Consider the following 57,671-nt stretch of genomic DNA (forward strand, 5'->3'; position numbering starts at 1 on the left):
TAATTATGGAGGATTAGCTCAGTTGGGAGAGCATCTGCCTTACAAGCAGGAGGTCACAGGTTCGAGCCCTGTATCCTCCATTATCTTGAGCCGTTAGCTCAGTTGGTAGAGCATCTGACTTTTAATCAGAGGGTCGACAGTTCGAGCCTGTCACGGCTCATAGCACTAAAAGTGCTGTGACATATAATTGAATATATGGCATTATATAAAGGTAATGCCGACTTAGCTCAGTTGGCAGAGCATCTGTCTTGTAAACAGAGGGTCGGAGGTTCGAATCCTCTAGTCGGCATATCGATCATGCGGAAGTAGTTCAGTGGTAGAACATCACCTTGCCATGGTGGGGGTCGCGGGTTCGAATCCCGTCTTCCGCTTCGTAGTAAGTATTTACTACTTTTATAAAATGCCGGGGTGGCGGAATTGGCAGACGCACAGGACTTAAAATCCTGCGGTCAGTGATGACCGTACCGGTTCGATCCCGGTCCTCGGCATTTGTATTGCACCCATAGCGCAACTGGATAGAGTGTCTGACTACGAATCAGAAGGTTGTAGGTTCGACTCCTACTGGGTGCATTGTTTTAAACGGGAAGTAGCTCAGCTTGGTAGAGCACCTGGTTTGGGACCAGGGGGTCGCAGGTTCGAATCCTGTCTTCCCGATTAAATGTTGATAAACATTTATTAATTAAATAGATCGCGGTGTAGCTCAGCTGGCTAGAGCGTCCGGTTCATACCCGGGAGGTCGGGGGTTCGATCCCCTCCGCCGCGATAGGGTTAATATACGAACTTGGACCTTTAGCTCAGTTGGTTAGAGCAAACGGCTCATAACCGTTCGGTCGTAGGTTCGAGTCCTACAAGGTCCATCTAGCATTTTTGTTAGTAAGGGCAGTGAAACGTATATTTGTATTATGGAGGATTACCCAAGTCTGGCTGAAGGGAACGGTCTTGAAAACCGTCAGGTGGGTCAAACCACGCGAGAGTTCGAATCTCTCATCCTCCTTTTTAATTATCGCGGGATGGAGCAGTCTGGTAGCTCGTCGGGCTCATAACCCGAAGGTCGTAGGTTCAAATCCTGCTCCCGCAATTATGGTCCTATGGTCTAGTTGGTTAGGACGCCTGCCTGTCACGCAGGAGATCACGAGTTCGAGTCTCGTTAGGACCGTAATGGCTCGGTAGCTCAGTCGGTAGAGCAATGGATTGAAGCTCCATGTGTCGGCAGTTCGATTCTGTCCCGCGCCATTGAAAATTTAATAATTATTTTGCGGGTGTAGTTTAGTGGTAAAACCACAGCCTTCCAAGCTGTTGTCGCGAGTTCGATTCTCGTCACCCGCTTTAAGTATGGGCCTATAGCTCAGCTGGTTAGAGCGCACGCCTGATAAGCGTGAGGTCGATGGTTCGAGTCCATTTAGGCCCATTTGGAGAAGTACTCAAGTGGCTGAAGAGGCGCCCCTGCTAAGGGTGTAGGTCGCGCAAGCGGCGCGAGGGTTCGAATCCCTCCTTCTCCGTTAGTTCTTATTATAAGTATGACCCGTTGGTCAAGTGGTTAAGACACTGCCCTTTCACGGCAGTAACATGGGTTCGAATCCCGTACGGGTCATTTTTTGTCATATTTATATTAATATTATCGCGGGATGGAGCAGTCTGGTAGCTCGTCGGGCTCATAACCCGAAGGTCGTAGGTTCAAATCCTGCTCCCGCAATTAATTGGTCCTATGGTCTAGTTGGTTAGGACGCCTGCCTGTCACGCAGGAGATCACGAGTTCGAGTCTCGTTAGGACCGTCTTTGAAAGAGACTTAAGAAAATGCCATTCGTTTATTAAACGGATGGTTTTTTTGTATTGTAGAAAAGTTCCAAGTGAGATATGGAAGAACCAGGTAAGCTGTCTAAATTGGCAAAACTAGGATTAATAATCGAAAACACGGCGATTAATCCTAGTTGCTTTACTATATCTATCGATTGCACGTTGCAATACTTTATATAGGAAGGTGAGCCTTTCACATAAGCAAGATATTTTAAACAATAAAAAACCATTAGCAACCAGAATACTGATTACTAATGGCTAATTAATTAATGACCGGCTGTAAATAAAAAGGTGACACAGATTAAAATGATTAAAACTAGCAAAATAAAATTGCGGGGAAGCTTAACCCGGGGAAGATACCAACCCAATATGCCAATCATTGGGTAAAGTACTGCGCTCCATTGTTTAAATAGTACAAAGCTGAAAATGGTGATGACCACCAATAGCCCAATTTCTAGATAGATAAACTGTTCGGGATGCGCCACGAAAACGGAGAATAGAATCATCAAAAAAACTAAGCACAATAATAAGCAAGTCTTCAAAAACATGCTGCTAACAAATGCGTTACGAATATAGAAAAAGGCAATCGGACTTAAAACGCTAATGCTAAACGCAAAACTAATTAGTCCTACGCCGTTTTTGCCTTGAAAAGGTAAAAAAACGGAGATAAACGGTACCAAAGTTAGCAACCCTAGAAGAGAAACGTAACGCTCCTTACTGACTAATAAAATGATAAAGAACGCAACTGGAATTACGGCCAGTGGAGCAATTAGTCGCAAATTGGTTTTATTCGTTAATTGGTCAAAAGTAATGAAATTAGCCATAAAGCTTGCTAAGAAAAAGATGATTTGGACCGTTAAATTATGTTTGAAAGGCTCCGAACTAAAGTGACTGCTAAAATACCAAACGGTGCTAGTTAGGATAACCGCCAAAATCGCTGGTAAATAGCTTTTCCGGTCAACGTGATAATTAATTTTAGGTATTTTTATCTTATCCATGAAAAACTCCTTATCTTCTCTGTGTTCAATCGTATCCAAAACTAGATGAAGCGTCAACCTAACTTTAAAAGAAAGAACGATTATGCTAAACTTAATAAGTTACTAGTGTTCCCGATAGGATTCGATATCCAAAAGATCCTTGTAACCGAAATTAATTTAGGGGGAATTAACATGTCAGAAAGACATTTATTTACTTCAGAATCCGTTTCTGAAGGACATCCAGATAAAATTGCGGATCAAATTAGTGATGCAATTTTAGACGAACTATTGAAAAATGATCCAGATGCTCGGGTTGCTTGTGAAACGACCGTAACCACGGGTTTGGTAGTGGTGGTTGGTGAAATCTCCACGACTGCTTACATTGATATCCAAAAGGTCGTTCGGAAAACGATTAAGGACATTGGCTACGTTGGTGGCGAATATGGCTTTGACGGCGAAAACTGTGCGGTAATCGTTGCCATTGATGAACAATCGCCAGATATTGCCCAAGGGGTGGACGATTCGCTTGAAACACGCGAAGGACACGAAGACCGGCTTAACCGGATTGGTGCCGGTGACCAAGGACTCATGTTTGGTTACGCTACTGACGAAACTAAGGAATTAATGCCGTTGCCAATCATGCTTAGCCATCATTTGATGCAACGGATTGCTAAGTTACGTAAAGAACAGGTCATTAGTTATCTTCGTCCCGATGCCAAGGCCGAAGTTACCGTTGAATACGACGACAATGATCAACCAGTGCGGGTTGACACGGTCGTGTTAAGTACCCAACACGATCCTGACGTAACTTTAGAGCAAATTCGCAAAGACGTTATCGAAAAAGTTATTAAGGAAGTTATTCCAGCTGAACTGCTCGATGAAAAGACTAACTTCTACATTAACCCTACCGGTCGCTTCGTAATTGGTGGTCCCCAAGGAGACGCAGGATTAACCGGTCGTAAAATCATCGTTGATACCTATGGTGGGGCAGCTCACCATGGCGGGGGCGCTTTCTCTGGAAAGGACGCAACCAAGGTAGACCGTTCTGCAAGTTACGCTGCTCGTTACATTGCTAAAAATATTGTGGCAGCTGGCTTAGCTAAGAAGGCGGAAGTTCAAATTGCTTACGCCATCGGGGTTGCTGAACCTGTTTCAGTAATGGTGGACACGTTTGGAACTGGTAAAGTTTCTGAAGAAGCCCTTACTAAGGCAGTACGGCAAATCTTCGACCTTCGTCCAGCCGGCATTATTGAAATGCTTGACTTAAAACGGCCAATTTACAAACAAACGGCTGCTTACGGTCATTTTGGGCGGACCGACGTGGATCTTCCATGGGAAAAGACTGATAAGGTTGCTGAGTTAAAAGCATTTTTCCAAAAATAAATCAATAATTTAAACGGGAAAAAACCCGGTGCATCACGGACTTTAAAATGGCGTTTCTTTAAAGTAATCGTTTAAAAGGGTGCACAAAAATTTGTGGAGAGGCTGGGAATTTTTCCCAGCCTTGTTTTATATTATTACTGTAAATAAAAATGAACATTTTAAACGTGAGGTTATGATGAAGAAAAAGCAAACAAATGTTGCGTTGGTCACGGTTGCGATTTTTGTTGCCACCTTTATGTCGGCAATTGAAGGAACGATCGTTTCAACCGCGATGCCAACCATTGTGGGGGACTTGCACGGAGTTAATTTGATGAATTGGGTAATTTCAATCTTCTTATTGACGAACGCAATTTTTACCCCCATCTACGGGAAATTATCTGATATTTTTGGACGCAAACGCGTTTTTATAATTGGGATTATCATTTTTTTGATCGGTTCAATGTTAAGTGGGTTAGCTCACTCGATGACTACGTTAATTATTTGGCGTGCTTTACAGGGAATTGGGGCTGGTTCAATCATGCCAGTTTCCAACACGATTATCGCGGATATTTATTCTTTGGAAAAGCGCGCGAAGGTAATGGGACTTAACGGTTCTGCTTGGGGAATTGCCTCAATCATTGCTCCGCTATTAGGGGGCTTTATCGTTGATAACCTTAGTTGGCACTGGATTTTCTTTATTAACGTGCCAATTGGGATTATTACAATTATCCTAATCCAGCTTTACCTGAAAGAAGAAGTTAGCGTTCACCGCAAAAAGATCGACTATTGGGGCAGCGTATGGCTAATGTTGTCACTATTGGGCTTAATGTACGGCTTCCAGTTGTTAGGAGAAAGCACCGCTTCTAAATTAATTTTGGGATTGTCATTTATCATCTTCGTGGTGGCCGGCGCGCTCTTTATTCGGCAGGAACGACGTGCGGAAGATCCGATTATTTTCCTCGACTTGTTCAACGACCGGACGTTTGTTATTCAAAACGTTGCGACCATGCTAGTATCGGGATTGTTGATCGGATTTGAAGTCTATTTACCAACTTGGACGCAGGGAATTTTGGGATTACCCGCTTCGTTAGCTGGATTTGCGGTAACGCCTAGCTCCGTGTTATGGATCTTTGGTTCCTTTTTAGCTGGCAAGATGCTAGTTAAACTAAAGGCCAACCAAATTTTGCGAATCAGCTTAACTATCTTAGCAATCGGAAGCTTCTTATTAGCAGTAATTCCTGCTTCAACACCGTTCGTCGCCTTCTTCTTTATCGCAGCCATTTTAGGAGTAGGGTTTGGGATTACGATTACATCGACTTTGGTAATCTCCCAGCAACTAGTTTCGAAGGATCGAATCGGGGTGGCGACCTCGTTTAATACCTTGGCAAAAACGTTGGGTCAGACCATCATGATGTCCGTATTTGGCATCATTATGAACGGCACGATCAACATGGGCATTGCCCACCATCCTCGGATTAACATGACGATGATGAATCAGGTAATTAATCCACAAACTGCTAAACAGCTACCGGCTAATTTATTACCGACGTTGCGCGACATTTTATACAGCGCGTTACACAACATTTACATTTGCGGTTTCATTTTGATTATTGTTGCAATCGTAATTAATGCGTTTAGTCGGCCGCGTACGCAAAAAAATAAATAACAAAAATGGGAAAGTACTCCACTTCTAGCAACGATATTAAAGTTGCAGAAGGGATGCTTTCCCATTTTTATATAAAGAATTATTTTCGTCGTTCAATTGCCAATAGGATTGGCGGTTGATGGACTTGGTTAATGAATTCGTAGCGTAAACAGGTAAATTGGTGTTGATCTAAATTTGCAGTAAACTCAAGCAATTTAGCTAATTCAGCGGCACCTCCGGGATGGCCGTAATAACAAACTAGAACGACCCGACCGCCAACCTTTAATAGTTGCAGGCATTGTTGTACTGCCGCAATGGTAGAAGCCGAATGGGTGATGATTTGCTTGTCACCACCAGGCAGGTAGCCGAGGTTAAAAACGGCACCGGAAATCGGGGTATCCACGTATTGTGTCAATTGGTCGTGACTGTCTTGGATTAGTTGCACGTGTTGGTGATCAGGCAACTGCTTTTCTAACCGTGCTTCCGTCGCGGATAGGGCCGCTGCTTGGATGTCAAAACTGAACACTTGTCCTTGTGATTGTACTAAATTGGCCAAGAAAAGGGTGTCGTGACCGTTGCCCATGGTTGCGTCAACAACGTGGTCACCAGGTTGTACGACCTCTGCCAACAACCGGTGGCTGTACTGCATTGCGTTATCAAGCATGTTGGGATTCCTTCTTTCGATAAAATATCCAGTGGGTGGTTTGCAAGATTACCAAACCCAGTAGTAGTCCAGCCGTAACGTCGCTGGGATAATGGACGTTTAGGTAGACGCGTGATAATCCCAGAAGGAGCATCAGGATTATGCAAGTTAAGATCCAGCTAATCCGCCATTTAGGGGAGCAGACCGTTTGGGTAGTGATGAAAATTAAACTGCCAAATAGCAGCATTGCCGCCACTGAATGCCCGCTGGGAAAACTGTACCCCCCAATCGTGATTAAACGAAAATGTGGGCGGGGACGCTGAATCCAAAGTTTAATCAGGTGGTTGATCGCGTTGCCGAGCACCACGTTTGCAAGGAAGAAGGCGGCTAAGCGGTCGAATCCTCGCCATAGCAGCATTCCTAAGATCACGATGCTGATAAAAATGAAGGGTTTTGCGTTCCCCAATTGGGTATAAATTTTGACCAGCGGGGTTAGCCCCGGACTTTGCCAGCCGTGAATGATTTTTTGTAGATAACGGTCGTATGTATGTACCCAATTCCAACGGTTGCTGACCGAGATAACTAAGGTCAGCAGACCTAGCAGGGGTAACCAGTTTAAAATTAACCAACCAAACTTTTTAAATCGCATTTCATTCTCCTTTAGCAATTAAGATTAATTTTACCATATCTAGTTGTAATCGTTGGTAGTTACTGTTATGATAATGCTATCTAAATATTACTGGTTAAAGAAGTAGTAACTAAAAGATTACTGTCAGAGAACGGATGGTTGGTGTGAATCCGGAGTAACTTTTAGTGAACTCGTCTTTGTAAATCTGTCCTTGAACTTTAAGTAGGGGATGGCGTGTTCCGCGTTATGGATTTGAGTGTGCGTTAGCAAAACTAGGTGGTACCGCGGAAATTTTCGTCCTAAAGATTCTTTTTGAGAGTCTTTAGGCTTTTTTATTTTAAAAAATTCGCCAATTCATCTAGCAATGGCTACCAAGCACGGTTAAATTAATCCGGAAGCAACCAGTAAATAATTAATGGAGGAAAATATGGCTTACAATCATAAAGAAATTGAACCTAAGTGGCAACGCTATTGGCAAAAACACGAGACTTTTAAAACGGTTGAAAGTGAACAAAAGCCGAAGTACTATGCTTTAGATATGTTCCCATACCCATCTGGGCAAGGACTGCACGTGGGCCATCCTGAAGGCTATACTGCTACAGATATTATGTCCCGGATGAAGCGGATGCAAGGATACAAGGTATTACATCCAATGGGGTGGGATGCCTTTGGATTACCTGCCGAACAATACGCAATGAAGACGGGGAACAACCCGAAGGACTTTACTGCGCACAATATTAAGAACTTTAAACGGCAAATCCAGTCCCTAGGTTTTTCATACGATTGGTCACGGGAAGTTAACACGACCGATCCCGAATATTACAAGTGGACCCAATGGATTTTTGAACAACTCTACAAAAAAGGGTTGGCTTACGAAAAAGAAACGTTGGTTAACTGGGCGCCCGACTTAATGGGTGGTACGGTTGTGGCTAACGAAGAAGTGGTGAACGGAAAGACTGAACGCGGTGGGTTCCCAGTTTACCGGAAGCCAATGAAACAATGGATCTTAAAAATCACTGCTTACGCAGACCGGTTGATCGATGACTTAGATTTAGTAGATTGGCCTGACAGCATTAAGGAAATGCAAAAGAATTGGATTGGTCGTTCGATTGGGGCCAGCGTCTTCTTTGATGTGGAAGACAGTGACCAAAAGATCGAAATCTTTACCACCCGTGCTGACACTTTGTATGGGGCAACGTACTTAGTTATTTCGCCAGAACACCCGCTAGTTGACCAATTGACCACCCTTGAAAGCAAGGCAGCGGTTGAAGAATACAAGCAAGCGGTCGCGACTAAGTCAGACTTGGAACGGACCGATTTGAATAAGGACAAGACCGGAGTCTTCACTGGTAGTTACGCAGTTAACCCCGTTAACGGCAAGAAAATTCCAATTTGGATTGCGGATTACGTATTGGCTTCGTACGGTACCGGAGCGGTGATGGCGGTTCCAGCTCATGATCCTCGTGATTACGAATTCGCTAGAAAGTTCAAGATTGACATTGTGCCAGTTATCGGCGGCGGTAACCTTGATGAAGAAGCTTATACCGGCGATGGCCCACACATTAATTCTGGTTTCTTAGATGGTTTAAACAAGCAAGAAGCTATTGATAAAATGCTGGATTGGTTAGAAGAACACGGAGCTGGTCATAAAAAGGTTAACTACCGGTTGCGCGACTGGGTCTTCTCTCGCCAACGCTACTGGGGCGAACCAATTCCGGTAATTCATTGGGAAGACGGCGAAACTACGCTGGTTCCTGAAGATGAACTTCCGTTACGGTTACCTGCTACGGACAATATCAAACCTTCTGGTACGGGTGAAAGTCCACTCGCTAACTTAGAGGATTGGTTGAACGTGGTTGACGAAAATGGACGGAAAGGCCGGCGGGAAACCAACACCATGCCACAATGGGCAGGCAGTTCCTGGTACTTCTTACGCTACGTGGATCCTAAGAACCAAAACAAGATTGCCGACGAAGATCTGCTCAAGGAATGGTTACCGGTAGACTTGTACGTTGGTGGTGCAGAACACGCGGTGCTTCACTTGCTATACGCTCGGTTCTGGCACAAGGTTCTTTATGATCTTGGAGTAGTGCCAACTAAGGAACCGTTCCAAAAACTAGTCAACCAAGGGATGATCTTGGGAAGCAACCATGAAAAAATGTCTAAGTCCAAAGGTAACGTGGTTAACCCGGACGACATCGTAGAACGGTTTGGCGCAGATACTCTCCGGCTCTACGAAATGTTCATGGGTCCGTTGACCGAATCCGTGGCTTGGAGTGAAGAAGGCTTGAATGGTAGTCGGAAGTGGATCGAGCGGGTTTGGCGGCTAATGATTGACGACAATAATCATTTGCGAGACCGGATCACGATGATTAACGACCACAAGTTAGACTTGATTTACAACCAAACGGTTAAGAAGGTTACGGAAGACTACGAAAACATGCGCTTTAACACTGCCATTTCGCAAATGATGGTCTTTGTTAACGAAGCGTACAAGGCGGACGCATTACCAATGGTATACATGGAAGGCCTTGTGAAGTTACTCTCGCCAATCGTTCCACACGTTGCCGAAGAAATTTGGCAAATCATGGGTCATGAAGAAACCATCACTTACGAAGCATGGCCAACTTATGATGAAAGTAAGTTAGTGCAGGACACCGTGCAAGTGATTCTACAAGTTAACGGAAAAGTACGGAGTAAGGTAGAGGTTGAAAAGGACCTTGACCAAGCTGAATTAGAAAAAATTGCTTTAGCGGATGAACGCATCCAACAATGGACTGCGGAAAAAGACATCAAAAAGGTGATCGTCATCCCGAATAAGATCGTTAACATCGTTGCAAAATAAAGTTTAGTGTGAAACGAAGCTATATTCGCGACGTAGTTAAAAACTAAATTAGGGGTTAGAATTCAGGGTGGATTCTAACCCCTTTTTAGTTGAAAAGTCTTTTTAAAAAGTCTGGCGATTAAAGAAAAACTAGTTTTCAAATCTATGATCGATTTGGATTCCTATTCAAAAGGTAATTGTCTTTGAAATTTAATTGTCGGGGGTCGCTAAGTGTATTAAAATAATGTAGATTGACTAGTGAAAGTAGGTTTTAAAATGGATAAACCATCTGAATTTGATACCGCGGAATCACAATACTTAGGCTCGCAACCGTTAAGGGAGAATAGTGGTAATTCTTCTTCCAAAGCTAAGATGCTGGAAGGGTCGGCTTGGATGACAGCGGGCAGTATTTTTTCGCGAATTTTAGGTGCGATTTATATTATCCCGTGGGTAATTTGGTTTGGAGTTTATAGTGATCAAGCAAACGCCCTGTATACCAAGGGCTATAATATCTATAGCTTCTTTTTGATCGCGGCAATTGCCGGAATCCCATCCGCAATTTCCAAACAGGTCGCCCACTATAACGCCATTAACGAGTTTGCGTTAGGTCAGCGTTTGTATAAGCGGGGGTTACTACTATCGGTAGGAACGGGGGTTGTTTGTGCGGCAATTTTGTTCTTTGGAGCACCCTTTTTAAACGACGGGGATCCAAACGTAACTACCGTGCTCCACGCCTTAGCTTGGGCCGTTTTGGTAATTCCCACGATGAGTTTGACCCGGGGATTTTTCCAAGGATATCAAGAAATGGGGCCGTCGGCGGTTTCTCAATTTATTGAGCAACTAGCGCGGGTGGCCTATATGTTGGTAACTGCGTACTTAATTATGTACAAAAACCATGGTGACTGGGTTTACGGAGTGGCCCAATCCACGTTTGCCGCCTTTATTGGTGCCTTAGGCGGTTTGCTGGTGTTGATTGGGTACTTTGTTAAGTATCGCAGGCGGCTAAGGTATTTATCCCAACATAGTGTGAACGGCCTGGCGATATCGACAACTAGTTTATACAAAGAAATTATCGCGCAAGCAGTTCCGTTTATTATTATTGGTTCAGCAATCACAATTTTTCAGTTGATTGACCAATACACTTTCTTTCGGATTATGCGGTCGGTCAGTGATTATTCGGCCACCGTTTTAAATAACATGTTTGCGATTTTCGCCTTTAACGCTAACAAATTAGTAATGATTGTAATTTCGTTGGCATCTGCACTAGCGGTTACGTCAGTGCCGATTTTATCGGAAGCCAAGACCCGGGGGGACCGGGCGGAAATTAGCCGACAAGTAGCGGACTCAATTTTACTATTTGCCTTTTTGATGATTCCGTCCGCCTTAGGGATGGCAGCAGTTGCCCAACCGGCCTACACTTTGTTTTACCATCTCAGCGACGTGGGTACCGCAATTTTGCAGTTCAACTCCTACGTGGCAATCGTCTTGGGATTGTTTACGGTAATTTCTGCCGTGATGCAAGGGATTGGCGAAAACGTCCTAGCTGTGAAGTATTTTGTGGTGGGGATGATCGTTAAATTTATTTTCCAATTTCCGATGGTAGCCATTTTCTCGGCAGTGGGTTCGCTAATTTCGACCGCAATTGGATTTGCCGTAGTTAACTGGTTAATCTTACGCCATATTAACCGTGAATACGGGTTAGATTATGATAAGATCAATGGCTTTATCGGGAAAATTATTACTTATTCTTTTGGGACCTTTTTCATTGCGTTTGTAGTGACCAACGGGTTGTATCTAGTGATGAATCCGGCTAATAAGGTTCAAGCACTGATCGTGATTTTAGTGGCGGCTACGTTAGGCGGGCTCTTTTACGTAGTCTGTGTCCTTAAAAGTCGCTTAGCTGATGAAATTATCGGCGGACGTGCTACGGGCTTACGAAGAATGCTTAAAATTAAGTAGGGGGGATCCTGTGCGAGTTGATAAGTTTTTGCACGATATGAATGTAGGTACTCGAAGTCAGATTCGGAAATTAATTAAGGAAAAGGCCGTTTTTGTTAATGACGTGGTGGCTAAATCTGGACGGGTGAAGGTTGACCCCGTGGTTGACCAAGTTCGTTTGGGAGAACAGGTGATTACTTATCAGCAGTACTTCTACTTTATGATGAATAAACCCCTTGGCGTGGTAACCGCTACGGAAGACCGCAAGCAAAAGACGGTGATGGATTTATTTAATAAAGTTGATTTTCGGAAGGATCTCTTCCCAGTAGGCCGCCTTGATAAGGATACCGAAGGGTTATTATTGATTACCAACAACGGCCCCTTAGCCCACCAACTGTTAGCGCCCGAACGGCACGTTCAAAAGACGTACGAAGCCGTGGTGACCGGCCAAATTACCGATCCGGCAGTTAAGCAGTTTGCCGACGGAATTGTTTTGAAAGACGGTACCCAATTAAAGCCGGCCGACTTGACCATCCTGAATTATTCCGCGCTGGATGAACAAACCCTCGTTCACGTGACCTTGAAGGAAGGTAAGTATCATCAGGTGCGGCGGATGTTTGGCAGTCTTGGCGAACGGGTTGTCAGCCTAAAACGAATTAGTTTTGGACCGCTACAGTTAGAAGAAGGCTTGCTACCGGGAACCTATCGGGAACTAAGCGATGAAGAAATTGAAAAATTAAAAACAGAATAATAAAATACCAGTGGTTAGGTACGAAACGCAAAACCAACTAATTGAGAAAATTGTTGGAAAGGGCGCTTAGAGATTCCTGATCACTGGTATTTTTATTTAGCAAAACTTATGGTTGGCTTAGCTGTTTTAAAACGGCAGGTAGCCGGCAAATTAACCGATGGGGTAGCACGACTGCTTCATGTTCGTAAATGAGGTCCGCCGTATAACTATGCAAGAAAGTTCCCAAGCGAACCCCTTCATTTACCGAGTTAGCTTGAGCAATTAAGGCAAGTAAAATACCGGTTAAGGAATCGCCCGAGCCCCCAGTTGCCATCCCGGGGTTACCAGCCATTATTTGGGCAACCGGCGCGGCGGGTGCGTAAATTTCGGTATGGTAATGCTTTAAAACGACGGTGGCGTTTAATTGATCTACTACGGCTTGATTTCGCTCCACCGACTGGTCCGCGATTTTAATTCCCGATAGGCGTTGCCATTCCATTTGGTGAGGCGTGTAAATTGTCGGGTGGTGGGAAACTCGCAAATCGTGTTGGGCTACTAAATCGATTGCTGATCCGTCAATTATTAACGGTACTCCTTCGGCAATATGGGCCATGGTAAAATTAAGGACGGCCAGACTAGTAGAATCAGTGCCCAAACCAGGACCAATCACGACACCAGTTGCGTTTGCTAAGGATTGGCTAAGTTGATCAAAGTCGGTAAAATCGATCAACATGATTTCTGCTAAAGTTGCGCGGACCGCGGTAAAATTATTTTTAGCGGTTGCTAAGGTTACTAAACCGCCCCCAGCGTAAATGGCAGCGGAGGCGGCTAAAATTCCCGCCCCGCCGTATTGTGCGTTTCCAGCAATTAATAATAAATGACCATAAGTGCCCTTATGGCTCTGTTTTTGGCGCACAGGCCAGTGGCTTTTTAAAGTTTGTCGATTGATTTTAAGCATTTTGATCACCTCGTGGTTTTAGTATAACGCAAAGTCTTTAATAAATAATTCGGGAAAACTCAAATAAAAAACTATGCTGAAAGCGCTAAATTGGTATAATAGACTTTGAAAGGTTGGTGTGTATTATGGATTATAAGAAAATTTTATTCGGCTACGATGGCTCTCCAGAATCAATGGCTGCATTTAATCGAGCGGTGGAGATTGCTAAGTCAAACCATGCAAAACTGATTATTGCAAGTGTGATGAAAAAGCAACCTGCTAACACCGCAAGTGTTTCATTAGGCTTTGGCGTTATTGAAACAGGAATTGATTTACAAGATACGTTAGATCAATGGAAAACCACCCTCGAAAAATTAAAGCAAGATGCCCAACAACAGGGGTTGCCTGCAGAAGACATTGAAGTGGTCTTTAAACAGGGGAGTCCTAAATCAATGTTAAGTTACACGCTACCTAAAGAATATGACGTTGATTTGATCGTGTTAGGTGCTACGGGGATGGGCACGGTTGCTCAAGTAATCTTGGGTTCTACTGCTAGCTACGTAGTGGAAAATGCTGCACCAGACGTGGTCATTGTAAAAAATAATTAAGTAAATTATTAAAGCAGGGGATGGAAAAGCGATTTTCCGCCGCTGCTTTTTAGTATGTCAAAAATAAGAACCTTTTCGGTAAAATGCTAGCCTGTAGCATCTTATTAGTTAGGAAGTAGCTTTTTTACCCTGCTTGAAGTGGTTTTTTTGGTAAGAAATTAAATCTTGATTAATTGCTAAGTAGACTAAAGCAGCCAGGGAAAGTGCAATTAATTAACCCAAATCAATATGATGTTTAACTTTATTTATTTAAAACTAAATTTTATTAAACTAAATTTGAACTTTTTTTAAAATAGAGATTAAAATGGTCGTGAAAGGGGGCGTGCTTTATGGAAAAATGGATTAGCAATTTAAGTGACGAAGAATTGGCTTTTATCAAAGTTTTTATTTTAAGTTCCGGTTCATTAAAGAAAATGGCGCGTTATTACGACGTTTCGTATCCAACGATTCGAACCAAAACGGATCAGTTAATAAAAAAGATAAAAAGACTTGATGATAATGAGAATAAAAAAGGCTTCAAAGAACAAATAATGAATTTAGTTATTGAAGATGAAATATCATTACAGGCTGCAGAAAAAATATTAGCGTTAAGAGAAGAGGAATTAAAAAAATGAATTCAGATTCATTAGATGTTATTATCCCGTTGCTTATAGTAGCTGCACAGTATATTTTAAGCAGAAATATTAAAAGAAAGTATTTAGGGGCTATCTTACCAATAGCTTTTGCATTATTTATGTTTTATCAATATCTAACTTCAGCTGGTACCAAAGATATTTGGGGATTTCTAATCATAATAATTGTTGGCGAAAGTCTACTGCTGGAAATATGGGACGAACAATTCAAAGAAACAAGGGCTAAGACAAAACAAGAGCTAGACAAAATCAAAGCTAAAAATAGCAAATAAAAAATCAAGCGCTATGGACGATAGCACTTGATTCATAAGCATTAGTTTGAACATTGATTCTGCATTTAATTTTAAAAATCAACTTAACGACGGGGGCGATAAATCCGGTAGCCAACCATAATTCCACTCCCTAATAGAATCAGCCCCACGTAGATTGGCCAACCTACTGAGGTCTCATCGGTTTGAGGTAGCTGCTTCAGTGAGTTAGCATTGGAAGATTTAGTAGTGGTGGTTTGCTGTGATGACGCATCACTAGTTGGGTAGTTAGCGTTTAAGAATTTAAATTGATGTTCCTTTTCAAAAATCTTCCCAATTGCAAGCAACGTGGCATCACTGCCTTGGCTGCCTTGTAACTGCACACCTAATGGTAAACCGGACGGGCTCACGTAGGTTGGCAAACTGAGTGCGGGTTCCCCAGCAAGGTTAGCTAATTGAGTAAACGGCGTCTTAGTTAAGCCATGGAGCCAGGAATCGTAAATCAATTGCATTTGTTGCTGGAAAGGCAGATCCTTAATATTCATCATTTGATCAACGTACTTAGGAAGGTAAGCTGGATCGCTATTCAGTGGCGCAGTGGTGGCCGTTGTCGGAGTTAAGTAAATTGGATACTGTTTGTGGAACGCGGTCATTTGGCGATGAACGAGAGCTAATTCTTTCATGAAAGTATTGGTGGTGGACTTAGGAGCTTTCTGGCTTGCTTCGTAAAGGGCGTAAGTCATGGGACTGACGAGCTTATCCTTAACGTCTTGGCTAGTCAGTGGTCGGCCTAATTTTTCACTGGCGTTGGCTCCGTCTTCAAGTGCGCCTAAATAGTAGGTCTGCATCATTTTTATTCCGTCAACCGGACTATCTTTTTGGACGACTTTAAATCCTTGTTGCCGTAAAAAGTTGACCGACTGTTGTACCGCATTGATAGCGTATTGACTAACCGGAGTTCCTACCGGAGATTTTAGTGAGTAGGCAATTGTTAAATCTTTCAAATTCTTAGGAACTTTTTGTAACATTTGGGCTTGTTTGGGGTTCGTGAGTCCCTTTAAAAGGGTTTGGGTATCAGTGATATCCCGAGTGTCCGCGAAGTTAACGACTGAAGGAGTGGTTGAGTCACCAACGATCAATCCTTGAGTGGGTTTCAAACCAATTACACCCGACCAGGAAGCTGGAATTCGTAGAGAGCCACCGGCATCGTTTCCAGTCGCAATCGGAACTTCGTTAGCGGCTACGCTTGCCGTTGCACCACCGGAAGAACCACCGGTATTAAATAGTAAATTCCACGGGTTGTGGGCGACCCCGTTTAAATTAGAATTGGTGATGTTAATTAAGCCCATTTCTGGATAGTTGGTTTCTCCAAGGATTACGAAACCCATTTTTTGTAATTTTTTGACGAATACTTTGGTAGTGGGATAAGTTTCCTTTTTTAAGAAAGGCAGTCCATCGGTGTTGGGGTAGCCTTGATATGCTTGTCCCAGCCCCTTGATTAAAAGCGGGACGCCGTAAAAAGGCTGTTGCCGATCAGTTTTTTGTAGGGACTGCAGTTGTTTTAGTGCGTCGGAAGGATTTTGGTAAATGACGTTATTGAGACTGGGATTTTGCTGGTTAATTTTTTGATATGTATACTGCATTAACGTTTGCTCATCGTATTGGTGATTTTTGAGTTGTTTGGTAATGGTGGTGGCAGATTGACCGTCTAGATCGGCGGGGTTGGATTGGGCCTTGGCCGAAGTGGCGGTGAGGGAAAACAGAAACATAACGACTATGCTAACGGTAGTGTACCAGCGGGTGCGTGGTTTGGACATGGTGACTCCTCCTTTGATTTTAGTACAACTAAATTATAATCATATTTGGTAGCGTTTACAATTGAGTGAGGACAAAGATTTAAGGTATTAATTTAAAAATTAAGGCGATGTATAAAAAACTTATATTACCTAAATATTAGTAACAAATTTACTGGAGTTGGTTATCTACAAAAATCAAATAGGGCAACGCTTAATTAGGGATTAGTATTTGTTAAAGACTGCTTTGAATACAAAAAAGACTTCATGTGCAAAATTGTGTTTACACACGAAGTTTTTTTATCTTTAAACGAGAATGGCCAATGATTGATATGGCTCTAGTCGTAGACTGTTAGAAACTCTTTCGGGAGTGGAATAGTTATTTATTAAGATGTTTGCGTCTGGCGACGTAAACTTTTCAGGTATGGAAATTGTGGCCACTTTTCCGTAAAAATTATTTAATACTAACAATCTTTGGGATTGGTAAGTTCGAAGGTAAGCGAATACAGTCGGATGTGCAAGTTCAAAAGGTTGGTAATCACCTTCAGAAATTATTTTGAATTGCTTACGCAAGTTAATTAATTTTTGATAGTAGTTAAAAATTTCACCGTGTCGTAGTTCGTCATCAACGTTGATATTTTGTTGATTTGTGGGTTTTAACCATGGTTTCACTTTAGAAAACCCTGCGTATTTAGTATTATCCCAATGCATTGGAACCCGACTATTATCGCGAGCTTTAGATTTAACAATTGCAAGAGCATCCTGAGGGGAATGGCCACTTTTTAGTAATGTATGGTAGGCATTTAGTGCTTCAACATCAACATAGTCATCAATCGATTGGTAATTAGGATCGCTCATGCCAATTTCTTCACCTTGGTAGATGTAAGGGGTCCCTCGTAATAAATGGATGGTAGTTGCGAGCATTTCAGCCGACTTTTCGCGATAGTGGACGGGGTCGCCAAAACGATTGAGAGCCCAAGGTTGGTCGTGATTATTCCAGAAGAGAGCGTTCCAACCGTTGCCCTTGTTCATGCCCACTTGCCACTCGTTCAAAGTTTGCTTTAGTGCAGCAAAGTCAAAGGGAATTTTAGTCCATTTTTGTCCGTGATCATAATCTACTTTTAAATGGTGAAAAGTAAAGGCCATGGTAAGTTCGTGTTCATCTGGCCGAGTATATTTGACTCCGTTTGTAACTGAAGCAGAAGAAAACTCACCGACAGTAATTATCTCTGGATCTTGAAGGGCTGCTTGGTTCATTTCTTTAAGATAATCTTGAACAATGGGAGTGTCGGTATACATAAATTTGGATTCTACGCCGGCAGGAGCGTCCCTTAAAACGGTATCTTTACCGGTAACGTTAATTACATCAAAGCGGAATCCCTTAACGCCCTTGTCATGCCAAAAATTAATGACCTTAAAAAGCTCTTTTCGAACTTCAGGATTATGCCAATTTAAATCAGCCTGATGTTTATCATATAAATGTAGGTAATAATTGTCAGTATTACCAAATTTGGCCCAAGCCGTCCCACCAAATTTAGAAGTCCAATTGTTCGGAACGCTGCCATCAGCCTTGGCTTTACGAATGTAAAAATAATTTTGGTAACGTTGATTGCCAGCTAATGCTTTTTGAAACCATTCGTGGTCGGTCGAAACGTGATTTAAAACCATGTCGAGCATAACTTCAATGTGTTGAGCTTTTAGTTTTTGGACAAGTTCTTCAAAATCATCCATGGTTCCAAATACGGGATCAATTTGGTAGTAATTGGCGATATCGTATCCATTATCGTATTGCGGCGAAACGAAAAATGGGTTGAACCAAATCATGTCAACGTGCAGTTTGGTAAGGTAGGGGATTTTCTTGATAATTCCCCGTAAATCACCAATTCCGTCATTATTAGAATCATAAAAAGATTTAGGGTAAATCTGATAAATCACTTTATCTTTAAAGTTCATGGGTTAATGTCCTTTCATTTTTTGTCTTCTAGCAAAGTCGACAAAACTAAATTTGTCAGCTCGATGAATTGATTCAGTAAATTGAAAAAGGGTAGTATCGCTTAAATAAGTCATACTACGGATAACGACCACGTCTTTATTAGCCGGAAGTTTTAATAACTGACGCTGATGTTCGGTTGGTTTTTCAACCGTGATAGTTTTAGTTGCGTAACTGATATCAAGTCCAAGTTCATCTTCAAAATATTCATACAAAGAATTTTTTGCGACTCTTTCAGGGATGTTTGCAACTACTGCAGATAAAATATAATCAATATCGATAATAATTGGTTCATCATTGACCGTTCGCAGTCTTTCAATGTAAGTTGCGTTTAATTGGTCATCGTTGTCTAAATTAAAAGTTTTGTTAGGAACTAACCGAGGCTCCAATGTAATTAACTTAGTTCTCGAATGCATATCTTGAGATTGATTAAGCTCTTTAAAAGATTTGATGCCTGATACTGGAAAAACAAATCTAGAAACATCTAAAACGATTGAACCTTTGCCCTTGATTTTTTGAATGTAACCTAATTCAAGTAACATAGCTAGGGCTTTGCGGACAGTTTCCCGTGAAGTGCCATATAGCTCACAAAGTTCATTTTCACTAGGTAAGTAGGTGTTTACGGGATAGATTCCGTGAATAATTTTATTAGCAAGATCTTGTTCAATTAAGTCGTACTTACTTTCCATACAAGTATGCCCTCCTCCTTAGAAACGCTTACATCTTATCACAACTATTCTAGTATATACAAGTGTTTATTTTAATTAAGTGCGTATTGCTCTTTAATGTTAGGATTTATAATTTTATATTGACAACATGTATATACAAGATTATGATAAAAACACGCTTAAAAGCAGTAAACGGTTACATTGGAATTTATTTAAAGAGGTTATGGGAGAAAAAATATGAAAAAAACAGAAAATAAACTTAAAATTGTCGCCCCGGTAAAGGGAAAAATAATTCCACTTAATCAAGTCCCAGATTCTGTGTTTGCACAGAAAATGATGGGTGAAGGTTTTGGAATGGATCCCGTAGATAAGCAAATTGTCGCTCCAGTAAAAGGAACGATTACTATGGTAGCGGAAACAAAACATGCTATTGGAATAAAAACAAAAAACGGCGTCGAGGTTTTAGTTCATTTAGGAATTGACACTGTGGAACTAAAAGGAACCCCTTATCACCTTAATGTTAGAGTCGGCGATGAAGTCGAAGCTGGCAGTGAAATGGGGACTTGGGAACTAAATGACGTTCGTAATGAAGGTAAACAAACGACCGTGATTGTGGTGATTACGAATAGTAATGAAGTGTTAGAAAAAATTGAAATCGTTAACAAGACGATTGACGCGGGGGCGGTAGTGGCAACCGCTTTGTTGAAAGCAACTGGAGGCGAGCAAAGGGACTCTAAAACTAAGAACGATCGTTTTGCTAAAACTGCTGAAACGGTGATTGCGGCAGTGGGGGGACCTGATAACATAAAAAGCGTAATTCATTGTATCTCCCGGGTTCGTTTTTATTTAAAAGATATCAATCAACCAGATGATGACCAAATTCGCAGAGACGAAAACGTAATTGATATCATGCGTGCTCAAGGACAGTATCAAGTAGTGATTGGACCTGACGTCGTGGAAGTTTATGACGCGGTAATTGATCAATTAGGTGAGGAATATGGCGGGGAAGATAGACCCGATACTACTGCCAATAAACCGGTTGGCCCGGATAACCGCAATTTATTAGAAAAATTAAAAGATGGATTTGACGAGCTTATTGGAGTCATTACCGGTTCAATGAGTCCCATTATTTGGTCGTTGGCGGCAGCAGGGATTCTCAAGGGGTTGTTATCAGTTTTAACGATGCCTCAATTAGGTGAAATTTTAGCTCCCAAGAGCACTGCTTACATTATTCTAAATGCAATTGGAGATTCGGTATTTTTCTTCCTACCAATTATGGTCGGTTTTGCGGCGGCTAAACGAATTGGGGGAGATCCAATTATTGCTGCTGTGATTGGCGGAGTTTTGGTTCATCCTACTTTGACGCCCCTAGCAGGCAAGTCGTTAGGTATGCTGGGTAGTTTCAATTTTCAAATGGTGCAGTATTCGTACTCAATTTTTCCAATGATTTTAGCAACGTGGTTAGCTTTTAAGATAGAAAATTGGCTAAAAAAACATCTGCCAAATTACCTTACCATGATTTTTGTGCCCTTTATTACTATTCTGGCAGTAAGTGCAATTACCATTTACATTACGGGACCAGTAATTATTGGAATGTCGGATGGACTTGCGAAGTTAGTTTCTTGGGCGCTCGTACGTAGTGGATGGGTATCTGGAATTTTAATTGGATCATTCCACCAAGTATTAGTAATCTTCGGTTTACATTGGGGAATTCAGCCATTAGTAATTAATGACATTGCAACGGCTGGTCATAGTTATCTTAATGCTATTATTTGCCAGACAATGATTTCACAAGGGGCGGCTACCCTTGCAGTTGCCATTAAAAGTAAAAAGGCTAATTTAAAAAGTTTATCATTTGCAGCGGCAATTTCAGCCTTCTGTGGAGTTACCGAACCTGCAATTTACGGAGTTAACTTGCGCTACCGTCGGGTCTTTATCTCCGGTTTAATTGGTTCAGCTTTTGGAGGATTTATAACCGGGTTGTTACATGGAAACATGTTTGGCTTTGCGGGTTCTTGGATAGGATTTGCTTCTTTCTTCAATCCAACTAACCCTGGAGACTTAAGTAGTTTTTACATCTTCCTAATCTCTTCGGTAGTATCAACCATCGTTGGTTTTGTACTTACTTATGTTTGGGGATACAGCGATAAGATGGAAATTGGTCAGAAAGTGGATAAGCCAGTTAACCCAGGCAAAAACTAAAGCATGATGGTTTTGTGTAAAAAGGTTTGGCAGCTATCAAAAATTTTAGTGATTAATACAAAAAAAGAGTTCTCATTTCTGAGAACTCTTTTTGATTTTCATAACCGAATCCAAAACTAAAGGTTAAATTGCCCTATGAACAGGTTCCTCAACCCGGATTTCTTTTAGCTTACGGTCGATTTGACTGAGAATAATTTTGGTGTTGTCTTCGTTTGATAAATCATATTTTTGTAAATCAATCTTCATCTTAGGACTTACATCGTATTCTTCATACCATTCTTTATAAGCTGACCACATTTTGTAGTAGTAAGACTCTAATTCCGGATTATTGTCGAATTGTTCGTAGTCACGACCACGCTTACGAATCCGGTAGAGGATGGTGTCAAAGTCGGTTTCTGCGTAGACCATTAAATCGGGTGCCTTTTTAGGGAGCTCTTGCAACTCGTTCATCATGTTATCAAGAAGGTTCATGTAGACTTCGAATTCAGTGTCGGTAATGTTACCTTCCTTGTTATTTTCGCGAGTAAACAAGGCGTCTTCGTAAATTGAGCGATCCAAGACGTTATTGTCATCAGCCAACGCCTTCTTAATCATTTGAAAACGTTTGTTCAAAAAGTAAATTTGGAGTAGAAATCCGTAACTTTTTGGGTCTGAATAATAGAGCGGTAAAACTGGATTATCGCCAACCGGTTCATAAAAAGCCTGTGTCCCGTAATATTCAGCAATTTTTCCCGTCAAAGTAGTCTTACCAACGCCGATCATTCCTGCTGTAATTATCACCATAAAATGCCCCTCTTTTTGTTTTTTGCCGCCGAAATCTAGTACTAAATATTCCTAAATTTCCAAATAGCCACAACATATTGTATAAAGAATTTCGGGGCAAAACAACCTTGAATTTTGATAAAAAAACTGCTTGCTGGTTTTGATCCGGGTAAAAAATAAACCCCGTCGACCATTAAAGAAAGGTTTGAAAAGCGCTACCAAGGTGGGATATGATGGAGAGGGCGAATGAACCCGGGTAATCTTTGAGGACTAACAGAATTGCGTGATTAATCGCGCTCTTGGCGATTGATCACGCAATTAGGTTAGCCGGAAGAGATTGGGTTCAGGAGCCCATTTAGGCTAAGCATTCAAGAGCCAAACTCAAACAACTCAGCTAACTTAGAACTGCCGACTAAAATAGGCGGCACTACAAAACCAAAAATAATATTATTTAGATGCCTATGCGTCTAAAGTAAACGAATGGATTGAAGGATAAACTATGATAAAATTAGTCGTTAGTGATTTAGACGAAACGTTAGTGGGCCCCACTGGCGTTTCAGAGGTTAATATTCAAGCAATCAAAAAAGCTACTGCATTAGGAGTAAAATTTGTGCCTAACACGGGACGTGGATTTCAATCAGTTCAGCCATTACTAGAGCAATTGGGATTGCGCAATCAACCGGACGAATACGTAATTTCTTATAATGGCGGAGCGATTGTGGAAAATAAAGATTGCCGAGTACTCCAAGTTAACGCATTGTCGGCAACTCAGGCGACCCAAATTTTTGACGTGGTCAAACAACAGTTAGACTACGCTACCCACATTTACACTTTGAACCACGTTTACGTATACAATCCCGATCCTGAAGATACTGCGTACATGACCGGACGAGGCGTTAAGGTTGAGGATTACCCATACAAAACGTTAGAACCGTTGGCGGGCCAACCCATCGTTAAAATTATTACGATGAACCACGATCCAAAAAAGCGGGAAGCAATCCGTAAGGAAGTGTTAGGCCAGGTAGACTTTGATTTGAACGCCACCTTTTCTTCAAATCGATATACAGAATTTAACCTTGGGGGCGTAGACAAGGGAAAGGCTACCTTAGCATTAGCCAAACGGTTAGGAATTCAAAAAGATGAAATCATGGCTTTAGGGGATAATAACAACGACATCGCCATGCTAAGTCAGGTAGGGTTGCCGGTTGTGGTGGCGAATGCTACTGCGGATGCTCGCCGGGTGGCTAAGCACGTTACCCAAGGTGATTTCACTAGCGGAGTTGCGGAAGCCATTCATCAATTTATTTTGGGGGATTAAAATGCCGAAAAAAACGTATTATCGAACTTCTTTGATTTTGTTGATTCTGTCAACGATAATCATGGTCTTAACTTGGTTATCTGATTTGAGCCAAACGAACAAATTAATTATCATTGTGATTGTCGGGATAATTTTATCCTGGTATGTACAATACTTTTCCAAACATCTAACCGATGGTAAACAACGCAAGGAGAGAAAAAAATGAAGTCATTAAGAATTACGTTGCCGTTAGCGGTGGCGGTAATTTTAGTTGTTGCAACCGAGTTTTTTCATTTAAGTGGCGCACCACTGGTTATTAGTTGGGTAGTTGGATTCTTATTTTCAATGATTACTACCACCGTAATCGAAGTTAGATTACGAATGAAAAAATTTGTGGAAGAGCAAAAAAAGGAAGCTGCGAAAAAGCGGGAGGAACAATAATGTTTATTACCACAACAGGTATCAATGCTGGTTACACAATTAAAGACGTGGTTGAAGCAACGGCTAGTTTGATGCTGTCTTCAGAAGATATTGATAAGTACAACATGTTTGATCAATTGTTTGACGAATCCAAGGAGAAAATTAAGAAAAAAGCGGAGTTGAGTGGTGGCGATGGCATCATTGGCTTAAAGTATAACAGTGAAGTGGTGGAACTAAACGGTGCACCTAAATTTTTGGTGGTACATGCTTACGGGACGGTAGTAGTAATTGATAAGTAACAGTTAATTGATTGGTGACTACTCGTAAAAGTAATAAACCCGATAAAATGTTAAAAAGTGAGGTGATTTCGTAAAGAACGAAATGGGCCTCACTTTTTAATTTTGCAAGAGTCAAATTTAGTTTGACTTCGAGCGGTGTACTTTAATGGACACGGGGCGTAAATCACACGGCTTTACCCGAGTAGTGTAGTTGATTTCGTACGCCACATAGCGTTCGCAAGGATCATATTCAAGGATCGTTACAACGGCCTCATCGTCATCCATTTTGATAACTTTCCCCACAAAAGGCTGCTTTAAGTCCGTGGAACACCGGCAACGGACAATGCAGTTAAGATGGATTTCCCCCATAAGCAATTACCTACCTTATTTTTTTGCTTATTTGTATTATACACGAAAAGTGATTGGAACTGTTAATGATATACACGTTGAAAATAATTTAAAACTTATTAAATGATAATCCCTCATTGATTTAAATCAGTTATTCACTTTTATAGTTGTTTAGTGTAAAATTAATTTGTTAAGCCCGGATGGCGGAATTGGCAGACGCGCAGCGTTCAGGTCGCTGTATAGGCAACTATGTGCAAGTTCGAATCTTGTTCCGGGCATAGATAAGCCTGATTGGTAGGTGTTAAAGTGACGGATGTACAAAATTTGTGCAAAATAATTTAAATTAAAGTGTTTTGGTCGATGTAGAAGCTGGCTGAAGCACTTTATTTTTTTGACTGAAAATTCAAGCGACAAAGAAAATGGCTGGAGAAAGCCGGGCAGTCGGTTAAGAAAAGTTAACGATAGTAGTATTGGTATGCAATTTTTGCTAAAATGTTATATATTACTGGAATATGATGAAAACATGATATTTCGCCCAGATACGGGCATTTTTAAATTAAGTGTATGTAAAAACAGGGAAATAAGTACATAGACAGATTGAAGAATAAAAGGGGATTGCAAAATGTGCGGATTTGTTGGGTACGTTAACCAAACTAATGTCAATAAAGACACAATTAAATCAATGGCGGACCGGATCAAACACCGTGGTCCGGATGATGAAGCTTATTTTCAAGATGAACACGTTTCGATGGGTTTTCGGCGGTTATCAATTATCGACCTCGCCCACGGACGTCAACCAATGCAAAATAACACTAAAACTAAAGTATTGACCTTTAACGGCGAAATTTATAACTACAAGACGGTTCGACAAGAACTAAAAGACTTGGGTTATGAGTTCAAAACCGACGTAGACTCCGAAGTATTGATCCATGGTTACGATGCTTGGGGCCCCGAACTTTTACAAAAGCTCCGCGGGATGTTTGCTTTTGTAATTTATGATGCTGAAAAGCAAGAAGTTTTTGGTGCGCGCGATCATTTTGGGATCAAACCCCTTTACTACTATGATGACGGGGATGCTTTCCTATGGGCTTCTGAAATCAAGGCCTTTTTGGATCACCCAAACTTTAAAAAGGAATTCAACGAAGAATTATTGCCAATTCACTTAAGTTTTGAATTCATTCCGTCAAAAGAAACCATGTTCCGCAACGTTTATAAGTTGCTACCAGGAACTTACTTCTTACACAAGAATGGTAAGACGGAAACGCACACTTATTTCAAATTCAATTACGATCACATTGACGAAAATCAAACGGTGGAAGACGATGCGAAAAAGATTCGGCAAATTGTTAAGGATTCGGTAGATGCCCACATGATTGCCGATGTAGAAGTGGGAAGCTTCCTTTCCAGCGGAATTGATTCAAGTTACGTTTTAGCGGAAGCCGCTAAATTGAAACCAATTCAATCGTTCTCGCTAGGGTTTAAAGATTCCAAATATAGCGAATTGAGCTACTCTACCGAATTTGCGAAGGAAATTCACCAAAAGAATACGCCGTTGTACATGGATGGTGACGATTACTTCGATATCTTACCAACCATCATGTACTACATGGATGAACCACTATCTAACCCATCGGCAATGCAACTGTTCTACCTTTCCAAGGGAACCCGGGAAAACGTTAAGGTTGCCTTATCTGGGGAAGGTGCTGATGAATTCTTTGGTGGTTACAACACTTACCTAGAAGCTTTCACCTTCGAACGCTATCAAAAACTAGTTCCGCAATTTATTCGGACGGGCTTGGCTAAGATGGTTTCAGGATTACCGCGTTTCCACGGTCGGCGCTTCTTAATGCGGGGTGCACAACCATTAAGTGAACGCTACTACCGGGTTAACTACGTCTTTAACCAACAAGAACGTAGTGAAATCTTAGCTAAACCTGAACTCAACGTTGATTCAGGTGCCTACACCCAACACATTTTTGATGAGGTGCGCGGTAAGGACGAAATGACCCAAATGCAATACTTCGATATCAATACTTGGTTACCATTTGATATCTTGCATAAGGCTGACCGGATGAGCATGGCAAACTCGCTCGAAGTCCGGACTCCGCTAGTTGACCGGGAAGTGGCTAAGTTTGCCGCAACCATGCCAATTAAGACTCGGATTCACAAGGATGAAACCAAGGTTTCCCTTCGTCGAGCAGCGGAAGCTGAACTACCAGAACGGGTTGCAAAGAAGGAAAAACTTGGCTTCCCATCCCCAATTGCCAACTGGATTAAGGAAGATAAGTATCGTAAGCGGATCGAAGAAGCCTTTAATTCAGACGTTGCGAAGAAGTTCTTCAAACCAGAAGCATTAATGCACATTTTAGAAGAACACGTTAACGGTAAATCCAGCATGCAAAAGATCTTCACAATTTACACGTTCATCCTTTGGTATGAAGTTTACTTCCCAGAAGATACCACTGCGAAGACCGTGGAATTAGTACACAAAACGCAAGAATAGTTAGTTGGGGATGAGCAGATGAAGTTAGAATTAGGTACCGTAAGAACTGTACTTGCGGAACATCACCTATTGAAAAAAATTGAATCATCAACGACGACTGTCAATTCAGGAATTACCTATGATTCTCGAAAAGTAAGACCTGGAGATATGTTCTTTTGTAAGGGAAGCTTTGAACCAGCATATTTGAAAGCCGCTCGAGAAGCTGGGGCCACCACGTACGTAGCGGAACGCGAATATCCTGAAGGAACCGGCATGACTGCAATCATTGTAACCAACGTTACGAGAGCCATGGCGGTTCTTTCGGCTACTTACTACGAATTTCCGCAAAATGACTTGTTTATCATTGGGATTACCGGAACGAAGGGGAAGACTAGTTCAGCGTACTTTGCCCACGCAATTTTGAACCAGCAGTATCCGCAACAAGTGGCGCTGTTTTCAACCATTGACCGAATTGTAGGTCCCCGACCGGAGGATCAGTTCAAGTCGGACTTAACGACGCCAGAATCGATGGATTTATTCCACGATATGCGTCAGGCCGTGGATAATGGGATGAAGTACCTTGTCATGGAAGTATCGTCACAAGCGTACTTACGTGACCGGGTTTATGGTTTGAAATACGATTGTGGAATTTTTCTCAACATTACGCCGGATCACATTGGGCGCAATGAGCATAAGGATTTTGAAGATTACCTTCACTGTAAATTACAGTTGATGGTGAACTCCAAAAGGTGCATTATTGATGCGGATACTAATCGCTTTGAGGACGTATATGGAGCTGCAAGGGCTACTACGGATCCGAAGCAGATTTACTTATTTAGTGCAGATCCTGCCAATGGTGGGGTGGATTATACCATCAAAAATGCGGAAGATGATTTAATTAATAATCGGTTTACGATTGCGGCTACCAGTTCCACCAAGCCGGCTTTAGCAATTACGGGAGAATACGACTTAAATGTAGCTGGGGATTATAACCAAAGTAATGCGACGGCCGCCATTATTGCGGCTGCACTTGCGGGTGCGGACCGCGACGCGGCGTTAAAACCGTTAAGTGAAATTGTAATTCCAGGACGGATGGAATATTTGGCAATTCCAGGACACGGCGTCGTTTTCGTTGATTATGCGCACAACTACGCGAGCTTGCGGGCGTTACTCAAATTTGTTAAACACCAGTATCACGACGGAAAGGCCATCGTGGTGGTTGGAAGTCCCGGTGATAAGGGAATTTCACGCCGGGCTGGCTTTGGAAAAGCCCTTAGTGAACAAGCTGACGTAGCTTATTTAACGACGGATGATCCGGGATTTGAAGATCCCCAAGACATCATTGCCCAAATTATGGCCCATATTGAACCTGGAACGGTCGAAGTTCACCAAGTGCTGGATCGGCGCGAAGCAATCCGCCAAGCAATTGTAGAAAGCGGCCCTCATGACATCGTCGTGCTAGCTGGGAAGGGTGAAGATCCGTACCAAAAAGTACGGGGAGTTGACACGCCTTGGCCAACGGATATGGGCGTTGCACAAGAAGTAAAAAGGGGAATCAGTTAATGGAAAGACCAGTAAACAACTTTACACCAATTCTTTTAGGGAGTGACTTTAACGCCTACGGAATGGCCCGTGCTTTTTATGAAATCACGGGGAGACGGGTACAGGCCTACGCTAGTGCTACGCTAGCACCGACCCGGTTTACTAACATTGTGAACGTTGAAATTATTCCTGGTTTTTCTGAAGATCCGGTATTTATCGAATCAATGCGGAAAATTGCTAAAAAGTACCAAGATTCGGATGAAAAAGTAATCTTATTAGGAATGGGCGACGGTTACGCGGAACTAATTTCTAAGCATAAAGAAGAACTTTCGCAGACCTTTGTTTGCCCATACATTGATTACGACCTGTTGAAACAGTTGAACAATAAGGAACGTTTTTATTCAATTTGTGATCAATATAATCTGCCTTACCCGGCAACCAAGTTCATCACGAAAGCCCAATACGAAAGTGGTGAAACGTTCACTTCACCATTTGGTTTCCCGGTGGCTTTGAAACCGGCCGATAGTGTTGAGTGGTTGGATATTCATTTTGAAGGGCGGAAGAAAGCCTTCCGGATTCAGTCCCAAGCCGAGTTAGACGACGTGATTGCTAAAATTTACGACAATGGCTACACTTCCGATTTGATTTTGCAAGACTTCATTCCGGGGGACGATAGTAACATGCGAGTGCTCAACGCCTACGTTGACCAAAATCACCAGGTAAAGATGATGTGTTTAGGTCATCCGTTGCTAGAAGACCCGGCACCATCCGCAATTGGTAATTACGTGGCCATTTTGCCCGAATTTAACCAAGAAATTTACGACACCGTTAAAAAATTCTTGGAAAGCATTGACTACGTTGGGTACGCAAACTTTGATATGAAGTATGACCACCGTGATGGCAAGTTCAAGCTATTTGAAATTAATATTCGCCAAGGGCGGAGTAGCTTCTTTGTTACCTTAAATGGATATAATTTGGCCCGTTGGGTGGTTGACGATTACGTTAACAACACTTTGGCGGACATGGAGCCGGTTTATGCTAACGACGTCATTGAAAACCGGAAACTTTGGCTAGGTGTGCCAGTTAAGGTCTTCAAGAAATATGCCAAGGATAATGAGGAAAAAAAGGCGGCACTTGATTTGATTAACCGCGACCAATATGGATTTACCGCCGTTTATGACGAAGACATGAATTTCAAACGCAGTCTTCTGATTTGGTGGATGAACCATAACTACGTCAAGAATTTCCGAAAGTATTTTAAAGAAAACAAGGGGTAAGTGGAATGAAGGACTTTTTCACAATTATTGGGGGAATGGGCACGCCCGCAACCGAAAGCTACATCCGGTTGTTGAACGCCCGCACACCGGCGCACCGGGACCAAGATTACTTAAACTACATTTTAGTTAATCATGCTACGGTTCCGGATCGCTCCACTTATTTAATGGACCATTCGCAGCCCAACCCGTATCCCGACTTGTTGGAAGATATTCAACAACAGAGCCGGTTAAATCCAGCCTTTTTCGTGATTGCTTGCAACACGGCCCATTATTTTTATGATGATTTGCAAAAGGCGACTGAATTTCCAATCGTGCACATGCCGCGTGAAACGGTTAAGCAAATAAAAAAAGAGTTTCCAGCTGCTAAACGGATTGGCATTATTGGCACCCCGGGAACCACGACGGATGGAATTTACGATCGGGAATTAATTGCGGAAGGCTACGAAGTTGTTAAGCCAACTCCTGAAATTCAAGACTTAACAAGCAAGTTAATTTTTGAAGATATTAAGGCCCAAAATAAAGTGGATGCCCAATTGTTCTACCAGATTTTACGGCTAATGACGGAGGAACGGGGCGCCCAAGTAGTTATCTTAGGTTGCACGGAACTTTCTTACGCTCAAGAAATGGCGCACGACCATTCTTATCCAGTAGTTGATTCCCAATCAGTACTGGTGGATCGTTCGATTGAGCTGGCCTTGAAGCTCAGAAAGTAATCCAAAAAGTAATTTAATAAAATAAGTTGAGGCTGGAAGGTTAAGGTGTCCAACCCCAACTTTTTTTGTTTTTAAAATTAATGGGGGAATTATGAGTAAACGAAAGAAAAGTAGAAGTTCTAATAACTGGTGGTTAATTTTAATTGTGGCCATTTTGGGGATGTTTCTAAAAGGTAACGACGTTCATCAAGTAACGAACAATTTGCTAAACCAAGTGATGCCCCAAAATACTCAGACCACGAAAAGCGTGACTGATAGTCAGTTGTCGCAATTAACGTTTAAATCAGGGGACCCGGCTTACATATATGTCAACCATAACCGGAGTACGTTAAACCCGAAAGATTGGAAGACCAACCGGATTGATTATGGTAATTTGGATCGTTTGAACCGGACGACTCAGGCAACCGGATACCTAAGCCGGGCTAATTTAGTAAAATCAAGCACCCGGGCTAGCCAAACTTGGAATCCTACCGGTTGGCATCAAAAACGGGTTCGGATTAACGGACGTAGCGTTGAAATTCAAAACCGGGGCCACTTATTAGCTTATTCGGTAACTGGCAAGTTTGACCAAAATGGTAACTTCAACCCCCGGAAATTAGGCTCCTTGGACAACCCCAAGAACTTAGCTACGCAGACCGCCTTCAGTAATCAACAAACTATGCAGATTTTTGAAGAACGGGTACGCGATGCTTTGGCGAAAAACAAACGGGTGATTTACCGGGTTTCTACGGTATTTAAAGGCAACGATTTGATGCCAATCGGCTACCATTCGGAAGCAATTTCGACGGACGGTAGCCTTAACTTCAACGTTTTCATTTGGAACGTTCAACCGGGAGTGCGGTTTGATTACACGACCGGTCGTTCCCGCGTTGACCGAAGTATGACGGTTAGCCAAAATTAAAATTAGCTGAAATTTAAAAAGGTAAGGAACTAGAATTCATTTACGAATTCAATTCCTTACTTTTTTTGTGGTATGAATTAATTAACGCAATTTGCGACTTAAAATTGTTTCTACGGTTTGTTGGTAATGTTGCTTGTAGTCTGGGTCGTGTAGCAGCATGGTCGACAAGACGTCAATTACGTAGACAATCCCTAATTGGGAGTTAATAAAGCGGGTGTTATCCACAAAATCGCTGTATTGAACAAATAATTTACAATCGCTCATCGTAGCTAGAGGACTGTCATCAAAAGCAGTAATCGCAATAACTTTGAGCTGGTGTTCTTTAGCTAGCTTAGTAGCCTCGTTGACTTCCGCTGAGTTCCCGGAAACTGAAAGCACGATTACTAAATCGTCACTTTGCATAATACTGCTGGTGATGTACATCGTATGACTATCGGCTGGGGCAAAGGCGTTGATCCCCATGCGCAGGAGCCGCTGGGATAGTTCTTGGGCGTTGTAACCCGAGCTACCTAGGCCGAACACAAAAATTCGGGGGGCGTTTTTGATTAATTGCACGGCTTCGTCTAAAGCAGTTTGGTTAATTTTTTTCCAGGTTCCGGTGATCATTTGGTTATAAAAATTAGTTACCTGATCAGGTAGCGGGGCATTGCCGACGTCCTCAGTAATTGTAGATGTTGCTTCTGCCAGGCCTAATTTAAATTCACTAAAATCTTGGCAACCCATTTTTTTAACGAACCGGGTCACCGTCGCGGTACTGACTTCAGCTTTTTTGGCGAGGATGCCGATGCTCATTTTTTTTACCTGGGAAGGGTGCTGGATTACTTTTAACGCAATTTTACGCTCTTGCCGGGATAACGAAGGATATTTTTGTTCTACCGCCTCAAGAATATTCATTGAGAACCTCCTCATTGGTCTATGCTAATAGCCTTAATTATACGCTTTTATCCGGGGATGACGAAAGTAGTCGGAAAACTAAAAAAGACTTCCTAAGAATTGTGGGTTCCCGGGAAGCCTTTTAGCTTTTGGTACATATTTTGCCGCTATTGAAGTCAAAAAACCAAAACAATTTTTTCATCCTTGAAAAGTATTTCTTTAGTTTTTTCCCAGCCATTTAAAAATAACCGGAACGTTTAGTTAAGGGTCACTTTCGCCTAAATTTTAGCCACGTTTCAAGTTTTGGTAATTATTTGATTGCGTCGATAAACCGACTTGCAATTTCGAGCGGTCGCGTAATTGCGCCACCAACCACTACTGAATGACAACCTAATTCAATGCACCGTTTCAGTTTTGCTGGAGTATCAATTTTTCCTTCAGCAACCACCGGATGGTGAACTTTTTGTAAGAGTTCTTTGAGATAAGCAAAGTCATCGTCGGCAATGTTCAATCCCTTTGAAGCGGGGGTGTAACCGCGCATCGTGGTACCAATAATGTCAAAACCTAATTCATCTGCCATGAGAGCATTTTCCATAATGTCAGTATCGGCCATCAAAAGGGTGTTGGGAAATTCAGCTCGAAACTGCTTGACGATGTCAGCAATCTTTTCGTCGTGCGGACGAGGTTGTCCCGTAACTTGACAAGCCACTACTTCAACGCCGGTAGCTGCAACTGCCCGCATTTCTTTCATGGTGGGGGTGATGAATACTGGAGAATCCGGGTAGTCGGTTTTAGCGATTCCGATCATTGGTAAACCAGTTTCGTCTTGGATTGCTTGAATATCCACTACTGAATTTGCTCTAATACCAGCTGCGCCGGCCATTTTAGCTGCCCGTGCCATCCGAGCCATGATAAAGGAACTGTGGAGTGGTTCATCTGGTAAAGCTTGACAAGAAACGATTAACTGTCCTTTGACAGCGTCTAAAAATCTATTTTTCATATACTGACACTTCACTTTTATCAAATTTGATTTCTTAAAAACAACACTAATTATCTAGGGTCTGAAATAAAAATTAATTTGTAATAGTTAATTGCTAATTCAACCACCGCAGTAAATATAACTCGAGTTAAAAAATATTGCAATAACTAAATCCGGTAATTATTTTCGTTTTGATAAAAAAACGTTGTTGCGACGGTAACTAAAAATATTTTCACTTTTTTAGATTGTGAAAATAATAAACGGATGGTAATATGAAATCGTTATCATGAATGCTGGTTAAATTGGAGGAACCCAAGATGAGTAAAAAGTTTTTGGCGTTTGATGTCGGTGGCACCACCATCAAATACGCGGTAATTGATGAACAATTAAATTTTACGGATACAGGGAAGGTTAATACAGAACAAAATCGAAACGGACATATTTTAAAAACTTTGCTACAGATAAGTCAAACTATTCAAGAAAGGATCGAACTTGCTGGAATTGGGGTCAGTACGGCGGGAATTGTGGGCCGGGACGGCAGTATTCAATACGCAGGGCCAACCATTCCGAATTATATTGGTACGCCCATTAAAACTAGTTTGGCTGCGCAGGCTAACTTATCGGTCAGCGTAGTTAATGATGTCGACGCGGCTTTACTAGGTGAGGTTTTTACGGGACAATTAGTGAATCAAGATGTGTACTGCATGGCGTTAGGTACCGGAATCGGTGGAGCGCATTATCGTAATGGAAAAATTATCAGTGGAGCACATGGACAGGGTAATTCAGTTGGGTATACGTTATTTGATCCGCAGACGAATACCAATTATGAACAACGGGCTTCAACGTTAGTTTTGGAACGCCAACTAGCCGATAAAGGTGTAACGGTAATTGATGCCTTTGAAAAAGCTAAACAAGGCCAAGCAACTTACGAATCAATTATTGAACGATGGGCTAACGAAGTGGCTAGGGGTATTGCTGAAGTGGTTGTTTTATTTGATCCGGACTATATCGTAATTGGCGGGGCGGTTTCTGCACAGGGACAATATTTGATTGATCTGTTTAACAAACAATTATCCGTATTACTACCCCCAGATTTTAACCGAACCACGCTAAAAATTGCGCAACAAGGTAACCAAGCGCAATTAATTGGTGCAATTGTGCCATTCTTGAAGAAAAATAAGGAGAAGGTAAATGAAAAAAGTATCGATTAATACCGCAGTATTTTTAAATCAGCTTGAAAATGGGCGTAGTCAAAGCGAATGCCTAAAGCAGTTAATCGGAAAGCCAATTGCTGCAATTGAAGCCCGGGGTGAATTTTTTCAAGAAGATCGCCGTGATCTAGAGTTAGCTACAATTCAGCGATTGTGTAAGGAAAACGATTGGCAATTTTACTATTCGATTCCCGAAGTCTTGTTCACAGAAGGACAATTAAACGAAAATATTTTTGACTATTTAACCATGGCAAAGGAGTTTCAAATTCAAGGATTAAAAATTAGTTTAGGCGACTGCCAAAATACACCCGCTTCAAGACTAGCGAAACTACAAAAAGCACTCCGCGCGTATTCTGGAGTGGTAACGGTGGAAAATCAACCAAACCAGGATGGACAATTAGAATTTTTTAAAGATAACTTGATTAAATTGTTGGCGTTGGTTCCTGAGTTAGGTTATACGTTTGACTCGGGAAACTGGTACTGGATAAAAGAAGATCCGCAACGTGCTTTTGATTCTTTAAAGAAGTGGATTACCGTGTTTCATTTGAAAGATATTGCCGATTTAACTACGGTCCGTCTGGGTGAGGGAGCAACTAATTGGCAATCCATGGTGCAAGCTTTAAATTCTGAAGTGCCGGTATTTTTGGAATACGGAGTTACTACTGATGAAGAATTAGACGAAGAAATTCAAAAAGTAAATTTAATTCTTTGAAAGGGTTTACAATTAACGAGGAACAGTTTATAATTTTTATCTGTAATAGTTATTAATGCGAATTCAACTGCCGCAAAGGTTTCACACTACCACATCATGTAGTGCGAGTTTTTGTGGCATTTTTTATTGCAATTTTTGAAAAGATTGGTCGTTAATTCTGAAGGAATCAGGCTTACTGGCTGATAAATGCCGCTACTTAAACTACGTGAAAATCATTTAATTTGGAATTCGTAGAAAGTAGGTACTGCGTAATATGGTTAAACAAGGATTCGGTGTTTTAAATTGGCTGGTTTTAATTGCTTATTTAATCATTATGTTAGTAATTGGTTTAAGTTTCAGTAAGAAGAGTTCAAAAAATTCGGAAGAGTTCTTTAAGGCTAGTACTAGTAACGTACCGGCATGGGCGGTCGGATTTAGTATTTTCGCGACAACTTTAAGTGCGATCACCTACATGTCAACTCCAGAAAAATCGTTTTTGACCAACTGGGCTTATGCCTTTGGGAACTTAGCCATTTTTTTGATTACTCCGGTATTAATTAAGTACTACATTCCATTCTTTTCAAAGTTACGGGTGACCACGGCTTACGAATATTTGGAGTTTCGGTTTAACCCGTTTTTACGGGTGTTTAGCAGCATTTTGTTCGTGTTATTTCACATTGGGCGGATTGCAATTGTAATTTATTTACCGACTGTGGCACTGCAATCTATTATCAACATTAACCCGTACCTAATCGCCTCTTTAATCACCATCCTGTGTATCATTTATACATACCATGGTGGAATGGAAGGGGTAATCTGGAGCGACGTAATCCAAGGAATTCTCCTATTAGTAGGCGCGGTTTTAATTATTTTCTTTGCGGTTCACGGAACCCACGGCGGATTGCAAACCGTTGCGCAAGATGCCGTCAATAAAGGGAAAATTCTAACTAAGGCTGATTTTGTATGGAGCGTTACTAAGTCAACGGTGCCAATCATCCTATTAGGACAGATTTTCAACACTTTGTACCAATACACGGCCAGTCAAGACGTGGTTCAACGGTACACCACTTCGACTGACAATAAGCACATTGCTAAGTCGATTTGGACCAATGCGTTGTTGTCATTAATTACCATTCCGCTATTTTACGGGATGGGAACCGTAATTTACAGTTTTTACCAACACGGTGGTAGTTTACCATCCGGATTTAACACTTCCGCATTAGTACCATATTTTGTATTAACTGAAATTCCAGCGGGGGTTGCCGGGTTGATTATTGCGGCCATTTTTGCGGCTTCGCAAGCTACGATTGCTTCGAGCTTAAATAGTACCGCGGCTTGTTTGGTAACTGATATTCAAAAGCGGTTCATGAAGGACAAGAGCGACCGGATGAGTATGCGCATAACTCGGCTAAGTATCTTGATTTGCGGAATTTTTGGCTTGCTAGTGACGCTAGTGTTGATTAAGTTACACAGTTCGGACATGATCGATACGTACCTTTCATTGTTTGGACTCTTTGGGGTGCCGATTGCCGGAATCTTTGCTCTAGGGATCGTCAGTCAACGGGCAAACGGCTTTGGAGCAACCCTCGGCATGATCGTCACTACGGCAATCTGTTACTTTATTCAAACTCATGGAATCAACGCCCTTTTCGTTAGTGTAGTAGGTTTTCTAGGGGCGATGATTTTAGGATATATTTTTAGTTTCCTCAAACCGGGTCATCAACATGACATTACTGGGTTGACGTTTAAAACGATTGATCAAAAAGTTAATCTCAAAAATTAAAAGGAGTAATTAAAATGACAAAAAATCTTGATAAATATAAAGGAATTATCCCAGCATTTTACGCATGTTACGACGACGAAGGCAATGTTAGCCCGGAACGGGTGCAAAAGCTTGCCAAGTATTATTTAGGCAAGGGAGTGAAGGGACTTTACGTCGGCGGATCTTCGGGAGAATGTATTTACCAAACGGTGGAAGAACGGAAGCTAGTTTTGGAAAACGTAATGAAAGCAGTCGGCGGACAAATGACAATTATTGCCCACGTTGCGGCACCATCAACTCGGGATAGCATTGAATTAGCTAAACACGCGGAAAAATTGGGCGTGGATGCGTTGGCAGCTATCCCACCAATCTATTTTGTACTGCCAGAGCCCGCAATCGAAGCTTACTGGACAAGCATTATGGAGGCAACCAACCTTGATTTCATCATTTATAACATTCCCCAAACAACCGGATACGCACTGTCTGAAAACCTATTTAAGAAGATGATGACTAAGGAACAAGTGATCGGGGTCAAGAATTCATCTATGCCGGTAATGGATATTAACATGTGGAAATTACGTGCTCCAAAAGAAAATATCATTTTTAACGGCCCTGATGAACAATTCGTTGGCGGTCGGGTAATGGGCGCAGATGCTGGAATTGGCGGAACGTATGGCGTTTATCCAGAATTGCTTTTAGAAGCCGACCGCTGTGTACGGGAAGGTGAATTAGATAAGGCGTTGGAAATTCAGTTATGCGTCAATGATTTAATTTCACAATTAACTTCATTTAAGGGAAATCTTTACGATGTAATGAAGTTAATTCTGGCGCAAAGAGGGGTTGCCGTGGGCCGCGCTCGTTATCCATTACCACACGTCGAAGAAAGCGAAATGGATCGAGTTACCAAAGTACGGGAAAATATTGATAAGGCAATTGAGAAATACGTTGGCTAGGGGACTGACCAAGGTGAAATAGTGAATAAACGGCGATAACTAGTTAGTGGAAATATAAGTAAACGGAAAAGTGACTTTTTTGGATTTAACATTTTTAAAAACTTTTTTACTTGAATAAAAGTCAAAACACGTAATACAAGCTAGTCCGCAGGCACATAAAAACAAGGGGCTGTGACAAAAGTCTTTAAACAAAAAACGGTTCATGTGAGGTGAAACTTCCTCATCATGAATCGTTTTTATTTTGGCATTTTGCCTTCAATAGAGCCAAAACGTGTGCCAAAAGTCAGTTTGCTCCGCTTAACCAAAAATTGATCATGCCAAAATCAGGCATCATGGTCATTTTTCAGTTAATGCTCGCAAACTACCCAACTTTTGTCACACTCTCTTGTTTATGTACACGACTAATGGGCTATGATTGCCTCATATGTATTGGAAGAAGTTGGTTTAATTACCTAAAGACAGTTTCCAGAGCTAAAAAGGGGGAACTCAATGGAATTCCTTTGAGTTTTAAAGCGATTAATTATCCAACTCATCTGCTAATGGTTATTGCATTTAACGGTTAAATAGTTATCCGCTAATTTTGGGATTTAATGGCGTAATGATTAGGCGGTTATAAATCCTTTATTTATGGAAACAGAAAACCAAAATGACTTTTTAGGGTAAACCCTAAAAAGTCATTTTTATTATTTAATAGCAAAATAATTTTACAGTATGTTAAATGTATACAATAAAATAAAGCTAAGCTAGGACACCACCATTAGAAGCCTATTTTGTTAATACTTTGGCAAAAAAGAAATGCTTTTGCTAAATAGTCAATTTCTAGGTAATTAAACCACTTTTATTATATCGGTTATTTACTGCCTCCACAAGGGGTATGCTTTTAGGGTTTACCCTAAAAAGTCATACGTTCAACGGAGGAACAGTGTACTAGTTATGATTGATATGAGGGGAAAAACTTTTGGTAGGTTAACCGTATTAGCGATGACGGAGCATCGAAACGCCAACCGGAATATTCTTTGGCTTTGTCGGTGTACCTGTGGACGAATTGTGGAAGAAGATGGCTATAATTTACGTCATGGGGTTGTTAAAAGTTGCGGATGTTTGCGTAAAGAAAGCTCAGCGACAAGAATTCGCCAAATCAAGGCAACTAAAACCAACATCGGTAATCGCGAGGCATTTAAAGATGAATATGGTAATCCAATCCAAGCAATAAAAATTGGTAAAAGAAATACGAGTGGGGTTATTGGGGTTTCGTATGACAAAAAGAATCAAAAATGGGTTGCACGGCTGATGATTAAAGGGACACTTGTGCTGAATAATTCGTTTGCTGACTTTGAAAGTGCTATCGCAGCGCGAAAAACGGCCGAGAGTAAATATTTAAAAAAACTAATTTAAAGAGTTGAAGAAAAATAATCAACTTAAGCGCTGAAATATTAATTGTCAAATTTCAGCGCTTTTTGTCTGGCAAGGTATTAAGCTGGGGAGGTCAAATGACCATCCCCGGCTTTTTGTTTGGGAGAAGATTGGGGAGAAATAATGTTAAAAAGGGTTAAATCACTTGAACGTTTTTGTTACAAACACTATTTTCTTGATATATTTTAAGATTTAAATATTTTATACTGCAGTTGTAAGAGAATTGAAAGCGATTACTCAAAGAGGGGGGAGTTACTTGGAAGAAACAAAGTTAAGAAAATTGTTTAATGATTTAAGTGATGCAGAGAAGGTCAGCCAGACTGTTCAATTGAATGGAGACCTTTTTGTGGAAAGTTGGGTGATGAGTACTGGACCAAAAACGGATTTAGGATTACCAGCTGATTTTAATTATTATGAAATCGGGTCAATTTATAACGTTAACGACCATCGCAAGTTGAAAAAATTGCAAACGGAAGTATTGGAAAAGAGTCGTCATCGGATACCGCTATTATTCATGTCAGATATTATTTATGGATTTCGGACGATTTTTCCGATGCCGTTAGCGCAAGCAGGCTCGTATAATTTTGATTTAATTCAACGAGCGGCAGCGGTAACTGCAAAAGAAAGTTACCAAAATGGTCTTCACGTAGTTTTTTCGCCCATGCTAGATTTGGTGCGCGATCCGCGTTGGGGACGAGTAATGGAATCACCTGGAGAAGATGTATACACTGCCAAAGAATTTGGACGACACGTCGTCCGCGGGTACCAAGGGGAATTGGCGGACGGAAAAATCACCCGTAACCACGTTGCAGCTTGTATCAAGCATTTTGCGGCTTACGGTGCTCCGGAAAGCGGTCGCGAGTACAACGCGGTGGAGTTGTCTTACCAAAAACTCTATAATGAGTTTTTGCAACCATACCAAGCCGCAATTGAAGCAAAAGCACAATTGGTAATGACAGCCTTCAACCTTTTAAATGGCGTACCAGCAACTGGGAACCGGTGGTTAAATCGGAAAGTTCTTCGAGATCGATTTGGGTTTGAAGGAGTGTTGGACGCAGATTACTCTGCAATTGCAGAATTAGTAAATCACGGCTACGCAGCCAATTCCCAAGAAGCCGCTCAGAAAGCGTTGCGTGCGGGAGTAGACTTGGATATGATGACGGCGGTTTATGCCAATGAATTACCGAAGGTGCTTAAAAATCCAGAGATGCGTCAATTATTGGATGAGGCAGTTTGGCGAATCCTAGTTTTAAAGAATAAGTTGGGACTATTTGAAAATCCGTTTCGTGGGTTGGATGAGCCAGCCACTGGTAAGATTCTTGCTGAGGAAGATCGAGCTTTAGCTACCCAATTGGTTGAGGAAAGCAGCGTTTTATTGAAAAATAAAAGCGCTTTACCACTCCGACAAGATCAAAAAATCGCCGTGATTGGACCGTATGGGGAAAGCAAACTTACCCTGGGGTTCTGGGCTTCGGTAAGCGGTAAATCTACCGACGTAGTTCCTTTAAAAGAGGGACTACAAGCAGAATTTAATCCCGCACAGTTATCGTTTAGTCGAGGATATAACTTGTTTGATTCTTATGAGCCTTTTGGGCCCTTAAAACAGGGGATTGAATTGGTTAATGGCCCAATTGAGGACGAAAACTTACTCTTACAACAAGCTGAAAAACAAGCGGCCGCGGCGGACGTAGTGGTCTTGACCATTGGAGAAAACTTTTTAGAAAGTGGAGAAGGTGCAGCTAAAGCACATTTGACCCTGCCGGCTAAGCAAAAGCGACTTATTCAAGCAGTTGCTAAGCAGGGGAAACCGATTGTGGGCATCGTCTATACCGGTCGGCCACTAGCGTTAACCGATGTAGAACCATACTTTGATAGTTTGTTATTGGTTTGGTTCCCTGGAATTATGGGTGGAACCGGAATTGCTAATTTACTATCTGGTAAGGCAAGTCCTTCAGCGCGGTTATCGATGACTTTTCCACGGAGCGAAGGACAGTTGCCAATTTATCAAGCTCGCACCCCGACCGGCCGTCCGCTGGGGGAAAGCAACCATTCAGACCGGTTCGTTTCCAAATACATTGATGAAAGTAATGAGCCATTATATCCATTTGGCAGCGGACTTAGTTATGCAAGGTTTACGGGATGTTGGCGAGAATTACATCAAGACGCAACGACTTTAAAGGGAAAATTTGAAGTGGAAAATTTAAGTGACCGAGCCGCAGCGACGGTGGTTCAGATTTATCTCAAGCAATTCCCGGCGGAGATTGTCCAACCAGTCAAACGGTTAGTTAAGGCCGTTAAGGTTCAGTTTACGGGAGCTGGTAAGCAAGTAATTGATGTCGAAATACCGGTGGCAGAATTAGCATACTTTGACAACCAGGGTGAAAAACATCTCGAGCACATTGAGTACCAGTTCCAACTCGATATTTTAGGGGAAACCTCAGAAATTAACTTGAAACTAAATTAAAATTAGGTAAAGGAGTATCAAAAATGAACAATTTAGAGAAATTTTTAAATGACAAATTATTGCCAATTTCAGAGAAATTACAGAAAAATAAAATTCTAGCAGCGTTAATGGAAGGGTTTATTCGGACTAGTCCAATTACGTTGGGAATTGCGTTAATCACCATTATCGGAAACTTTCCGGTTCCAGGTTGGACTCAATTTTTAACTAAGATTGGAATTTTCCAACATGTCGAAGCGATTACTAACGGGGCTACCGGAGTTTTCTCGCTATACGTAGTGTATAGTTTAGCCTTTTCTTACGCGAAGCAATTGAAAACTAACGAACGGAATGCTTCATTAATTTCGTTAGCCAGTTTCATCATGTTAATGCCGCAATCGGTTACCACCACGGTAATGAAGAGCGGCCACGCGACTAGCCAAGCAATTGGAGCATTAAAACTTGATTACTTAGGCGGACAGGGACTATTTATCGGAATGATTTTAGCATTGGTAATCACTCGACTTTACGCAGCTCTTTCCAAAAAGAACTTGATGATCAAGCTTCCAGAAAGCGTTCCGCCAATGGTTACCCAATCTTTATCTCCAGTGTTCGTGGTTACCATCATCTTCGTACTAGTATTCATTGTCCGAGTATTGTTTGGTTTGACTCCTTCGGGAACTATCTTCCAATTCTTCGTTGACGCAATCAATGCTCCGTTGAATTCATTAGTTGCTAGTCCGCTTTCAATTATCTTGATAATGGAACTCTTAGCAATTTTCTGGTTCTTTGGAATCCACAACGCTGTTTTACAAGGACCTTTAGGCGCAGTTAGCATGACCATGATCGTTGGTAACATCACTGCTTTCCAACATGGTCAAAAATTACCATACTTGTTACCTTCCGTAATTTACATGGGAATGTACGCAGCAGGATTCATGGGCTTAGTTACCTTTGTAATGATTCGTAGTAAGTCAACTAAGATGAAGCAATTAGGTAAATTAGCATTTATTCCATCACTGTTTAATATTTCAGAACCGATTATGTTTGGGATGCCAATTATTTTGAACCCGCTCTTCTTTCTCCCGCAAGTATTTACGCAATTAATTGCGGGCTTTGTAACCTGGGGCTTAACGACCACTATTTTACCAATTTCACTTAACCCAACGATGTCGCTACTCCCATGGACTACGCCAACTTTCGTTAAGATGCCGTTTTCAGGGGGCTTAAACTACACTATCCTAATGGTAATTTGTATGGCAATTGGAATTTTAATGTGGTACCCATTCATTAAGGTTGCTGACAACAAAGAATACCGCTTAGAAATGGAACTCGCTAAAAAAGAACAGACTGAAACTGCAGCGGAAAAAGAAGCGGAAGCAGTTACTGAATAGTATCCAAACGTGGGGAAAACAAATGAAAAAGTTAAGTATTGATATTGGGGGATCCAGCATTAAAGCGGGGATTGTAACCGACGGTACGGTTAGTGATCGCCAAAAATTTTCGACCCCCAACACCTATTTAGATTTTAAAATATTACTCGAAGACCTCATTAAAAGGTACCGGACGGTAGATGATTTTGAATTAATTGCGGTTGCCGTTCCGGGCACCGTTGAAGATGATGGAACCGTCCGGTTTGGCGGGGCAATCCCATATCTTGACCAGATTAATCTAAAGACGGTTGTGAACAAAATGTCTGGGTTACCGGTCACAATCGAAAATGACGCTAAGGCGGCAACCTTAGGTGAAATGCGCCGGGGTAACTTGCGGGAAATTCGTAATGGGGCTGCACTTATTTTAGGAACCGGGGTTGGATTAGGAATTTGTTTGAATGGCTCCTTGTATAAGGGTAGCCATCACCAAGCAGGCGAATTAAGTTTCATGATGCGGGATCGGCGCGTTCAATCAGGCGACTCGTTTGTTGGAATTGGCTTATCCGCCGTTAACCTAGTGGAAGATCTAGCAAGCATTTTAAACACCGAAGCTGACGGAGCTACCGTATTTGCCCAGTTGAACCAGCAAGCTAGCGCGGACGCTAACCAACGTTTTGCGGACTATTGCTTTGGGGTCGCACAAATTTGTTTCAATTTACAAACTGTACTGGACTTAGACAAAATCGTCATCGGTGGCGGCATTAGCAGTCAGCCCCTATTAATCGAAAAAGTTCAGGAAGCGTACCAACAAATTTTAAATACATCCCCAATTATTAAGAAGACGGTTAAGCAAATTGACATCACGGACGCTTTTTTTAAGGCGGATGCCAACTTAATTGGGGCTGCGGAGGTAATTAATTATGGCTAAAACATTTCCAGAAAATTTCTTGTGGGGAGCTTCCACCAGTGCTTATCAAGTTGAAGGCGGGTGGAACGCCGATGGAAAGGGGCCTTCCGTTCAAGATGTAAAGGACATTCCAGCGGGAACCACTGATTTTAAGGTCGCGGTGGACCACTATCACCGGTTTGCTGAAGACGTAAAGCTTTTTAAAGAATTAGGGTTAAAGGCCTACCGCTTTTCAATCGCGTGGAGCCGGGTCATGCCTAACGGTAAAGTGAATCCAGAAGGCATTAAATTTTACCGTAACCTAATTAATTTGCTTAAGGAAAATCAGATTGAACCAATTGTTACGGTATTTCATTTTGATTTACCTGCGGAAATTGACCAAGCTGGCGGATGGGAAAATCGGGAGACCATTCAGCAATTCGCGGACTACTGCGACGTCTTATTTGAAAACTTTGGCCAAGACGTTAAGTACTGGCAGACGATAAACGAGCAAAACGTAATGGCACTTGCTGGTTCGGTAATTGGGACTAGCCAAAAAAGTATGCGTGAAAAATTCCAGGAAAATCATCACATGCTCGTTGCTCAAGCATTAGTAACCAAACACTATCATGAACAAGGTTATCCAGGAAAAATTGGGCCTGCACCCAACATTGCTAGTGTCTATGCTGCTTCTGATCGTCCAGCGGACCAGTTGGCAGCGCTTAACATGAGTGCGTTACGCAACTGGTTGTTCTTAGACGTGGCAGTTTACGGACGCTACAACCACAATGCTTGGCATATTTTAGAAAGTATTGGAGCTGCGCCAGTGGTTACGGAAACCGACCGGGAAATTTTAGCGGCGGGGACGTGCGACTATATTGCCTTTAACTACTACAACACCATGACGGTTGCGGCATACTTTGCTAAAGAAAATCAGATTGACCAACAATCGGGGTTTGGGATTCCAGGATTTTTTCAAACGGTCACCAACGAACATTTACCACTGACTGAATTTGGGTGGCCAATCGATCCTCAAGGATTCCGGTTTACCCTGAACGAAATCTACTCCCGCTACCATTTGCCAGTGTTAATTACCGAAAATGGAATCGGCGCGCATGATGAACTTACGGAAGACCATCAAATTCATGATCAGTATCGAATTGATTATCTAAAACAGCACATTCAACAAATGGAATTAGCTATCCAAGACGGCGTTGAAGTGATCGGATATTGTCCATGGAGTGCAATTGATTTAATTAGCACGCACGAAGGGATGCGGAAACGTTACGGTTTTATTTACGTTAACCGGACCGACGACGAGCTTAAAGATTTAGCGCGTTATAAAAAGGATAGCTTTAATTGGTACCAACGGGTAATTGAACATAACGGAATAGTTGACTAGTTTAAGGAAGGGGGTTCCGATTATCAAAAAAAGTAATTACGTATTTGACGAGTCAGCCAATACGGGAATGACGGTGTATTTACAAACAGATTTGCGTACTCCCCGACCGTTGATTTTAATAATTCCGGGAGGCGGTTACAATTTTTGTAGTGAACGGGAAGCTGAACCGGTGGCCTTAGCTTTTTTGGCAAAAGGCTACCATGCCGCGGTATTACGTTATCACGTGGGAGAATTTCGCGATTTTCAAGCAGCTTTGAATGATGGTCAACTGGCTTTACAGCAAATTAAACAAATTGCTTCAAACGCTGCAATTGAGGTGGATAAAATTGCGGTAGTGGGCTTTTCTGCAGGTGGGCATTTAGCGGCGGCGATGTCGACAATGCTAAGCGAAAAGCCCAGCCTATGTGTTTTAGGCTATCCGGCAATTTTAGATTCGTTTGCCGAGGTAATGCAGGTGCAAGCCCTATCCTTAAACCAGCAAGTTACCGCAACGACTCCGCCAACCTTTTTATTTACCACCTTTCAAGATAATGTGGTACCGGTGGAAAATTCGTTGTTATATCTGCGAGCTTTAGAGGAGCACGACGTTTTGTTTGAGGCCCACGTTTTTCAAGAAGGTAAGCATGGGCTTTCGTTGGGGACTTCGGCAGTGGGAAAAAATGACCCGCGGTTTGCCCAGTGGTTTGACTTATGCTGCGAGTGGATGGAAATTAATTGGCAGAAGACGTCTAAGCCGGCGGAGTATCCGGATGTTTTAACCATGCCGGTCGGCGAACTAATGCGCAATGCAGCTAATAAAAAAATTCTCTTAGAGTATTTTCCAGTTTGGCAAGATCGTAGCCGGTATAAAATCGTTCGTAAGTTTAACCTTACGGAACTTCACGAGGTAGCGCCGCAAATTTTTAACGCAACGATTCTGCAACAACTACAAAGTAAATTAACGATGGGGGAAGGAGCAAATTAATAATGAAAAGTATCATCACCGACGAAAGTTGGCGGCCAACGACCGCGCTTAACCAACCGCTTCCGCCGTCCATTGCACAAGTGCACAGTTTCAAAAACAGTAAGGCGGCATTTATGCTGTTGCTTAACGACGGACACCGCAATCACTATACGTTAGGTACCCAGTTTTCAATTCCAGACGATTTGGAAACTCCGATGTACCGGGTTGCGTTTGAAACTGAGTTGCCTTTGACAACTAATTTTGTGGAATACTATTTGGGGAAGGATGACGTCGCCTATGCCGATAAACTTTTAAGCGAGGCTAGTCATACCTATCCAGGAAACCAGTGGGCCCCGATTTATATAGAAATTCCGGTTAGCCAAACGGTAAAAACGGGTAACCACACTGTGAAAATCAAAATTTACCAAAGTAGTCTAACTGGAGCAGAAGCCTTGGTGGCCGAAAAAGAAGTCCAAATTATGGTGGCTGATTTTGCACTAACACCCGAACCAACGAAGGATTTTCACCTTGACGTCTGGCAGCAGCCCTCTAATTTAGCTCGCACGCTCCATGTACCCATGTGGGGCGACCAGCACTTTGCGTTAATTGATGAAATGGCCGAAAAACTAGCGCAAATTGGACAAAAAACAGTAACGGTGATTGCTGGTGAAATTCCTTGGAAGGGATGGTTTAACTACATTGTCAAAGACTACCCCGCAAACCTATACGAATATTCAATGGTCCAGGTTAGTAAAGATTCCACAGGTAAGTTGAAATGTGACTTTACCGTTTTGGATCGTTATCTCGCTAGCTTTGCTAAACGGGGAATTGACCAAGAGATTGAAATTTTTGGCCTACTAGGAGTTTGGAAACCACCATTCTTTCCACAGGTAACCATTAAAGATTATCCAGAAAATTTAGTGGTTCGTTATCTAGACGAAACTACCGAAACGATGCAATTTATCGATAACGTAGCGGATTTAACGAACTACGTTAAAGCACTTTGCGATCATCTAAATGAGTTGCAAGTTTGGGAGAAAGTCCGGCTAATTGCAGACGAGCCCAAACAAGCACAGTTAAAAGAATTTAAGGACGCATTATCTGCGTTGAAACAGATGGTGCCAGATCTCAAGGTTAAGGTTGCCTTTGATAAGGAGCCGATCTTAAACGAATTAGCTCCGTTAGTGGATACTTTGGCAACTTCGTTTTATTGTACTAGCCAATTTGGCAGCAAATTGCAAGCCAGCCATCCTGGGGAAGTCCAGTACTATATTTGCAATTACCCAGACCATCCCAATACCTTCTTGCACAGCCCGTTATTGGAAACCCGGTTGCAAGGTACGTTGACAGCATTCTTACCGGTAAATGGCTTACTGCGGTGGGCATTTAACTGCTGGCCAAGCAACGCCCGGGAGGATATTCGTTACAACACCAGTTCGTTGCCGATCGGGGATAATTGTTTGGTATACCCAGGAGAAAATGGGCATTTATTATTATCGCTACGCTATAAGCAGTTGGAACGGGCGGTCGAGGACTTTAGTTTAATCAAGTCTGCAAAGGCTGCGGATGAAAAACGGACTACGGCGATCCTAGAACATTTTTTGGGAGAAACAGCTCCTCAAAAATGGATGGAAGATAGTCATTGTGCAGCGCCAAAATTGTTTAGGCAAACTGCGAACGATTTCAAGCAAATGCGGGATGAATTAGTTGCGGTGATCAATAACGACGTTTAAGAAAATAATCCTAGTGAAAATGGAAGATACTAATTATGCGATGGATAAAACGATTGTTAATCATAATACCAGCTTTGGTAATTTTATTAATTGGCGGAGTAATGCTAATTAACGCGTTAACGCCCCGACCAATCAGTTTATTAACCCGGCAACAATTTGATACGTCCAAAAAACATCAAGTGTACCCCCGGCCCAAAAAGTTCAAGCAAAAAACGGCTGGGCTAACGGTGCAAAAAAACGTTAAGTACGGAAAGCACTTGAGCAAGAGTGTCATGGACGTGTACTTACCGCCCCATGCTAGTAAAAGGCCCGTGCTTTTCTGGATGCATGGCGGTGCCTATGTCGGCGGGGATAAACGCGATTGTCAGGATTATCTAAAACTTTTGAGCGCAGATACTAACCAAGTCGTGGTAAATATTAACTACACTCTTGCACCAGAAAGGCATCATGCGACACCAGTTAGACAGCTCAACCAAGCCGTTCAGGCAACCAAGCAAAAATACGGAAAACAAATTGATTGGTCCAATGTCACCATTGGCGGAGATTCAGCTGGGGCGCAAATAAGCAGTGAATATGTTTTAGCTTTGCAAAATAAAAAGATTCGTAAAATGGATCAAGTGCAGCCGGTTTTAAAAAGTCAGCAAGTTAAAAAGTTTGTGTCGCTATCGGGATTGCTAGAACCCCAAAAGTTTACCCAGGTTAGTGATCGCACATCTAGCTTCCTATATGCTAAATGCGGCTGGGCGTATTTTGCCGACAAGCATTTTGAAAAAAAGAAGTCCATTCGTGACTTATCAATTATCAGCAACGTTAAAGATTGGGCGCCGAAGACTTTTTTGACTGATGGCAACACGAATACCTTTACAAAGCAAATGAATGCCACTGCTAAGGCAATTAGTGACCATAATGGACAGGTGACTAAAGTGAGTTATCCGAAGAAAACCGCCAAGTTGAATCACGAGTATCAATTTGACTTTAGTAATAAAGAAGCCCAGGAAACCTATGCTAAGTTGGTGGATTTTTTAAGCGAATAGCTATTAAAGGGGCTTAACGCTGGCAATAAATTTTTCGTGTTTTAAAGCGGCTAATCATGAGGGGGTGCCAAAAGTCTCTAAACAAAAAACGATTCGTGAGGTGAAACTTCCTCATGAATCGTTTTTACTTTGGTGTTTTGGCTCTATTGAAATCAAAACACCAAAACAACTTTTTAAAGACCTTTTCATCCTTGAAAAGGATTTTTTAGTTTTTTTAAACCTCTTTTTGGATTGGAATAGGGTGTAATTCAAAGGGGACACGCGTAATTGCGAGCTTCAGCCATAATGCGTTCTTGATCGAGGGTGAGTACTTGCCGATTTCGCATCAAGAACTGTCCGTCAACCATCGTATCCGTGACATCGTTAGCGTTGACACACTCTAACAGGGTGTTTTGCCAGTTGTCGGAAGGGTAAAGGTGGGGCTGATCAAGGTCAATTGCAATTAAGTCGGCTTTGTAACCAGGTTGAATTTTGCCTAACTGCCCAGCGTGGTTTAATGCGGCGGCGCCTCCTTCTAAGAGCATTTGAAAAATTTGAGCAGCGGGCATGACGTTAGGTTGCCGTAATCGAAGGCCGTGGGTAGCAACCATTAGGGAGCGAAAAATTTTAATCTCGTTCCAAAGGCTTAAACCACCGTGAGCGGCGCCATCGGTTCCTAACCCAACGGAAATTTGATTTTGCAGTAACTCGGGGGTGACGGGGATTCCTTTCCCAGCGTTACTAAACGGGCAGTGACAGAGTTTGACCCGGTACTTTTTAATAAGTTTTCTTTCTTGAGTAGACAAGAAGAGACTATGGGCACCTAAAAAGTGGTCATTCAGTAAATGGCGTTTGGCAAGCCATTCATAAGGACGTAAACCGGTTCGTTGAATAATGTTGAGTATTTCGGTGGGGTATTCGTTCATGTGCGCGGTTAAAAAAGTGTGGTGTGTTTGAGCAGCCTCAGCAGCAAGGTCAATTAACTCGTCGGAACAAGCGGTGAGGGCTCGTAGCGAATAGTAAACTTGTAAACGACCTTGGTAATGGAATTGCTGATATAGTTGGGTGGTTTGGGCGACGGCTTCGCGGGCGCTCATTTTAATTGACGCTGGTAGCTGGGGATCGTCCATGGTGGAGGCAGTCAACGCGCCACGCAAACCACTACGAGCGTAAACTTCTGCAGCACTTTCCATGTGGTAGCTGCCAGCTTCTACAAAACCAGTGGTTCCGCTAGTGATCATTTCTAGAGCAGCTAATTCTGCGCTTAGTTTCATCTCGGACGCGGTTAGTTGACTTTCGAAAGGTAGCATAACTCGGGTCCAAATTACTGGTTTAGCATCAAGTACGCGTCCCCGCAAAAGTTGCTGTCCAGTATGTAAGTGGCTGTCAATTAATCCCGGAAGGTAAAGGCGGTCGGCTCCGTCGACAATCTCACCCGTGAATTTAATAGGGTAGGAAAAAGCACCAACCTGTTGAATATGACCGTCATGAATCAAAATCGATTGCTTGGTATTAATTTGTCCAGCATGTTTTAAAATGGTGGCATTTTTGATTAGAATATCAGACATCGTTAATAAGAACCTCGCTAAAGTAATTTGGTTAAGCCTAACGTGAAGGAATCCCATAAACAGGAGCCCAGAAAAGTTCCGGTCATAACTAGAACTCCAACGATAACATATTTCCAGCCCTGGCTAACAAAACGTTGCAGTTGGTCACTAATGGCGATTCCGGCAAAGGAACCCACGATGGTAAAGGGGGCCGCAAATTCAATGGCGTTTGCACTGCTAATTAGCCACGCGTGAACGGGCGAAAAGGGCGCCGCTCCCAATAGTCCTAAAATTGAACAGTAGGCAATTAGCGGAAGCTTAAGGGGGAGGTATTTTACGCAAAGCACCGCTAAAAGCGTGATCACGGTCAATGCGAAGATGCCGTTAAGGCTTTTTTGAAATGAGATACCGTAACCAATCCAATTGGCTAATCCAGTACCAATCCCACATACAATTAATAGAAAAGTCCATTCTCGATAACGCATGCTTTAACCTCGGTTCAATTTAAGATGACGTTGAGTTTGTAAACGGAAAATTTTACAAAGTAGGTCGTAATACTTTTCAGTCAGGGGGAGGGCAAGCCACATGGTGATGTAAATTCCGGTAATTCCAGCAATTGTGTTACTAGCTGAAGCCATTGTGGTAATGACTGCGGCGTGGGCAGGGAAGGCGTTGGCTAAACTAGCGCTTGCACTTGCCATGAAGATTCCGGCGCCAACTCCGGAAGCCATTCCGAGTGCTTGAGGGGTAAACCAACCGGTACTAGCAATTAAGGAAGCCATGATACCAAAGTAAATTGCTCCGATCATGCCGCCAACGATGTAAAGGGCTAAGCTGCCGTTACTTTCAGCAGATTCCGCACCGTACGCGTTATTAATCACGGCTAAGTGGTATTCACGATTTAAGGAGCTACAAGCCCCAATGGTTTCGCGGTGCAGGCCAAGTAACATCGCAATCGAAAGAGCCAAAATTGGGCCAAGGAGACTCCCAAAACCGTGTAGCAATAGGGCTGGGCCGGCATTTAAAATTAAATGAAGGTTGGCTCCTGCGGTAATACCGAGTTTAACGATAAAAGGACAGATGCCAACTAAAACAAGTTTTCCGGCAGCCGTAGTTTCGACAGGCCGGATTATTTTTAAAACCTGAGGACCGAGCATAATTCCTAAAATAATTGCGTAGAAAACGGGGAAGAAAATAATCACGCCGTTGCCAATTTTAAAGGTGACCTCGCCAATCCCATCGGCAATTAACACTAGTACCAAACTAATTAGGTAAATTTTCTTTTCATTTTTAATGCGTTGCCAAAGGGATGAATAATCATTGACGGATCGTTTCATTCAAAGCACTCCTTCCTGAATCTTAACTATGCTTTGAGTTTAACACGTTATAATTAGCAATAAAAGAACTTTTAACGTTATTTTTGTTTTTATAGTTCGGGTTTATTAAAAATAAAACAAGCCGGTTTTGAGGCTAGGAAAACGCTTGCTTTTTAAGGGGGCTCCTGTATAGTGGGAAGAGACTGGTTTTTGTCAATCAAATTGTTACCCATTTTAATGAATAGAATGTAAAATCTTTATTTGGTAAATAAAAACCCGTAATTATTAGAAAAGAATCTAATAACTACGGGAATTTGTGGTTCAAAAATTAATTACCTTTTAAATAGCGATAAGTGATGGTGTAAGATTGGGGTTCGTTAGCTGATAAAGTGATATCGCCAAAATCGGGATGGTTATGGGTGTCTGGCAGAGTTTGAGCTTCCATAGCGATCCCCATTTGAGGCCGCCCCGGTCCCCTAGTAAAGCTTAAGGTATCGTCGAGAGCGTTAGCGGTGTAAACCACTAGACCATTGCGTTTAGAATAAATTTCGAGAGCATCTTTACTATCTAAGTCTTGTAGTTTCGCGATTGGAGCGGCGTTTTCGTTAATTTTAAAGATGTCATCGAGACCCTTTTCCGGGGTGCTCTGCAAGGCGGCAATGGCGTCTTGTAGCTTTACCGGTTGACGGAAATCGTAGGCAGTACTTGCGGTGGCAAGAAACTCCCCCGTGGGGATCTTTTGCTGATCAACGGCTAAATACTGTGCACTAGCAATCGTCAACTGGTGGTTCAATACATGGTCACGATTGCTTAAGTTAAAGTATGCATGACAAGTTGGGTTGAAAAGCGTTGGTTGATCAGCAGTTCCTTGATAAGTAATGATAACTTGGTCGTCGTTAGTGAGTTTAAACGTAATGGCGACAGCAATGTTTCCTGGATAGCCGTCGTCGCTTTCTTTGATTTGATGAGTAAAGGTGACGGACAAAAAGTCTTCACCCTTTTGCAGATGGTAGTCCCAGAGGTAATCAAAGAAACCGTGGGGACCGCCGTGGTGAGTATTATTATTTTCGTTTGGTGGTAAATGAACCGCTCCTTTTGCTAACGGCATGGTTCCGTCCTTAATGCGTCCCGCGGTTCGACCGATTGCCATTCCAATGTAAAAGGGGTTATCGTAATACTTTTTAGTTTGGTCAAAACTAAGTACGAGATTTTTTCGGCCATCAGCTTGGGGGACCGAAAATTCATTTAGGATGGCTCCCATGGTGAGCACCCCAACGGAAACATTGTGGTCATTAGTTAAGCGAATTTTTTCGACCTGGTGGCCGCGAAATTGATCGAACTTAAGTATATCAATGTGCATATTTATGTACCTCCATGTTTGAAACCGTTATCATTATCCTTAATCCTAAAATTTGTCCGGATAAATGTCAATGATTTTAACGACGAATGCATAGAATTAAAAAAGAATCGGTATTAGAGATTTATCATTTAAAAATAAGTGATAACATTTTACTTATCGTATAATAAATTTGCTGTAGTAGAGGAGGAGCAATCATCGAAAAGAAGTACGAACTGGTTAAACAAGATTTAAAGGAAGAAATTTTATCGGGGAGTTATTCAATTAACGATAAATTGCCAACTGAATCAGAATTAATGGAAAAATATGACGTGAGTCGTTATACAATCCGACGCGCGGTTGGCGATTTAGAAAATGATCATTACATCTACCGGGTACAAGGCGGGGGAATGTTTGTCGACGACTGGCAAAAATACGTAAACCAAAAGGTAGAAAATAAGGTGATTGGCGTCATCACCACCCACATTGCGGAGTATATCTTTCCGTACATTATTACAGGCATTGACCGGTTGATTTCCTCACGTGGTTATTCAATCCTCATTAGCAATACGCAAAATGATCCTGCTCGAGAAAGAAAGAGCGTCCAAAAGATGATGGATAGTAATTTATCAGGTTTGATTGTGGAGCCCACCCAGAGCGCTTTAGGCAACCCTAATCGTGATTTGTACGAGAAAATTAAAGAGTCGAAGTTGCCTACCGTGTTTATTAACGCGCATTACCCTGAATTAGATTTCCCATACGCGGAAATGGCCGATACCCGGGCAGAAAAAATCATTACTAATAAATTAATTAGTATGGGACACCAAAAGATTTTAGGCGTTTTTAAAGTTGATGATCAACAAGGTGTTCACCGAATGAATGGTTTTATTAAGGCCTATAAGGAACATCAAGACTTGGTTTATCAAAGTGAAATCGTGATGTACCAAACTTCGGATAACATGCGGTCGGTCTTTACGAAAATCGAACAAATTCTGAGCCGCTCGCCAAATGAACGGCCAACTGCGATTATTTGTTACCATGACCAAATTGCCATTCAGGTGATGGCACTAGCGCGGTCCTTAGGCTTACGTATGCCGGATGACATTTCCATCTTTGGCTTTGATAACTATAAGCTATCAAAGTATATGTCCCCACAGTTAAGTTCTGTAGAACACCCGAAGGAAAAATTAGGGCGGGACGCAGCCAAGATGATTTTTGACATGATTGATGGAAAGACGGATATTCAAAATAAAATTTACGAACCTGAAATTATTTACCGAGAGTCAATTAAGGAACTATCGTAACAGTCAATTGTTTAGATAAATTTAGAGGTGTAGTACCAATCTTTGGTATTACACCTCTTTTTTAGTGTCCATAAGATAAATTTATGCTAATAAATTTTAAAAATTCATGTTGACTTGTCCGTATAAATATTCTAAGATGAAAGCAAGTTAATGAATACGTTTTCAAAGAAATGGAAACGGTTTAAGGAGGAATAGCATGGGCAAGGAAAAGAAAATTCCAAGTGGATTTATTTACTTCTTCGGTTCATTTGGAGGAATTTTGTTTGGTTATGACATTGGGGTAATGACTGGGGCACTCCCGTTCTTACAACACGATTGGAACTTATATGGTGACGCCGGTGTAATCGGTTGGATTACTAGTGCAGTAATGTTTGGAGCTATTTTTGGAGGCGCTTTAGCTGGTAACTTATCAGATCGGCTAGGTCGGCGGAAAATGATTTTGATTTCATCATTAATTTTCGTAATTGGTTCGCTATTATCCGCATTATCGCCGCACGATGGTCAAATTTATCTGATAATTGTTCGGATCTTCTTAGGACTAGCGGTAGGGGCAGCCTCAGCGCTGGTACCAGCGTACATGTCCGAAATGGCTCCTGCTCGTTTGCGGGGTCGTCTATCCGGAATCAACCAAACCATGATTGTTTCTGGGATGCTGTTATCTTACATTGTTGATTTCTTACTTAAAGATCTGCCTGAAACAATGGCATGGCGTTTGATGCTTGGTCTGGCTGCGGTTCCCGCAATCATCCTTTACTTTGGAGTTTTACGTTTGCCAGAATCACCTCGTTTCTTAGTTAAGAGCAACGATGTTGAAGCTGCACGGCGGACGCTAACTTACATCCGTAACGAAGCGGAAGTAGAGCCTGAATTGAAAACGATTCAAGAAACTGCTGCAGAAGAAGCAAGTGCCAATGAAAAATCTTCCTTTGCACAATTGCTAAATGGTAAATATCGTTACCTAGTAATTGCCGGGGTTGGAGTGGCTGCTTTCCAACAATTCCAAGGTGCTAACGCGATTTTCTATTACATACCATTGATCGTTGAAAAAGCTACCGGAAATGCTGCTAGTTCAGCATTAATGTGGCCGATTATTCAAGGGATTATCTTGGTACTGGGCTCGTTAGTATTCTTATGGATTGCCGATAAATTTAAACGGCGGACACTTTTGACAATGGGTGGCACCATTATGGGACTATCCTTTATCCTCCCAGCAATCTTAAACATGTTTATTAAAGATATGAATCCGATGATGATCGTAGTCTTCTTATGTATTTACGTAGCGTTTTACTCCTTTACCTGGGCACCACTTACTTGGGTAATTGTGGGGGAAATCTTCCCGTTAGCCATTCGCGGTAAAGCATCTGGGGTTGCATCATCATTCAACTGGATCGGTTCATTCTTAGTTGGTTTATTATTCCCAATTATGACGGCAAACATGCCGCAAGAAGCAGTGTTTGCAATCTTCGGAATCATTTGTTTATTAGGTGTATTGTTTATCAGAACTCGGGTACCCGAAACGAAGGGTCACAGTCTAGAAGAAATTGAAGAACAGGGACTTAGAAAATAAGAATTTGGAGATTTTGAAAATGAATATTGTAGAAATATCAAACCAAATTGAACAAGGAAACGTCGCCCTTGGAATTGAGTTAGGTTCTACCCGGATTAAAACGGTTTTGATCACTAACGACTATAAGACGATTGCTTCTGGTAGTTTTGTTTGGGAAAACCAATACAAAGACAACATTTGGACGTATTCGCTTGAAGACGTTTGGAAGGGGATCCAAACCAGTTATTCAAAAATGGCGGCCGAAGTTAAAAGTAAGTATCACAAACCGTTGACCAAAATTAAGTCGATTGGAATTAGTGCAATGATGCACGGCTACTTGGCTTTTGACCAAAGCGGCGACTTATTAGTACCGTTTCGGACGTGGCGGAATAATATTACCGAAGAATCGGCAGCCAAACTAACGGAAGCCTTTAATTTCAACATCCCTCAGCGTTGGACAATTGCTCACCTTTATCAAGCTATCTTAAATGGTGAAGACCACGTTGAAAACTTGGATTTTGTTACGACCTTGGCCGGTTACGTACACTGGAAATTATCGGGTGAAAAGGTATTAGGAGTTGGGGACGCTTCTGGAGTATTTCCAATTGATGAACAAACGGGAAATTATTCAGAAAATATGTTAGCAACTTTTGCTAACTTGCCTGAAGTTAAACCATTTAACTGGGACATCAAGCGCGTCTTGCCAAGCGTTAAAAAGGCTGGCGAAAACGCGGGACAATTATCCGCGCAGGGCGCTAAGCTACTAGATATTACTGGAAATTTGCAAGCGGGTAGTTTGATGGCACCGCCAGAAGGAGATGCTGGAACCGGAATGGTCGGGACTAATAGTGTTCGCAAACGGACCGGAAATATTTCGGTTGGTACTTCGGCCTTCTCAATGGTTGTATTAGAAAAGCCATTGAAATCAGTTCACCGGGATATTGACGTAGTGATGACGCCAGACGGGGCGGCAGTAGCTATGGTTCACGTTAACAACTGTTCCTCAGATATTAACGCTTGGGCCCAAATTTTTAACGAATTTGCGACTCGACTAGGGATTAATTTGACGCCGGATAAGTTGTACGAAGCACTGTTCTTAGAGGCGGCTAAGGCGGATCACGACCTTGGCGGATTGGTCAACTACAGTTACCAGTCTGGTGAAAATATCACCAATATCAAGGCGGGCCGGCCATTGTTTGTCCGGAAGCCAGACAGCCACTTTAACTTGCCAAACTTCATGCAAACCCAGCTTTATTCTGCATTTGCGCCACTAAAAATCGGCATGGATATTTTGAGCAAGGAAGAAAATA

47 protein-coding genes, 20 tRNA genes, 1 riboswitch and 1 other annotated feature (1 of these 69 only partly in view) are annotated in these 57,671 nt (G+C 42.0%); of the genes, 52 read left to right on the forward strand and 15 right to left on the reverse strand.

Going from position 1 to position 57,671, the window contains the following annotated elements; translation table 11 throughout:
• The first annotated feature begins 7 nt into the window (after positions 1-7).
• The 19 genes from HMPREF0623_RS00015 to HMPREF0623_RS00105 all read left to right on the forward strand — a co-directional run bounded on the left by HMPREF0623_RS00015 (position 8) and on the right by HMPREF0623_RS00105 (position 1,773).
• Positions 8-80: transfer RNA gene (locus HMPREF0623_RS00015), tRNA-Val, on the forward strand.
• A gap of 7 nt (positions 81-87) precedes the next feature.
• Positions 88-160, forward strand: a tRNA-Lys gene (locus HMPREF0623_RS00020).
• Between the two features lie 56 nt (positions 161-216).
• Positions 217-289, forward strand: a tRNA-Thr gene (locus HMPREF0623_RS00025).
• Positions 290-299: 10 nt separating this feature from the next.
• Positions 300-371, forward strand: a tRNA-Gly gene (locus tag HMPREF0623_RS00030).
• A gap of 31 nt (positions 372-402) precedes the next feature.
• Positions 403-488 (forward strand) — tRNA-Leu (locus HMPREF0623_RS00035).
• A gap of 8 nt (positions 489-496) precedes the next feature.
• Positions 497-570, forward strand: a tRNA-Arg gene (locus HMPREF0623_RS00040).
• 10 nt (positions 571-580) lie between these two features.
• Positions 581-654, forward strand: a tRNA-Pro gene (locus tag HMPREF0623_RS00045).
• 35 nt (positions 655-689) lie between these two features.
• Positions 690-763 (forward strand) — tRNA-Met (locus HMPREF0623_RS00050).
• Positions 764-783: 20 nt separating this feature from the next.
• Positions 784-857, forward strand: a tRNA-Ile gene (locus HMPREF0623_RS00055).
• 47 nt (positions 858-904) lie between these two features.
• Positions 905-994, forward strand: a tRNA-Ser gene (locus HMPREF0623_RS00060).
• A gap of 10 nt (positions 995-1,004) precedes the next feature.
• Positions 1,005-1,078 (forward strand) — tRNA-Met (locus HMPREF0623_RS00065).
• 4 nt (positions 1,079-1,082) lie between these two features.
• Positions 1,083-1,156, forward strand: a tRNA-Asp gene (locus tag HMPREF0623_RS00070).
• Positions 1,157-1,160: 4 nt separating this feature from the next.
• A tRNA-Phe gene (locus tag HMPREF0623_RS00075) sits at positions 1,161-1,233 on the forward strand.
• Positions 1,234-1,255: 22 nt separating this feature from the next.
• Positions 1,256-1,326, forward strand: a tRNA-Gly gene (locus tag HMPREF0623_RS00080).
• Positions 1,327-1,334: 8 nt separating this feature from the next.
• A tRNA-Ile gene (locus tag HMPREF0623_RS00085) sits at positions 1,335-1,408 on the forward strand.
• A gap of 3 nt (positions 1,409-1,411) precedes the next feature.
• Positions 1,412-1,499: transfer RNA gene (locus HMPREF0623_RS00090), tRNA-Ser, on the forward strand.
• Positions 1,500-1,519: 20 nt separating this feature from the next.
• Positions 1,520-1,591, forward strand: a tRNA-Glu gene (locus tag HMPREF0623_RS00095).
• A 28-nt stretch (positions 1,592-1,619) separates the two neighbouring features.
• Positions 1,620-1,693 (forward strand) — tRNA-Met (locus HMPREF0623_RS00100).
• Positions 1,694-1,699: 6 nt separating this feature from the next.
• Positions 1,700-1,773 (forward strand) — tRNA-Asp (locus HMPREF0623_RS00105).
• A gap of 288 nt (positions 1,774-2,061) precedes the next feature.
• Here the strand turns inward: HMPREF0623_RS00105 and HMPREF0623_RS00110 are convergent.
• Positions 2,062-2,793: a hypothetical protein gene (locus HMPREF0623_RS00110; RefSeq protein WP_036671170.1), complete on the reverse strand. Its 732-nt coding sequence runs from the start codon at positions 2,791-2,793 to the stop codon at positions 2,062-2,064.
• Between the two features lie 94 nt (positions 2,794-2,887).
• Positions 2,888-2,967: riboswitch (SMK box riboswitch) on the forward strand.
• Here HMPREF0623_RS00110 and metK point away from each other — a divergent pair.
• Entirely contained in the window at positions 2,965-4,155 is a 1,191-nt protein-coding gene (gene metK / locus HMPREF0623_RS00115; RefSeq protein WP_002830669.1) for a methionine adenosyltransferase, read from the forward strand. (Overlaps the previous riboswitch by 3 nt.)
• A 175-nt stretch (positions 4,156-4,330) precedes the next feature.
• Complete coding sequence (locus tag HMPREF0623_RS00120) at positions 4,331-5,800, forward strand: MDR family MFS transporter (protein WP_036671172.1); 1,470 nt, start codon at positions 4,331-4,333, stop codon at positions 5,798-5,800.
• A 79-nt stretch (positions 5,801-5,879) separates the two neighbouring features.
• Here the strand turns inward: HMPREF0623_RS00120 and mnmM are convergent, their stop codons facing one another.
• A complete protein-coding gene (gene mnmM, locus HMPREF0623_RS00125; protein WP_004165584.1) occupies positions 5,880-6,443 on the reverse strand; it encodes a tRNA 5-(aminomethyl)-2-thiouridylate-methyltransferase MnmM in 564 nt (187 codons plus the stop codon).
• Positions 6,436-7,071 (reverse strand): phosphatase PAP2 family protein, encoded by a 636-nt coding sequence (locus HMPREF0623_RS00130; RefSeq protein ID WP_004165585.1) that lies wholly within the window; start codon positions 7,069-7,071, stop codon positions 6,436-6,438. The genes mnmM and HMPREF0623_RS00130 overlap by 8 nt, the downstream gene beginning before the upstream one ends.
• Positions 7,072-7,152: 81 nt before the next feature.
• Positions 7,153-7,355: a binding site (T-box leader), on the forward strand.
• 122 nt (positions 7,356-7,477) lie between these two features.
• On the opposite strand from HMPREF0623_RS00130, the gene leuS reads away from it, so the two are divergent.
• The 3 genes from leuS to HMPREF0623_RS00145 all read left to right on the forward strand — a co-directional run bounded on the left by leuS (position 7,478) and on the right by HMPREF0623_RS00145 (position 12,563).
• On the forward strand, positions 7,478-9,895 hold the full coding sequence (gene leuS, locus HMPREF0623_RS00135) for a leucine--tRNA ligase (RefSeq protein ID WP_002830673.1): 2,418 nt from the start codon (positions 7,478-7,480) through the stop codon (positions 9,893-9,895).
• Positions 9,896-10,150: 255 nt separating this feature from the next.
• Entirely contained in the window at positions 10,151-11,833 is a 1,683-nt protein-coding gene (locus HMPREF0623_RS00140) for a putative polysaccharide biosynthesis protein (protein ID WP_004165587.1), read from the forward strand.
• A 10-nt stretch (positions 11,834-11,843) separates the two neighbouring features.
• On the forward strand, positions 11,844-12,563 hold the full coding sequence (locus tag HMPREF0623_RS00145; RefSeq protein WP_004165588.1) for a pseudouridine synthase: 720 nt from the start codon (positions 11,844-11,846) through the stop codon (positions 12,561-12,563).
• 106 nt (positions 12,564-12,669) lie between these two features.
• Here HMPREF0623_RS00145 and HMPREF0623_RS00150 read toward each other — a convergent pair whose 3' ends face one another.
• Positions 12,670-13,500: an NAD(P)H-hydrate dehydratase gene (locus tag HMPREF0623_RS00150; protein WP_004165589.1), complete on the reverse strand. Its 831-nt coding sequence runs from the start codon at positions 13,498-13,500 to the stop codon at positions 12,670-12,672.
• Between the two features lie 125 nt (positions 13,501-13,625).
• Between HMPREF0623_RS00150 and HMPREF0623_RS00155 the strand changes: the two genes are divergently transcribed.
• The 3 genes from HMPREF0623_RS00155 to HMPREF0623_RS00165 all read left to right on the forward strand — a co-directional run bounded on the left by HMPREF0623_RS00155 (position 13,626) and on the right by HMPREF0623_RS00165 (position 14,991).
• Complete coding sequence (locus tag HMPREF0623_RS00155; RefSeq protein WP_002830677.1) at positions 13,626-14,087, forward strand: universal stress protein; 462 nt, start codon at positions 13,626-13,628, stop codon at positions 14,085-14,087.
• A gap of 329 nt (positions 14,088-14,416) precedes the next feature.
• On the forward strand, positions 14,417-14,701 hold the full coding sequence (locus tag HMPREF0623_RS00160; protein WP_002830678.1) for a DUF2089 family protein: 285 nt from the start codon (positions 14,417-14,419) through the stop codon (positions 14,699-14,701).
• Positions 14,698-14,991, forward strand: a complete 294-nt coding sequence (locus HMPREF0623_RS00165) for a hypothetical protein (protein ID WP_002830680.1) — start codon at positions 14,698-14,700, stop codon at positions 14,989-14,991. The genes HMPREF0623_RS00160 and HMPREF0623_RS00165 overlap by 4 nt, the downstream gene beginning before the upstream one ends.
• Before the next feature lie 83 nt (positions 14,992-15,074).
• Here HMPREF0623_RS00165 and HMPREF0623_RS00170 read toward each other — a convergent pair whose 3' ends face one another.
• The 3 genes from HMPREF0623_RS00170 to treR all read right to left on the reverse strand — a co-directional run bounded on the left by HMPREF0623_RS00170 (position 15,075) and on the right by treR (position 19,439).
• Positions 15,075-16,784: an amidase family protein gene (locus HMPREF0623_RS00170; protein WP_036671174.1), complete on the reverse strand. Its 1,710-nt coding sequence runs from the start codon at positions 16,782-16,784 to the stop codon at positions 15,075-15,077.
• 282 nt (positions 16,785-17,066) lie between these two features.
• Positions 17,067-18,713: an alpha,alpha-phosphotrehalase gene (gene treC / locus HMPREF0623_RS00175; protein WP_004165591.1), complete on the reverse strand. Its 1,647-nt coding sequence runs from the start codon at positions 18,711-18,713 to the stop codon at positions 17,067-17,069.
• A 3-nt stretch (positions 18,714-18,716) separates the two neighbouring features.
• Positions 18,717-19,439, reverse strand: a complete 723-nt coding sequence (gene treR, locus HMPREF0623_RS00180; RefSeq protein WP_004165592.1) for a trehalose operon repressor — start codon at positions 19,437-19,439, stop codon at positions 18,717-18,719.
• A gap of 216 nt (positions 19,440-19,655) precedes the next feature.
• Between treR and HMPREF0623_RS00185 the strand changes: the two genes are divergently transcribed.
• On the forward strand, positions 19,656-21,620 hold the full coding sequence (locus HMPREF0623_RS00185) for a glucose PTS transporter subunit IIA (protein WP_004165593.1): 1,965 nt from the start codon (positions 19,656-19,658) through the stop codon (positions 21,618-21,620).
• A 123-nt stretch (positions 21,621-21,743) separates the two neighbouring features.
• On the opposite strand, the gene HMPREF0623_RS00190 is transcribed toward HMPREF0623_RS00185, so the two are convergent.
• Entirely contained in the window at positions 21,744-22,403 is a 660-nt protein-coding gene (locus tag HMPREF0623_RS00190; protein ID WP_002830685.1) for a deoxynucleoside kinase, read from the reverse strand.
• A 478-nt stretch (positions 22,404-22,881) separates the two neighbouring features.
• Here HMPREF0623_RS00190 and HMPREF0623_RS00195 point away from each other — a divergent pair, with 478 nt between their 5' ends.
• The 3 genes from HMPREF0623_RS00195 (at position 22,882) to HMPREF0623_RS00210 (ending at position 24,398) form a co-directional block, all read left to right on the forward strand.
• The gene (locus HMPREF0623_RS00195) at positions 22,882-23,700 is read left to right on the forward strand and encodes a Cof-type HAD-IIB family hydrolase (RefSeq protein WP_004165594.1); all 819 of its coding nucleotides are present in this window, start codon (positions 22,882-22,884) and stop codon (positions 23,698-23,700) included.
• Positions 23,701-23,901: 201 nt separating this feature from the next.
• Positions 23,902-24,120, forward strand: a complete 219-nt coding sequence (locus tag HMPREF0623_RS00205) for a hypothetical protein (RefSeq protein ID WP_004165596.1) — start codon at positions 23,902-23,904, stop codon at positions 24,118-24,120.
• Positions 24,120-24,398 carry a heavy metal-binding domain-containing protein gene (locus HMPREF0623_RS00210; protein ID WP_002830688.1) on the forward strand — a complete coding sequence of 93 codons (279 nt, stop codon included), beginning with the start codon at positions 24,120-24,122 and terminating at the stop codon, positions 24,396-24,398. The genes HMPREF0623_RS00205 and HMPREF0623_RS00210 overlap by 1 nt, the downstream gene beginning before the upstream one ends.
• Before the next feature lie 117 nt (positions 24,399-24,515).
• Here HMPREF0623_RS00210 and HMPREF0623_RS09680 read toward each other — a convergent pair whose 3' ends face one another.
• Entirely contained in the window at positions 24,516-24,662 is a 147-nt protein-coding gene (locus HMPREF0623_RS09680) for a hypothetical protein (protein ID WP_004165597.1), read from the reverse strand.
• 257 nt (positions 24,663-24,919) lie between these two features.
• On the opposite strand from HMPREF0623_RS09680, the gene HMPREF0623_RS00215 reads away from it, so the two are divergent.
• The 6 genes from HMPREF0623_RS00215 to HMPREF0623_RS00240 all read left to right on the forward strand — a co-directional run bounded on the left by HMPREF0623_RS00215 (position 24,920) and on the right by HMPREF0623_RS00240 (position 31,640).
• A tRNA-Leu gene (locus tag HMPREF0623_RS00215) sits at positions 24,920-25,003 on the forward strand.
• A gap of 344 nt (positions 25,004-25,347) precedes the next feature.
• A complete protein-coding gene (gene asnB, locus HMPREF0623_RS00220) occupies positions 25,348-27,228 on the forward strand; it encodes an asparagine synthase (glutamine-hydrolyzing) (RefSeq protein ID WP_002830690.1) in 1,881 nt (626 codons plus the stop codon).
• Positions 27,229-27,246: 18 nt separating this feature from the next.
• On the forward strand, positions 27,247-28,770 hold the full coding sequence (locus tag HMPREF0623_RS00225) for a UDP-N-acetylmuramoyl-L-alanyl-D-glutamate--2,6-diaminopimelate ligase (protein WP_004165598.1): 1,524 nt from the start codon (positions 27,247-27,249) through the stop codon (positions 28,768-28,770).
• Positions 28,770-30,026, forward strand: a complete 1,257-nt coding sequence (locus HMPREF0623_RS00230) for a carboxylate--amine ligase (RefSeq protein ID WP_002830692.1) — start codon at positions 28,770-28,772, stop codon at positions 30,024-30,026. Before HMPREF0623_RS00225 ends, HMPREF0623_RS00230 begins: the two co-directional genes overlap by 1 nt.
• Before the next feature lie 5 nt (positions 30,027-30,031).
• On the forward strand, positions 30,032-30,739 hold the full coding sequence (locus HMPREF0623_RS00235; RefSeq protein WP_004165599.1) for an aspartate/glutamate racemase family protein: 708 nt from the start codon (positions 30,032-30,034) through the stop codon (positions 30,737-30,739).
• A gap of 91 nt (positions 30,740-30,830) precedes the next feature.
• A complete protein-coding gene (locus HMPREF0623_RS00240) occupies positions 30,831-31,640 on the forward strand; it encodes a DNA/RNA non-specific endonuclease (RefSeq protein WP_004165600.1) in 810 nt (269 codons plus the stop codon).
• 81 nt (positions 31,641-31,721) lie between these two features.
• Here the strand turns inward: HMPREF0623_RS00240 and HMPREF0623_RS00245 are convergent, their stop codons facing one another.
• Both HMPREF0623_RS00245 and HMPREF0623_RS00250 read right to left on the reverse strand, forming a co-directional pair.
• Positions 31,722-32,534, reverse strand: coding sequence for a MurR/RpiR family transcriptional regulator (locus HMPREF0623_RS00245; RefSeq protein WP_004165601.1), 813 nt, complete (start codon positions 32,532-32,534; stop codon positions 31,722-31,724).
• A 289-nt stretch (positions 32,535-32,823) separates the two neighbouring features.
• Positions 32,824-33,513, reverse strand: a complete 690-nt coding sequence (locus HMPREF0623_RS00250; RefSeq protein WP_004165602.1) for an N-acetylmannosamine-6-phosphate 2-epimerase — start codon at positions 33,511-33,513, stop codon at positions 32,824-32,826.
• 296 nt (positions 33,514-33,809) lie between these two features.
• On the opposite strand from HMPREF0623_RS00250, the gene HMPREF0623_RS00255 reads away from it, so the two are divergent.
• The 12 genes from HMPREF0623_RS00255 (at position 33,810) to HMPREF0623_RS00310 (ending at position 49,333) form a co-directional block, all read left to right on the forward strand.
• Positions 33,810-34,703 (forward strand): ROK family protein, encoded by an 894-nt coding sequence (locus HMPREF0623_RS00255; RefSeq protein ID WP_036671176.1) that lies wholly within the window; start codon positions 33,810-33,812, stop codon positions 34,701-34,703.
• The gene (locus HMPREF0623_RS00260) at positions 34,684-35,415 is read left to right on the forward strand and encodes a sugar phosphate isomerase/epimerase family protein (protein WP_004165604.1); all 732 of its coding nucleotides are present in this window, start codon (positions 34,684-34,686) and stop codon (positions 35,413-35,415) included. The genes HMPREF0623_RS00255 and HMPREF0623_RS00260 overlap by 20 nt, the downstream gene beginning before the upstream one ends.
• A 253-nt stretch (positions 35,416-35,668) precedes the next feature.
• A complete protein-coding gene (locus HMPREF0623_RS00265; protein ID WP_004165605.1) occupies positions 35,669-37,177 on the forward strand; it encodes a sodium:solute symporter family protein in 1,509 nt (502 codons plus the stop codon).
• 14 nt (positions 37,178-37,191) lie between these two features.
• Positions 37,192-38,109: a dihydrodipicolinate synthase family protein gene (locus HMPREF0623_RS00270; RefSeq protein ID WP_004165606.1), complete on the forward strand. Its 918-nt coding sequence runs from the start codon at positions 37,192-37,194 to the stop codon at positions 38,107-38,109.
• Between the two features lie 1,047 nt (positions 38,110-39,156).
• Entirely contained in the window at positions 39,157-39,504 is a 348-nt protein-coding gene (locus tag HMPREF0623_RS00275) for an AP2 domain-containing protein (protein WP_036668206.1), read from the forward strand.
• Between the two features lie 274 nt (positions 39,505-39,778).
• Positions 39,779-41,986: a glycoside hydrolase family 3 N-terminal domain-containing protein gene (locus tag HMPREF0623_RS00280; RefSeq protein ID WP_036671178.1), complete on the forward strand. Its 2,208-nt coding sequence runs from the start codon at positions 39,779-39,781 to the stop codon at positions 41,984-41,986.
• 23 nt (positions 41,987-42,009) lie between these two features.
• On the forward strand, positions 42,010-43,356 hold the full coding sequence (locus HMPREF0623_RS00285; protein ID WP_004165611.1) for a PTS sugar transporter subunit IIC: 1,347 nt from the start codon (positions 42,010-42,012) through the stop codon (positions 43,354-43,356).
• A 22-nt stretch (positions 43,357-43,378) separates the two neighbouring features.
• Positions 43,379-44,263, forward strand: coding sequence for an ROK family protein (locus HMPREF0623_RS00290; RefSeq protein ID WP_004165612.1), 885 nt, complete (start codon positions 43,379-43,381; stop codon positions 44,261-44,263).
• The gene (locus HMPREF0623_RS00295) at positions 44,256-45,623 is read left to right on the forward strand and encodes a glycoside hydrolase family 1 protein (RefSeq protein ID WP_004165613.1); all 1,368 of its coding nucleotides are present in this window, start codon (positions 44,256-44,258) and stop codon (positions 45,621-45,623) included. The genes HMPREF0623_RS00290 and HMPREF0623_RS00295 overlap by 8 nt, the downstream gene beginning before the upstream one ends.
• On the forward strand, positions 45,616-46,587 hold the full coding sequence (locus HMPREF0623_RS00300; protein WP_004165614.1) for an alpha/beta hydrolase: 972 nt from the start codon (positions 45,616-45,618) through the stop codon (positions 46,585-46,587). The genes HMPREF0623_RS00295 and HMPREF0623_RS00300 overlap by 8 nt, the downstream gene beginning before the upstream one ends.
• Before the next feature lie 2 nt (positions 46,588-46,589).
• The gene (locus HMPREF0623_RS00305) at positions 46,590-48,299 is read left to right on the forward strand and encodes a DUF4091 domain-containing protein (RefSeq protein ID WP_004165615.1); all 1,710 of its coding nucleotides are present in this window, start codon (positions 46,590-46,592) and stop codon (positions 48,297-48,299) included.
• A 35-nt stretch (positions 48,300-48,334) separates the two neighbouring features.
• Positions 48,335-49,333: an alpha/beta hydrolase gene (locus HMPREF0623_RS00310; RefSeq protein ID WP_004165617.1), complete on the forward strand. Its 999-nt coding sequence runs from the start codon at positions 48,335-48,337 to the stop codon at positions 49,331-49,333.
• Positions 49,334-49,581: 248 nt separating this feature from the next.
• Here the strand turns inward: HMPREF0623_RS00310 and HMPREF0623_RS00320 are convergent, their stop codons facing one another.
• From HMPREF0623_RS00320 to HMPREF0623_RS00335, 4 genes are all read right to left on the reverse strand, one after another.
• Complete coding sequence (locus tag HMPREF0623_RS00320; RefSeq protein ID WP_004165620.1) at positions 49,582-50,880, reverse strand: amidohydrolase family protein; 1,299 nt, start codon at positions 50,878-50,880, stop codon at positions 49,582-49,584.
• Between the two features lie 17 nt (positions 50,881-50,897).
• Complete coding sequence (locus tag HMPREF0623_RS00325) at positions 50,898-51,344, reverse strand: hypothetical protein (protein ID WP_004165621.1); 447 nt, start codon at positions 51,342-51,344, stop codon at positions 50,898-50,900.
• A gap of 3 nt (positions 51,345-51,347) precedes the next feature.
• The gene (locus HMPREF0623_RS00330) at positions 51,348-52,196 is read right to left on the reverse strand and encodes a DUF3100 domain-containing protein (RefSeq protein WP_004165622.1); all 849 of its coding nucleotides are present in this window, start codon (positions 52,194-52,196) and stop codon (positions 51,348-51,350) included.
• A gap of 307 nt (positions 52,197-52,503) precedes the next feature.
• Positions 52,504-53,535, reverse strand: coding sequence for an aldose epimerase family protein (locus HMPREF0623_RS00335; RefSeq protein WP_004165623.1), 1,032 nt, complete (start codon positions 53,533-53,535; stop codon positions 52,504-52,506).
• Positions 53,536-53,729: 194 nt separating this feature from the next.
• On the opposite strand from HMPREF0623_RS00335, the gene HMPREF0623_RS00340 reads away from it, so the two are divergent.
• From HMPREF0623_RS00340 to HMPREF0623_RS00350, 3 genes are all read left to right on the forward strand, one after another.
• The gene (locus tag HMPREF0623_RS00340; RefSeq protein ID WP_036668203.1) at positions 53,730-54,815 is read left to right on the forward strand and encodes a GntR family transcriptional regulator; all 1,086 of its coding nucleotides are present in this window, start codon (positions 53,730-53,732) and stop codon (positions 54,813-54,815) included.
• 196 nt (positions 54,816-55,011) lie between these two features.
• The gene (locus HMPREF0623_RS00345) at positions 55,012-56,382 is read left to right on the forward strand and encodes a sugar porter family MFS transporter (protein ID WP_004165373.1); all 1,371 of its coding nucleotides are present in this window, start codon (positions 55,012-55,014) and stop codon (positions 56,380-56,382) included.
• A gap of 19 nt (positions 56,383-56,401) precedes the next feature.
• On the forward strand, positions 56,402-57,671 hold the 5' portion of the coding sequence (locus HMPREF0623_RS00350; protein ID WP_004166822.1) for a xylulokinase. It continues 326 nt past the right edge of the window; 1,270 of the gene's 1,596 nt are visible here — the first part of the coding sequence; the start codon lies at positions 56,402-56,404; the stop codon falls past the right edge of the window.

Source organism: Pediococcus acidilactici DSM 20284 (assembly GCF_000146325.1).
Taxonomy (GTDB): Bacteria; Bacillota; Bacilli; order Lactobacillales; family Lactobacillaceae; genus Pediococcus; species Pediococcus acidilactici.

Bases quoted from the DNA above. Each gene is read 5' to 3' on its own strand.
- HMPREF0623_RS00110 (WP_036671170.1), bottom strand. From the start codon at position 2,793: ATGGATAAGATAAAAATACCTAAAATTAATTATCACGTTGACCGGAAA.
- metK (WP_002830669.1), top strand. From the start codon at position 2,965: ATGTCAGAAAGACATTTATTTACTTCAGAATCCGTTTCTGAAGGACAT.
- HMPREF0623_RS00120 (WP_036671172.1), top strand. From the start codon at position 4,331: ATGAAGAAAAAGCAAACAAATGTTGCGTTGGTCACGGTTGCGATTTTT.
- mnmM (WP_004165584.1), bottom strand. From the start codon at position 6,443: ATGCTTGATAACGCAATGCAGTACAGCCACCGGTTGTTGGCAGAGGTC.
- HMPREF0623_RS00130 (WP_004165585.1), bottom strand. From the start codon at position 7,071: ATGCGATTTAAAAAGTTTGGTTGGTTAATTTTAAACTGGTTACCCCTG.
- leuS (WP_002830673.1), top strand. From the start codon at position 7,478: ATGGCTTACAATCATAAAGAAATTGAACCTAAGTGGCAACGCTATTGG.
- HMPREF0623_RS00140 (WP_004165587.1), top strand. From the start codon at position 10,151: ATGGATAAACCATCTGAATTTGATACCGCGGAATCACAATACTTAGGC.
- HMPREF0623_RS00150 (WP_004165589.1), bottom strand. From the start codon at position 13,500: ATGCTTAAAATCAATCGACAAACTTTAAAAAGCCACTGGCCTGTGCGC.
- HMPREF0623_RS00155 (WP_002830677.1), top strand. From the start codon at position 13,626: ATGGATTATAAGAAAATTTTATTCGGCTACGATGGCTCTCCAGAATCA.
- HMPREF0623_RS00160 (WP_002830678.1), top strand. From the start codon at position 14,417: ATGGAAAAATGGATTAGCAATTTAAGTGACGAAGAATTGGCTTTTATC.
- HMPREF0623_RS00165 (WP_002830680.1), top strand. From the start codon at position 14,698: ATGAATTCAGATTCATTAGATGTTATTATCCCGTTGCTTATAGTAGCT.
- HMPREF0623_RS00170 (WP_036671174.1), bottom strand. From the start codon at position 16,784: ATGTCCAAACCACGCACCCGCTGGTACACTACCGTTAGCATAGTCGTT.
- treC (WP_004165591.1), bottom strand. From the start codon at position 18,713: ATGAACTTTAAAGATAAAGTGATTTATCAGATTTACCCTAAATCTTTT.
- treR (WP_004165592.1), bottom strand. From the start codon at position 19,439: ATGGAAAGTAAGTACGACTTAATTGAACAAGATCTTGCTAATAAAATT.
- HMPREF0623_RS00185 (WP_004165593.1), top strand. From the start codon at position 19,656: ATGAAAAAAACAGAAAATAAACTTAAAATTGTCGCCCCGGTAAAGGGA.
- HMPREF0623_RS00190 (WP_002830685.1), bottom strand. From the start codon at position 22,403: ATGGTGATAATTACAGCAGGAATGATCGGCGTTGGTAAGACTACTTTG.
- HMPREF0623_RS00195 (WP_004165594.1), top strand. From the start codon at position 22,882: ATGATAAAATTAGTCGTTAGTGATTTAGACGAAACGTTAGTGGGCCCC.
- HMPREF0623_RS00205 (WP_004165596.1), top strand. From the start codon at position 23,902: ATGAAGTCATTAAGAATTACGTTGCCGTTAGCGGTGGCGGTAATTTTA.
- HMPREF0623_RS00210 (WP_002830688.1), top strand. From the start codon at position 24,120: ATGTTTATTACCACAACAGGTATCAATGCTGGTTACACAATTAAAGAC.
- HMPREF0623_RS09680 (WP_004165597.1), bottom strand. From the start codon at position 24,662: ATGGATGACGATGAGGCCGTTGTAACGATCCTTGAATATGATCCTTGC.
- asnB (WP_002830690.1), top strand. From the start codon at position 25,348: ATGTGCGGATTTGTTGGGTACGTTAACCAAACTAATGTCAATAAAGAC.
- HMPREF0623_RS00225 (WP_004165598.1), top strand. From the start codon at position 27,247: ATGAAGTTAGAATTAGGTACCGTAAGAACTGTACTTGCGGAACATCAC.
- HMPREF0623_RS00230 (WP_002830692.1), top strand. From the start codon at position 28,770: ATGGAAAGACCAGTAAACAACTTTACACCAATTCTTTTAGGGAGTGAC.
- HMPREF0623_RS00235 (WP_004165599.1), top strand. From the start codon at position 30,032: ATGAAGGACTTTTTCACAATTATTGGGGGAATGGGCACGCCCGCAACC.
- HMPREF0623_RS00240 (WP_004165600.1), top strand. From the start codon at position 30,831: ATGAGTAAACGAAAGAAAAGTAGAAGTTCTAATAACTGGTGGTTAATT.
- HMPREF0623_RS00245 (WP_004165601.1), bottom strand. From the start codon at position 32,534: ATGAATATTCTTGAGGCGGTAGAACAAAAATATCCTTCGTTATCCCGG.
- HMPREF0623_RS00250 (WP_004165602.1), bottom strand. From the start codon at position 33,513: ATGAAAAATAGATTTTTAGACGCTGTCAAAGGACAGTTAATCGTTTCT.
- HMPREF0623_RS00255 (WP_036671176.1), top strand. From the start codon at position 33,810: ATGAGTAAAAAGTTTTTGGCGTTTGATGTCGGTGGCACCACCATCAAA.
- HMPREF0623_RS00260 (WP_004165604.1), top strand. From the start codon at position 34,684: ATGAAAAAAGTATCGATTAATACCGCAGTATTTTTAAATCAGCTTGAA.
- HMPREF0623_RS00265 (WP_004165605.1), top strand. From the start codon at position 35,669: ATGGTTAAACAAGGATTCGGTGTTTTAAATTGGCTGGTTTTAATTGCT.
- HMPREF0623_RS00270 (WP_004165606.1), top strand. From the start codon at position 37,192: ATGACAAAAAATCTTGATAAATATAAAGGAATTATCCCAGCATTTTAC.
- HMPREF0623_RS00285 (WP_004165611.1), top strand. From the start codon at position 42,010: ATGAACAATTTAGAGAAATTTTTAAATGACAAATTATTGCCAATTTCA.
- HMPREF0623_RS00290 (WP_004165612.1), top strand. From the start codon at position 43,379: ATGAAAAAGTTAAGTATTGATATTGGGGGATCCAGCATTAAAGCGGGG.
- HMPREF0623_RS00295 (WP_004165613.1), top strand. From the start codon at position 44,256: ATGGCTAAAACATTTCCAGAAAATTTCTTGTGGGGAGCTTCCACCAGT.
- HMPREF0623_RS00305 (WP_004165615.1), top strand. From the start codon at position 46,590: ATGAAAAGTATCATCACCGACGAAAGTTGGCGGCCAACGACCGCGCTT.
- HMPREF0623_RS00310 (WP_004165617.1), top strand. From the start codon at position 48,335: ATGCGATGGATAAAACGATTGTTAATCATAATACCAGCTTTGGTAATT.
- HMPREF0623_RS00320 (WP_004165620.1), bottom strand. From the start codon at position 50,880: ATGTCTGATATTCTAATCAAAAATGCCACCATTTTAAAACATGCTGGA.
- HMPREF0623_RS00325 (WP_004165621.1), bottom strand. From the start codon at position 51,344: ATGCGTTATCGAGAATGGACTTTTCTATTAATTGTATGTGGGATTGGT.
- HMPREF0623_RS00330 (WP_004165622.1), bottom strand. From the start codon at position 52,196: ATGAAACGATCCGTCAATGATTATTCATCCCTTTGGCAACGCATTAAA.
- HMPREF0623_RS00335 (WP_004165623.1), bottom strand. From the start codon at position 53,535: ATGCACATTGATATACTTAAGTTCGATCAATTTCGCGGCCACCAGGTC.
- HMPREF0623_RS00345 (WP_004165373.1), top strand. From the start codon at position 55,012: ATGGGCAAGGAAAAGAAAATTCCAAGTGGATTTATTTACTTCTTCGGT.